General features: G+C 61.9%; 52 protein-coding genes (1 of these 52 running past the window's edge). 22 read left to right on the top strand and 30 right to left on the bottom strand.

Annotation, left to right across the window (positions count from 1 at the left end; genetic code table 11):
* Both LAN64_10795 and LAN64_10800 read left to right on the top strand, forming a co-directional pair.
* Nucleotides 1–249: hypothetical protein (locus tag LAN64_10795; GenBank protein MBZ5568322.1), on the top strand; the 249-nt coding region annotated here is incomplete at its 5' end.
* Nucleotides 250–283: 34 nt separating this feature from the next.
* Nucleotides 284–652, top strand: a complete 369-nt coding sequence (locus LAN64_10800) for a hypothetical protein (GenBank protein MBZ5568323.1) — start codon at nucleotides 284–286, stop codon at nucleotides 650–652.
* 69 nt (nucleotides 653–721) lie between these two features.
* On the opposite strand, the gene LAN64_10805 is transcribed toward LAN64_10800, so the two are convergent.
* The 4 genes from LAN64_10805 to LAN64_10820 all read right to left on the bottom strand — a co-directional run bounded on the left by LAN64_10805 (nucleotide 722) and on the right by LAN64_10820 (nucleotide 5516).
* Nucleotides 722–2440 carry an amidohydrolase gene (locus LAN64_10805; GenBank protein MBZ5568324.1) on the bottom strand — a complete coding sequence of 573 codons (1719 nt, stop codon included), beginning with the start codon at nucleotides 2438–2440 and terminating at the stop codon, nucleotides 722–724.
* Nucleotides 2437–3705: a M20/M25/M40 family metallo-hydrolase gene (locus tag LAN64_10810; protein ID MBZ5568325.1), complete on the bottom strand. Its 1269-nt coding sequence runs from the start codon at nucleotides 3703–3705 to the stop codon at nucleotides 2437–2439. Before LAN64_10810 ends, LAN64_10805 begins: the two co-directional genes overlap by 4 nt.
* A 119-nt stretch (nucleotides 3706–3824) precedes the next feature.
* Nucleotides 3825–5078 carry a LeuA family protein gene (locus tag LAN64_10815; protein MBZ5568326.1) on the bottom strand — a complete coding sequence of 418 codons (1254 nt, stop codon included), beginning with the start codon at nucleotides 5076–5078 and terminating at the stop codon, nucleotides 3825–3827.
* Between the two features lie 87 nt (nucleotides 5079–5165).
* Nucleotides 5166–5516 carry a hypothetical protein gene (locus LAN64_10820; GenBank protein MBZ5568327.1) on the bottom strand — a complete coding sequence of 117 codons (351 nt, stop codon included), beginning with the start codon at nucleotides 5514–5516 and terminating at the stop codon, nucleotides 5166–5168.
* Between the two features lie 183 nt (nucleotides 5517–5699).
* On the opposite strand from LAN64_10820, the gene LAN64_10825 reads away from it, so the two are divergent.
* Nucleotides 5700–7013 carry an APC family permease gene (locus tag LAN64_10825; GenBank protein ID MBZ5568328.1) on the top strand — a complete coding sequence of 438 codons (1314 nt, stop codon included), beginning with the start codon at nucleotides 5700–5702 and terminating at the stop codon, nucleotides 7011–7013.
* Nucleotides 7014–7052: 39 nt separating this feature from the next.
* On the opposite strand, the gene LAN64_10830 is transcribed toward LAN64_10825, so the two are convergent.
* On the bottom strand, nucleotides 7053–8624 hold the full coding sequence (locus LAN64_10830; GenBank protein ID MBZ5568329.1) for an aldehyde dehydrogenase family protein: 1572 nt from the start codon (nucleotides 8622–8624) through the stop codon (nucleotides 7053–7055).
* A gap of 116 nt (nucleotides 8625–8740) precedes the next feature.
* The gene (locus tag LAN64_10835) at nucleotides 8741–9550 is read right to left on the bottom strand and encodes a tRNA pseudouridine(38-40) synthase TruA (GenBank protein ID MBZ5568330.1); all 810 of its coding nucleotides are present in this window, start codon (nucleotides 9548–9550) and stop codon (nucleotides 8741–8743) included.
* A gap of 233 nt (nucleotides 9551–9783) precedes the next feature.
* Here LAN64_10835 and LAN64_10840 point away from each other — a divergent pair, with 233 nt between their 5' ends.
* Both LAN64_10840 and LAN64_10845 read left to right on the top strand, forming a co-directional pair.
* Nucleotides 9784–11847 carry a TolC family protein gene (locus LAN64_10840; GenBank protein MBZ5568331.1) on the top strand — a complete coding sequence of 688 codons (2064 nt, stop codon included), beginning with the start codon at nucleotides 9784–9786 and terminating at the stop codon, nucleotides 11845–11847.
* A gap of 162 nt (nucleotides 11848–12009) precedes the next feature.
* Nucleotides 12010–12810, top strand: coding sequence for a glycosyltransferase family 2 protein (locus LAN64_10845; protein MBZ5568332.1), 801 nt, complete (start codon nucleotides 12010–12012; stop codon nucleotides 12808–12810).
* A gap of 22 nt (nucleotides 12811–12832) precedes the next feature.
* Here LAN64_10845 and LAN64_10850 read toward each other — a convergent pair whose 3' ends face one another.
* Nucleotides 12833–13216: a hypothetical protein gene (locus LAN64_10850; protein ID MBZ5568333.1), complete on the bottom strand. Its 384-nt coding sequence runs from the start codon at nucleotides 13214–13216 to the stop codon at nucleotides 12833–12835.
* Between the two features lie 234 nt (nucleotides 13217–13450).
* Here LAN64_10850 and LAN64_10855 point away from each other — a divergent pair, with 234 nt between their 5' ends.
* Nucleotides 13451–15298 (top strand): methylmalonyl-CoA mutase family protein, encoded by a 1848-nt coding sequence (locus LAN64_10855; protein MBZ5568334.1) that lies wholly within the window; start codon nucleotides 13451–13453, stop codon nucleotides 15296–15298.
* Between the two features lie 199 nt (nucleotides 15299–15497).
* Here LAN64_10855 and LAN64_10860 read toward each other — a convergent pair whose 3' ends face one another.
* Nucleotides 15498–16988 (bottom strand): B12-binding domain-containing radical SAM protein, encoded by a 1491-nt coding sequence (locus LAN64_10860; GenBank protein ID MBZ5568335.1) that lies wholly within the window; start codon nucleotides 16986–16988, stop codon nucleotides 15498–15500.
* Nucleotides 16989–17044: 56 nt separating this feature from the next.
* Nucleotides 17045–17995: an EamA family transporter gene (locus LAN64_10865; GenBank protein ID MBZ5568336.1), complete on the bottom strand. Its 951-nt coding sequence runs from the start codon at nucleotides 17993–17995 to the stop codon at nucleotides 17045–17047.
* A 287-nt stretch (nucleotides 17996–18282) separates the two neighbouring features.
* Here LAN64_10865 and LAN64_10870 point away from each other — a divergent pair, with 287 nt between their 5' ends.
* The 7 genes from LAN64_10870 (at nucleotide 18283) to LAN64_10900 (ending at nucleotide 22622) form a co-directional block, all read left to right on the top strand.
* Nucleotides 18283–18591 (top strand): DUF2089 domain-containing protein, encoded by a 309-nt coding sequence (locus LAN64_10870; GenBank protein MBZ5568337.1) that lies wholly within the window; start codon nucleotides 18283–18285, stop codon nucleotides 18589–18591.
* A 14-nt stretch (nucleotides 18592–18605) separates the two neighbouring features.
* The gene (locus LAN64_10875) at nucleotides 18606–19037 is read left to right on the top strand and encodes a hypothetical protein (GenBank protein ID MBZ5568338.1); all 432 of its coding nucleotides are present in this window, start codon (nucleotides 18606–18608) and stop codon (nucleotides 19035–19037) included.
* Nucleotides 19038–19081: 44 nt separating this feature from the next.
* Nucleotides 19082–19300, top strand: coding sequence for a hypothetical protein (locus LAN64_10880; protein ID MBZ5568339.1), 219 nt, complete (start codon nucleotides 19082–19084; stop codon nucleotides 19298–19300).
* 64 nt (nucleotides 19301–19364) lie between these two features.
* Entirely contained in the window at nucleotides 19365–20066 is a 702-nt protein-coding gene (locus LAN64_10885) for a DNA-3-methyladenine glycosylase (protein ID MBZ5568340.1), read from the top strand.
* Between the two features lie 156 nt (nucleotides 20067–20222).
* Nucleotides 20223–20645, top strand: coding sequence for a cobalamin B12-binding domain-containing protein (locus LAN64_10890; GenBank protein ID MBZ5568341.1), 423 nt, complete (start codon nucleotides 20223–20225; stop codon nucleotides 20643–20645).
* A 98-nt stretch (nucleotides 20646–20743) separates the two neighbouring features.
* The gene (locus LAN64_10895; GenBank protein ID MBZ5568342.1) at nucleotides 20744–21373 is read left to right on the top strand and encodes an enoyl-CoA hydratase/isomerase family protein; all 630 of its coding nucleotides are present in this window, start codon (nucleotides 20744–20746) and stop codon (nucleotides 21371–21373) included.
* A gap of 139 nt (nucleotides 21374–21512) precedes the next feature.
* Nucleotides 21513–22622 (top strand): PAS domain S-box protein, encoded by a 1110-nt coding sequence (locus tag LAN64_10900; GenBank protein MBZ5568343.1) that lies wholly within the window; start codon nucleotides 21513–21515, stop codon nucleotides 22620–22622.
* A gap of 9 nt (nucleotides 22623–22631) precedes the next feature.
* Here LAN64_10900 and LAN64_10905 read toward each other — a convergent pair whose 3' ends face one another.
* Entirely contained in the window at nucleotides 22632–23087 is a 456-nt protein-coding gene (locus tag LAN64_10905; protein ID MBZ5568344.1) for a DUF4870 domain-containing protein, read from the bottom strand.
* A 159-nt stretch (nucleotides 23088–23246) separates the two neighbouring features.
* The gene (locus tag LAN64_10910) at nucleotides 23247–23693 is read right to left on the bottom strand and encodes a transcriptional repressor (GenBank protein MBZ5568345.1); all 447 of its coding nucleotides are present in this window, start codon (nucleotides 23691–23693) and stop codon (nucleotides 23247–23249) included.
* A 182-nt stretch (nucleotides 23694–23875) separates the two neighbouring features.
* Between LAN64_10910 and LAN64_10915 the strand changes: the two genes are divergently transcribed.
* A complete protein-coding gene (locus tag LAN64_10915; GenBank protein ID MBZ5568346.1) occupies nucleotides 23876–26347 on the top strand; it encodes a penicillin acylase family protein in 2472 nt (823 codons plus the stop codon).
* Nucleotides 26348–26440: 93 nt separating this feature from the next.
* On the opposite strand, the gene LAN64_10920 is transcribed toward LAN64_10915, so the two are convergent.
* Entirely contained in the window at nucleotides 26441–27208 is a 768-nt protein-coding gene (locus LAN64_10920) for a hypothetical protein (protein ID MBZ5568347.1), read from the bottom strand.
* Between the two features lie 340 nt (nucleotides 27209–27548).
* Nucleotides 27549–28757 (bottom strand): YncE family protein, encoded by a 1209-nt coding sequence (locus LAN64_10925; GenBank protein MBZ5568348.1) that lies wholly within the window; start codon nucleotides 28755–28757, stop codon nucleotides 27549–27551.
* Between the two features lie 145 nt (nucleotides 28758–28902).
* Here LAN64_10925 and LAN64_10930 point away from each other — a divergent pair, with 145 nt between their 5' ends.
* The 4 genes from LAN64_10930 to LAN64_10945 all read left to right on the top strand — a co-directional run bounded on the left by LAN64_10930 (nucleotide 28903) and on the right by LAN64_10945 (nucleotide 32978).
* A complete protein-coding gene (locus LAN64_10930) occupies nucleotides 28903–30774 on the top strand; it encodes a bifunctional homocysteine S-methyltransferase/methylenetetrahydrofolate reductase (GenBank protein MBZ5568349.1) in 1872 nt (623 codons plus the stop codon).
* A gap of 102 nt (nucleotides 30775–30876) precedes the next feature.
* On the top strand, nucleotides 30877–31116 hold the full coding sequence (locus LAN64_10935) for an exodeoxyribonuclease VII small subunit (GenBank protein MBZ5568350.1): 240 nt from the start codon (nucleotides 30877–30879) through the stop codon (nucleotides 31114–31116).
* A gap of 46 nt (nucleotides 31117–31162) precedes the next feature.
* Nucleotides 31163–31531 (top strand): hypothetical protein, encoded by a 369-nt coding sequence (locus tag LAN64_10940; GenBank protein ID MBZ5568351.1) that lies wholly within the window; start codon nucleotides 31163–31165, stop codon nucleotides 31529–31531.
* Nucleotides 31532–31718: 187 nt separating this feature from the next.
* Entirely contained in the window at nucleotides 31719–32978 is a 1260-nt protein-coding gene (locus LAN64_10945; protein MBZ5568352.1) for an ATP-grasp domain-containing protein, read from the top strand.
* 151 nt (nucleotides 32979–33129) lie between these two features.
* On the opposite strand, the gene LAN64_10950 is transcribed toward LAN64_10945, so the two are convergent.
* The 4 genes from LAN64_10950 to aceA form a co-directional block, all read right to left on the bottom strand.
* Nucleotides 33130–35433 carry a S8 family serine peptidase gene (locus LAN64_10950; protein ID MBZ5568353.1) on the bottom strand — a complete coding sequence of 768 codons (2304 nt, stop codon included), beginning with the start codon at nucleotides 35431–35433 and terminating at the stop codon, nucleotides 33130–33132.
* Between the two features lie 262 nt (nucleotides 35434–35695).
* A complete protein-coding gene (locus LAN64_10955) occupies nucleotides 35696–36289 on the bottom strand; it encodes a hypothetical protein (GenBank protein MBZ5568354.1) in 594 nt (197 codons plus the stop codon).
* A 16-nt stretch (nucleotides 36290–36305) separates the two neighbouring features.
* A complete protein-coding gene (locus LAN64_10960; protein ID MBZ5568355.1) occupies nucleotides 36306–36638 on the bottom strand; it encodes an oxidative damage protection protein in 333 nt (110 codons plus the stop codon).
* Between the two features lie 179 nt (nucleotides 36639–36817).
* Nucleotides 36818–38203 (bottom strand): isocitrate lyase, encoded by a 1386-nt coding sequence (aceA, locus tag LAN64_10965; GenBank protein MBZ5568356.1) that lies wholly within the window; start codon nucleotides 38201–38203, stop codon nucleotides 36818–36820.
* 250 nt (nucleotides 38204–38453) lie between these two features.
* Between aceA and LAN64_10970 the strand changes: the two genes are divergently transcribed.
* Nucleotides 38454–39254, top strand: coding sequence for an IclR family transcriptional regulator (locus LAN64_10970; protein ID MBZ5568357.1), 801 nt, complete (start codon nucleotides 38454–38456; stop codon nucleotides 39252–39254).
* 23 nt (nucleotides 39255–39277) lie between these two features.
* Here LAN64_10970 and LAN64_10975 read toward each other — a convergent pair whose 3' ends face one another.
* The 12 genes from LAN64_10975 to LAN64_11030 all read right to left on the bottom strand — a co-directional run bounded on the left by LAN64_10975 (nucleotide 39278) and on the right by LAN64_11030 (nucleotide 52661).
* Nucleotides 39278–41629, bottom strand: a complete 2352-nt coding sequence (locus LAN64_10975) for a malate synthase (protein ID MBZ5568358.1) — start codon at nucleotides 41627–41629, stop codon at nucleotides 39278–39280.
* A 223-nt stretch (nucleotides 41630–41852) separates the two neighbouring features.
* Entirely contained in the window at nucleotides 41853–43205 is a 1353-nt protein-coding gene (oxlT, locus tag LAN64_10980; GenBank protein MBZ5568359.1) for an oxalate/formate MFS antiporter, read from the bottom strand.
* Nucleotides 43206–43290: 85 nt separating this feature from the next.
* Nucleotides 43291–44307 (bottom strand): pyruvate synthase, encoded by a 1017-nt coding sequence (locus tag LAN64_10985; protein MBZ5568360.1) that lies wholly within the window; start codon nucleotides 44305–44307, stop codon nucleotides 43291–43293.
* Between the two features lie 44 nt (nucleotides 44308–44351).
* Nucleotides 44352–45569: a pyruvate ferredoxin oxidoreductase gene (locus tag LAN64_10990; protein ID MBZ5568361.1), complete on the bottom strand. Its 1218-nt coding sequence runs from the start codon at nucleotides 45567–45569 to the stop codon at nucleotides 44352–44354.
* Between the two features lie 26 nt (nucleotides 45570–45595).
* Complete coding sequence (locus LAN64_10995; GenBank protein ID MBZ5568362.1) at nucleotides 45596–46771, bottom strand: (4Fe-4S)-binding protein; 1176 nt, start codon at nucleotides 46769–46771, stop codon at nucleotides 45596–45598.
* Nucleotides 46772–46785: 14 nt separating this feature from the next.
* Nucleotides 46786–47496: a FadR family transcriptional regulator gene (locus tag LAN64_11000; protein ID MBZ5568363.1), complete on the bottom strand. Its 711-nt coding sequence runs from the start codon at nucleotides 47494–47496 to the stop codon at nucleotides 46786–46788.
* Nucleotides 47497–47625: 129 nt separating this feature from the next.
* Nucleotides 47626–49287, bottom strand: coding sequence for an ATP-binding protein (locus LAN64_11005; protein MBZ5568364.1), 1662 nt, complete (start codon nucleotides 49285–49287; stop codon nucleotides 47626–47628).
* Between the two features lie 88 nt (nucleotides 49288–49375).
* Complete coding sequence (thiD, locus tag LAN64_11010) at nucleotides 49376–50179, bottom strand: bifunctional hydroxymethylpyrimidine kinase/phosphomethylpyrimidine kinase (GenBank protein MBZ5568365.1); 804 nt, start codon at nucleotides 50177–50179, stop codon at nucleotides 49376–49378.
* A 2-nt stretch (nucleotides 50180–50181) separates the two neighbouring features.
* On the bottom strand, nucleotides 50182–50853 hold the full coding sequence (gene tenA, locus LAN64_11015) for a thiaminase II (protein ID MBZ5568366.1): 672 nt from the start codon (nucleotides 50851–50853) through the stop codon (nucleotides 50182–50184).
* Nucleotides 50854–51151: 298 nt separating this feature from the next.
* Nucleotides 51152–51691 (bottom strand): hypothetical protein, encoded by a 540-nt coding sequence (locus LAN64_11020; protein MBZ5568367.1) that lies wholly within the window; start codon nucleotides 51689–51691, stop codon nucleotides 51152–51154.
* Entirely contained in the window at nucleotides 51688–52389 is a 702-nt protein-coding gene (locus LAN64_11025) for a hypothetical protein (protein MBZ5568368.1), read from the bottom strand. The genes LAN64_11020 and LAN64_11025 overlap by 4 nt, the downstream gene beginning before the upstream one ends.
* A 110-nt stretch (nucleotides 52390–52499) precedes the next feature.
* Nucleotides 52500–52661: a hypothetical protein gene (locus LAN64_11030; protein MBZ5568369.1), complete on the bottom strand. Its 162-nt coding sequence runs from the start codon at nucleotides 52659–52661 to the stop codon at nucleotides 52500–52502.
* A gap of 115 nt (nucleotides 52662–52776) precedes the next feature.
* Between LAN64_11030 and LAN64_11035 the strand changes: the two genes are divergently transcribed.
* The gene (locus LAN64_11035; protein ID MBZ5568370.1) at nucleotides 52777–53178 is read left to right on the top strand and encodes a hypothetical protein; all 402 of its coding nucleotides are present in this window, start codon (nucleotides 52777–52779) and stop codon (nucleotides 53176–53178) included.
* Here LAN64_11035 and LAN64_11040 read toward each other — a convergent pair.
* Nucleotides 53108–53932: a helix-turn-helix domain-containing protein gene (locus LAN64_11040; GenBank protein MBZ5568371.1), complete on the bottom strand. Its 825-nt coding sequence runs from the start codon at nucleotides 53930–53932 to the stop codon at nucleotides 53108–53110. The two genes, LAN64_11035 and LAN64_11040, sit on opposite strands and share 71 nt — an antisense overlap.
* A 1090-nt stretch (nucleotides 53933–55022) precedes the next feature.
* On the opposite strand from LAN64_11040, the gene LAN64_11045 reads away from it, so the two are divergent.
* Nucleotides 55023–56966: a hypothetical protein gene (locus tag LAN64_11045; GenBank protein MBZ5568372.1), complete on the top strand. Its 1944-nt coding sequence runs from the start codon at nucleotides 55023–55025 to the stop codon at nucleotides 56964–56966.
* A 337-nt stretch (nucleotides 56967–57303) separates the two neighbouring features.
* A protein-coding gene (locus LAN64_11050; GenBank protein ID MBZ5568373.1) for a hypothetical protein crosses the window boundary here: on the top strand, nucleotides 57304–57671 show its start. Its footprint extends 2623 nt past the window's final position; the window shows 368 of its 2991 coding nt (coding positions 1–368); it begins with the start codon at nucleotides 57304–57306; its stop codon lies off the right edge, out of view.

The raw sequence follows: 57671 nt of genomic DNA on the forward strand, positions 1-57671 counted from the left end.
CCCGCGCCGGGAAGATCGGAATCGGCCGTGCAGAAGTGGAATCTCGATGTCCCGCGCGAAAAACTTGGCGAACTCACGCAACCGAGTACGCCGCTGCCCGTGCCGAAATTCAGCTACTTACACCACGGGCTGCTAGGGATTGAAAAGACTCGTGTTATTACCCAGCCTAACGTTATTAAAGCTTTCGCCGCGATGTTCCTACAGGAGGCGCACAGAACAACGCGAAACTACTCAGCTTTGCAAGGATAAGGTTGGCAAGGAGATCTTTGGCAAGGGTCACCGGATGGAGCCGTACTATACCGCCGCATTTGCTTACTACAAGCTGGAATATCTGTTTCGCAGTGGTAAATTGGAGCGGAAGTGCAAACCTGCTCGATTCCACATCCTTCTCGCGGTGCGCCTTCTCGGGAACCCAGCACAGTTTCCCAAGTTTATGAACTCCCGCGAAATGGAGGACTACTGCAAGCCGCTCCTGACAGCATTATGGGATTCCGCCAAGTGCGATGAACTGATTGGGCGTGCAGCGGGAGTAGTAGAGGCGGCTGCTGGCAGCAATTTCAATCGTGACAATATTCGCACGGAGCCAACCACCAAAAAGGTTATTGCTCAATGCCAGACAGTAATCGCAGCAGAAAAGACGGCAATCGAGTGACAAATCGCTCCGAGAATGAATTTCATGAATTCGAGGCCGAGGGGGCAGTGCCGATTTGTCATTCGAACCCTATTTAGCGCCTTCGTACACCGTCCTTCCGCCCACCACCGTGCGCAGCACTTTTGTCTGCAGAATCTCCGCTGGTGCGACCTTTGTAATGTCGCGGTCCAGCACCACCAAGTCGGCGAGAAATCCTGGTGCAAGCCTTCCCTTCTCTCGCTCGGCGAATTCGGCGTAAGCAGCACCGCTGGTGTAAGCGGCAATAGCCTGATCAATCGAAATCTTCTGTTCCGGCACGTATTCCTGAGTGCCTGCCTCATTCTTGCGCGTGACCGCCGCGTACAGCCCGCGAAACGGCGTAATTGGTTCCACCGGATAATCGGTGCCGAAGGCCAGCACTACGCTATTTCGCAGGAATTCATTCCACGCGTAGGAATGTTTGGCGCGCTCCGCTCCGATGCGCGTGACCGCCCAATTCATGTCCGTCAGCAAATGGTTGGGCTGCATGGAAGCGATGACCTGCAGCTGGCGGAAGCGCGCAAAGTCGTCAGGCGCCACCACCTGCGCGTGCTCAATGCGTAAGCGCAAGCCGCCCAGACGGCGCAGTTGCGGCGCGTTGCGATTCTTTTCTTCGACGTATCGCTCAGCCGTGGCGAAGGCCTGCAGCGCCATGGCGACCCCGCGATCGCCGATGGCGTGGAAGCCCATCTGGAAGCCGGCGGCGGCGCGCTCGGAGGCCATCCGGTCCAGCGCCGCCTGCTCGAACTGCGGCAGGCCGGAGTTTGCGGGCTCATCCGTGTACGGCGCCAGCATGGCCGCCGTATGCGAGCCAATCGAGCCGTCCATGAAGCCCTTCAACATGCCGGTGTGCAGCATGGGGTCCTGCGGCGAGTGGAAGACACGGCGCTGCTCCAGCAGGTCCAGCGGTTGCGGGAACGGCAGCCACTCGGAAATGCGCAGTGTCAGCTTGCCGGCCTTCTCCAGTTCGACGTAGGCGAGGAAGTCTTCCCACTGCGAATTGTCTTGCGCCGAGGTGAGCCCGTAGCGCGCCGCTTCCTGCAGCGCGAGTTCCGCGCCGCGACGCCGTTGCGCCGGCGTCGGCGGCGGCACTTTGCTGCGCACCAGGTTTTGCGCGGTTTCCCGCATGCCTCCCGCAGGTTCGCCGTGAGCGTCGCGATCAATGCGGCCGCCGGGCGGATCCGGCGTGTGCTGGGTGATCCCCGCAATTCTCAGGGCGGCGGAATTGGCGACCAGCATGTGGCCGTCGGTGCGGATGAAGAGTCCAGGATGATCGCCCGTGACCGCATCGAGGTCGTGGCGCGTAGGAATTTTCTGCACCGACCACTTAGTGTCGTCCCAGCCGCGGCCCACGACCCATTCGCCCGGCTCGGCAGTCTTCACGCGTTCCGCGATGCGTGCCTTCATCTCGTCAAGCGACTTGATGCCGGATAACTCGACGTTCAGCTTCTCGAAGCCGCCGTTGGCGAGGTGCAGGTGCGCGTCGTTGAAGCCGGGCATGACGAAACGCCCGCCGAGATCAATCACCTGCGTGTGCGGGCCTTTCAGTTTGCGGATTTCCTCGCTGGCGCCTACGGCCATGATGCGGCCGTTGCGCACCGCAATTGCCTGCGCGCGCGGAAAAACCTTTGCGGGTGCGCCACCGAGGCCTTCCTCCGCGCCGGTGTAGATGTTGCCGTCGAGGAATATCTGGTCGGGGGGGTCGCCCTTGCTGTGTTGTGCGTGCAGGTTCATTGCGGTGAGCAGCAGAATCACGACCACGATTTTCATTCCCCAACTCCGGCCACCGCAAGCGCGATGAGCAGAATGCGCCGCAAGCCGAGATCTCGTCCCGTCGGGTCGTACCACTCGTGCAGCGTGTGCGCGCCGCCGCCCGCGCCGCCGGCGCCGATCGCCACCGCTTCGCGGCCCTGCGAGAGCGGAATATTGGCGTCCGTGGAGGCGCGTTGCAGGCGGGCGTTATTGTCGAGCAGCGCGTCCACCGCCTGCACCACCGCGAGCATCGGGCTGTCGGAGTTAAGGCGCGCCGCAGGACGGCTGCCGATCAGCTTGATGTCGGCGGAAAGTCCGCTCGGCGAGCGCCCGCCGAAGTTGGGGCGCGGCTCCTGCGTGACGGCGCGCTCGATGGAGTCACGCAGCGCGCGCTCCAGGCGTTCCACTTGCTCACCCGCGACGGAGCGAATGTCCACCTTGATGCTGGCCGACTCGGGAATCGAGTTCACCGAGGTCCCGCCGGTGATCACCCCGATGTTAAACGCGGTTTTCGGCGAGGCGGGAACGGGCGTGCGCGAAAACTGGTCAATCGCGCGGGCCAGAACAACGATCGGATTGGGCGTGCCGAAGTCGCTCCAGGAGTGACCGCCGGGACCGAAGACGGTTACCAGGAACCGCTTGCTGCCGAGCGCTTCGGTGACGATGGTGTCGGTGCCGGCGCCGTCGAGCACGAGCGTGGCCGCGATCGCGTCGCGCCAGCGCGGCTCGGCGAATAGGTAGCGCATGCCGCGCACATCGCCTTCTCCCTCCTCGCCGACATTGCCGAGGAACGCCAGCGGCCATTCGGTGCGAATGTCGGCATGGCCCAGCGCGCCCGCCAGCGCCAGCAGAGCGGTGATGCCGGCGCTGTTGTCCGATACGCCGGGGCCGTACAGGCGATTGCCTTCGCGGCGCATATTCAAGCCGGTGCCGGCGGGAAAAACGGTATCAATGTGCGCGGTGATCGCCATGTACTTGGGCTCGTTCTGGGTCGCGAGCCCGGGTCGGATGCCGATCACGTTGCCGATGTCGTCGATGTGCACGTCTTCGAGGCCGAGCTCGCGGAAACGTGCCGCCAGCCACTCGGCGCGCGCGGACTCGCCGAACGGCGGGGCGGGGATGCGCGTCACCTCCATCTGTCGCGCGATGAGCTGCTCTTCGTGGGCGAGAAACCAGGCGGCGGCGGCTTCCACCGGCGCCAGCGCCGCAATCCGCTCCACTTGTTGCGTGGCGGAGATTTGCGCCGAGGTTCGGGACTCCGCGGCAGAAGGGACGTTGGCCATGGCGAAAGCTGGATATTACCCTAAACGCGCGAGCGTGATTTCAGATTTCAGACTGCAGACGGAAGATTGGTCGAGTCCTCTCTCTGCGCGGAGCTGTGCCAATCTTTAGTTCTAACTCTCTAGTGCGTGGTGGACACCGGCGACTGGCAACACTCCAGGATTTCGTTTTCCGTCAACATGCGGTCGGATCGCTTCGCGCGCTGCAAGATGCGCTCCACGATTTCGTCGGTCGCTTGCAGGCCGTGGCGCCCCAGCCAGAAGGTGATGTTGGACTTGCCGCTCATCGGCCCGATCTCGATGATCTGCTCCAGCCCGAAATAATGCGCAGGCACGCCGGAGTACACGTTGTTGGCGAGCTCGACGTCATTCTTCTTGTACGCCTTGATCACCGCGGCCGCGTGCACGCCGGTGCCGGTGCGGTAGGCGTCGTCGCCGACCACGGGATAATTGCGTGGGATGGGCAGGCCGGTGGCGTGCGCGATCGCCTGGCAATACTCCTTCAGCCGGGACAGGTCCTGGCCGTTCCAGGGCGGGATTCCCATCAGCCTCAAATTGACCAGCATCTGGTCCATCTGCGTGTTGCCGACGCGCTCGCCGATGCCCAGCCCGCAGGCGTGCACGCAGTGCACCCCGCCCATCAGCGCCGCCATGGAGTTGGCCAGCGCCATGCCGCGATCGCAATGCCCGTGCCAGTCCACGCGGATCATCATGCCCGACGGGACCACGACCTCCTTGACGATGAAGCGCACCAGGTGAAGCGCGCCCATGGGCGTGGCGTGGCCGCAAGTGTCGCAGATGACAATGGCCCGCGCCCCGCAATCGATGGCCGTCGAGTAAAGGCGCTGGACGGTCTCCGGGTCACAGCGGGTTGTGTCCTCGGTCACGTACATAACGGGCAGGCCGAGCGACACCGCGTACTTCACCGCTCGTTCCGTGGTCTTGAGCAGGAAGTCGTCGCTCCAGCCTTCGGTGTAGCGGCGGATGGGACTGGAGCCGATAAAGGTGGCGGCCTCGATTTCCAAGCCGGTCTTCTGGCTGATCTCGGCGATGGGGCGGATATCGTTCTCGTGCGTGCGCGCCGCGCAGTTCGCCTTGATCCTCATCTTGTGGTTGACGATCTCGCGTGCCAGCGCCGTGGCATGCTCCACCGCGCGCGGGCCGGCGCCGGGCAGGCCGATGTCGACCGAGTTGATGCCCAGCGCCTCCATCAGGTGGAGGATCTCGATTTTTTCCGCGATGGAAGGATCGCGCACCGAGGGCGATTGCAGGCCGTCGCGCAGCGATTCGTCGTTGAGCAGCACCGGCCCGCTGGGCTTGAACTCCGGCCCCGGCACGTTGTTCCAGTCGTAAATCAGGTCAGAACAATTCACGATAGTGTACTTGGATGCATGCTTCTTCCCCGCGAAGCGCGGCCCCGTATGCCGGTTTTATACCTTGAATCCGGCCCTCAACAACAGCGTTTACTTTGAGTCCTTGGGCGGGAGGGTCAGCCCAAATGTCGAAATCATGCCGCGCCCGGCGACGTTGAGGCCGCTGGGGTCCTGCGCATTGGGCAGGTACAGCGTGCGGCAATGCTCGCAGCGGTAGATCTCGGCGTCGGGACCGAACGCCTGCTCCACATCCCCGCAGGCCTTTTCCAGCACGTCGCTCATGTAGAACCAGTGCTTCAGGTGGCCGCCGCAGAGTTTGCCCTTCGCGTCCTTCTCATTGCAGGAGCGCTGCCCGGGCTTTTTCACCTTGATCTTGTGTTTCGCAAGCTGCGGAAAATTGCCGGGTTGTGCCGCGTCCGGGGTCTTTTCGGTGGTCGCCAAGGCCGATACCTCGTGAACTGCCACATTGTGAATGAAAACACGCTATTTTACTGGATAACTCGGATGAGAAGGAAGACTGTTGTAGTCACTGCCGTCACACAAGCGGTTAGTCGTAGTCTGGGGTCGGTTGTTCAGATGGAGTACCGGACTGCGGGCCACCGACTTCGGACCACTAAAACAGGCATGCACGGACCCTCGAAGCACGACAAACTCCTGGTGCGCGCCATCGGGCGCTGGAGCCTGGCGGCGCTGATGTTCAACACCATCATCGGCGCTAGCGTGTTCGGCGTCCCCTCCCTGCTGGCAGCGCGACTGGGAGGGTTGAGCGTGCCGGGCTACCTGATCGCCGCCGCCGGCGTGGGGATTATCGCCGCGTGCCTGGCCGAGGTCGCGTCGCAATTCCGCGAGGCGGGTGGGCCCTACCTTTACGCTCGCACCTCGTTTGGGCCGTTCGTCGCCATCCAGATCGGCTGGATGATGTGGCTGTCGCGCATCTCGGCCACTTCGGCGGTTGCCGACCTGTTCGTCTCCTACCTCACGCAGTTCGTTCCCGCGGTGGAGGCCCCGCTGACGCGCGCGCTGGTGCTGGCGGCGCTGATCTCATTTCTCGCGGTGGTGAACTACCGCGGGGTAAGCGGCGGCACGCAGGTAAGCAACGTCTTCACCGTCGCGAAACTCGGACTGCTGCTTTTCCTGATCGCCGGCGGACTGGCGGCGCTCGCCTTGCACCCGGCAATCCGCGTGACGACGCCGCCGGTTTCGCCCAGAGCCAGCGACTGGTTCGACAGTCTCATCCTGATGGTGTACGCCTACGCCGGATTCGAAGCCGCATTCCTGGTTTCCGGCGAGACGCGAGACCCGCGCAACGACGCACCCTTCGCACTCGCGGTCTCGATCGCAACTGCTACCTTGGTGTTCGTCGCGCTGCAATACGTCGTGATTCACATCGTGCCGGACGTGGCCGCCAGCGCCAAGCCGGCGGCCGACGCGGCGCAGCGCTTTCTCGGGCCGGTGGGAGCATCGCTGGTCGCCGCCGGGGCACTGGTCTCGATTTACGGCTATCTCAGCGCCAACCTGCTGCACGCGCCGCGCCTGACCTTCGCGATGGGCGAGCAGGGAGATTTTCCCGCCTGGTTTGCCGCCGTGCACCCGCGTTTCCGCACGCCTTACGTATCCATCGTGCTGTTCGCGGTGCTGGTGGCGGGTTTTTCCATCGCCGGAAGTTTTCGCTGGAACGCGATCGTCTCGGTGTTGGCGCGGGTTTTCGTTTACGGCGCTGTCGCCGCCGCCCTTCCGGCACTACGGAGAAAGCATCCACACGCCGATGCCTTTCGCCTGCCGGCGGGCAATCTTTTCGCGGCGCTCGCGCTCGCCTTCATGGGCGTGATCGCGACGCGCATCCAGCGCGGCGCGGGCGTGGTGCTCGCAGTTACGCTGCTGGTCGGGTTGGTAACGTGGGTGTGGGCGAGGAAACGAGCGGCGAGATCCGAGTTGTAGGTTGCGAGATCTGAGTTCGATTGCCGCGTTGCTGCCGGTTCACAAACGCCGCCGGAACAGCGATGCCGACGACCGCAGGGCTCCGCGCGCGCGGGCCAGCACGCGGGGCGCAAACAGCCAGTCGGTAAAGGCTTCCATCTGTCGTGCGAAGTCGGGGTTGTAGCCGTACCACCAGGTTTTTTTCATGCGCGGCAGGCGGTCGGAATCGAGGTACTGCACCCAGGTCATTTCTTCCAGGCCGACGCGCCCGTGGGTGCGCCCAATGCCGCTGCACTTGACGCCGCCATGCGGCGCCTCGCTGATCCCGAAGCCGATCACCGCATCGTTCACCAGCACCGTTCCCGCAGCGATGCGGGCCGCCAGCCGTTCGCCGCGGCGGCGATCGCTTGTCCACACGCTGGCGGCAAGACCGAATTCGGAGTCGTTGGCCAGGCGGATGGCTTCGTCATCGGAATCGAAGGCCATGATGGTCAGCACCGGCCCGAAGGTCTCCTCGCGCATGATGCGCATGGAGTGCTCAACCCCCGCGATCACTGTCGGCGCATAGAAATTTGCGCCTATCTCGGTCAGGCGGCGGCCCCCCGCCAGCACGCGCGCGCCGCTGGCGACCGCGTCATCCACCTGCTCTTCGACGATACGCAGTTGCCGCTCGTGGATCATCGGCCCGATGTCGGTGGAGGGATCGGCGCCGTTGCCGACCTTCAGCTTGCCTGTTTTCTCGACGCACAGTTCGAGGAAACGGTCGTGCAGGTTGCGATGCACGTAGCAGCGTTCCACCGACAAGCATGCCTGTCCGGCATTGAAGAACGCGCCCCATACCGCCGCGCTGGAGGCGACGTCCAGGTCGGCGTCATCGAGGACGAGCATCGGGTCCTTGCCGCCGAGTTCGAGCACGACCGGCAGCAGTCGCGCCGCGCAAGCCTGGGCGACGCGGCGTCCGGTGGAAACGCTGCCGGTGAAAATCAGTTTGTCGATGGGCGAGGCGATCAGGGCCGCGCCGGTCGCGCCGTCGCCGATGACGACCTGGAAAACCTCGTCCGGCACGCCCGCTGCCGTCAGCAGCGACTTCAGTTCCAGCGCGCTCAGCGGCGTGAGCTCGGAAGGCTTGAGCACGACCGCATTGCCCATCACGAGCGCGGCCAGCACTTCGCCACCGGGAGTCGAGAAGGGAAAATTCCATGGCGAGATAATACCGACCACGCCGTGCGGACGCCGCAGCAGCCGCCCGGCCTTGGCTTTCATGATCGGATTGCCGTGGGGCACCGGTTCTGCGCGCAGCAATTCCGGCGCCTGCTCGGTGGAAAAGCGCGCCGAGTCGAGCACTAAGACAACTTCGCTCAACATCGATTCCACATACGGCTTACCGGCTTCCGAGGTCACCAGGCGCGCGACGTCTTCCTTCCGCGCGTGCAGAAGCCGTTGGAAGCGGCGGATGACCTCGATGCGATGGTACACGCCGGCGGCGTCCCATGCGGGCTGCGCCGCTCGCGCGCGCTCCACCGCGGCAACAACCGCGGCGTCGGCGGCGCACTCGAACTCGCGCAAAGTCTCGCCGGTGGCCGGATTTACAGCAAGCAAACGGCGGGCGGCGATTTGTGCATCGGTGGCCATTGTTCGCAGACTAGCTTAGATGGACTCAGCAGAAAAAGGAACCACGGATCCCCGCCGATAAGACGGATCGGAAATTAGTTCCGCTTTTATCCGTGTGAATCCGTGTAAGTCCGCGGTCAATATTCGACCGAGATAAGGCAGAGCCCGCTGGCCGGCGCGGTCGCCCCGGGGTTCGCCGACCGGTTGCGCGCCTGCAAAATGCGTGCGATGTCGGTCGCGCGCAAGCTTCCCTTCCCGATCAACAAGAACATGCCCACCAGGTTGCGCACCATGTGGTGCAGGAACCCGCGTCCGCGGATGGTGTAGACAAGCTCATCGCCCGCGCGCAGCCACTGCGAGCAGAAGACAGTGCGCACGTTGGAGGATTCCTGCTCATGTGGCACGGGTCTTTGACCCGTGTAGCCCGGTCGGAGACCGGGCCCACATAGTTCCTCTCGTTTTTCCGGATCAACCGCCGCCAACGATGTGAAATCGTGCTCGCCGACAATCTCGGCCGCCGCCGCAATCATTGCCTGCTGATCCAGGGGGTACGGATGATGGTAAACGTAGCGCGCCAGAAACGGCGGGCAAATGTCGCCACGAAAAATCCGGTATTGGTAACTCTTGGCACGCGCCGACTTGCGGGCATGAAATTCCGCCGGCGCCTCCTCGATGCGCCGCACCCGAATCGCCGCCGGCAGCACATCGTTCAGCGCGACCACCAAATTCGCCGCCGGAATGGAGGAGGCAATCGCGCACGACGCCACCTGCCCGAGCGCGTGCACTCCGGCGTCGGTGCGGCCCGAGCCTTGCGGCATCACGCTCTCGGCGCTGATCCGCCGCAGCGCATCGGCCAGCGTGCCCTGGATGGTCGGGCGATCCGGCTGCACCTGCCAGCCGTAGAAATCGGTGCCGTCGTAGGCGAGGGTGATTTTGAGGTTGCGCATTGTGCGGCCGCACAGCATCTAACATGCCGCGCCGGTGTTTACAAAATCTTACTCAAGCCAACTGCGGTGGGCCGTACCGCGTCGGCTATACTAGTGCGTTTCTGCGAACTGCAGAGGCAGTCGCTGGCAGTTTTTTGAACCCGCCGCGGGGCATTTGCGTATCAACGGTTGACGATTGGGGCCCCCGGCAGTCTATCGCACAGCACTGACTTACGACTTACTGGAGAGAGCGCATGCATTCGAGGTCTTTTTTTGTGTTTCGCGGCAAGCTGTTGATGCTGGCATTCCTGGCCGTCATCACTTGTCCAGGGTGGGCGCAACGGACCGATTATTCCAAGGGCCAACCGCCATTGCCGAACCCCATCGCGCCGTATCAAGGGCGCAGCATCGCTCCCCCGCGTTTCGCCAACAGTCCGCGCATTGACCAGTTGATCAAGGACGGTAAGCTGACGCTGTCGCTGGACGACGCCATCACGCTGGCGCTGGAAAATAACCTCGACCTGGCGATTGCGCGCTACAACCTCGACATCGCCGACACCGACATCCTGCGCACCAAGGCAGGCGCGGCGGCGCGCGGCGTGGCCACCGGCCTGGTACAAGGGACGCCCGGCGGCGGCGGCGGCGGCTTCGGCAGCGGCGCTTCGGGCGCCAGCGCCGGCGGCACTACGAGCGCGGCCGGCGGCGCGGGCACTGGCACCGGCGGTTTGGTCACCTCCACCACCGGCGTTGGACCAACGGTGCCGTCGTTCGACCCGTTCCTTACCGGCACTTTGCAGATCGAGCGCGCGGTGTTCCCACAATCCAACACCGTCGTCGCTGGTGTTCCCGACCTCTCGCAGAACACCGGTACCGCGGACTTCTCCTATAATCAGGGATTCGCCACCGGCACCAACATGAGCGTGGGGTTCAACAATTCCCGCGTTACCACCAACAGCATCCGCACCAGTCTGAACCCGGTGCTCAACAGCAGCTTCCGCCTGACTGTCAGCCAGCACCTGTTGCAAGGCTTCGGCATCGCACCCAACCTACGCTTCATCCGCATGGCCAAGAACAGCCGCGAGATCGCCGACGTTGCCTTCCGCGGCCAGGTGATCTCGACCGTGACCCAGATCCAAAACATCTACTGGGACTTGGTCACGGCCTATGAAGACGTGCGGGTGAAAGAGCGGTCGCTGGGGCTGGCGAACCAGTTGCTGTCCGACACGCAAAAGCAGGTGCAGATCGGCACCCTGGCGCCGATCGAGATCGTGCGCTCGCAGAGCGCGGTCGCCTCCGCCAAGCAGGACCTGATCGTCAGCCAAACGGCGCTGCAGTTGCAGCAGTTGCTGACCAAGAACGCGCTTTCGCGCAACCTGCAGGACCCGGCGCTGGCCGCATCGGAAGTGATCCCAACCGACACAATGGTGATGCCAGCCTCCGAGCCGGTCACCCCCATCCAGGAGCTGGTCAACGACGCCCTGGCGCACCGCTGGGAGTTGGCGCAGTCGCGCATTGACCTCACCAACCGCGACATCAACAAGAAAGCGGCGCGCAGCGCGCTGCTGCCCACGCTCGACCTCTTCGCGTTCTACGGCTCGTCGGCCCTGGGCGGCGTGCAAAATCCGTTCTGTCCCGCCGCCGTCTGTCCCCCAGGTAGCATTCCGACCGTGGGCTACGGTTCAACTTTCGGAAGTCTGTTTGACTCCACCGCGCCCGACAAGGGCATGGGGCTGACGCTGACGATCCCCCTCCGCAACCGCAGCGCGCAGGCCGACCAGGTGCGCTCCGAGTTGGAGTACAGCCAGGCGCAGATGCGGTTGCAGCAGCTCGAGAACCAGATTCGCATCGAGGTGCGAAACGCGCAGTATGCGCTGGAGCAGAACCGGGCGCGCGTCGAGGCCGCCGACGCCGGCGCCAAGCTGGCCGCCGAGAGCCTGGACGCGGAGCAGAAGAAATATCTGCTGGGCGCCTCCACCAATTACGCCGTGCTGCAGTCGCAGCGCGACCTGGCCCAGGCGGATTCGAACCTGCTGGCAGCGCGCGCCGCCTACGAGAAGTCCCGCGTTGAGGTAGACCGCGCCACCGGCCTGACGCTGACGCATCTCGGCATTGATGTCGCTGACGCCGAAACCGCACAGGTCAAGAAAACTCCGAATGTGCCGGGTGTGGTGCCGCGCAGCCAGAATCCGCAGGCGCCGCCGATTACCCCGCAACAGCCCTATACTCAGCCGTTGCCGCCGGGCCAGGCTAGTCCGCTCGGACAGCCCCCGGCGCAACCGCCTCCGCCACACAGTCCGGTCCCTCCGGAACTGAAGTAGGCAGGAGCTAGCAGTTAGGAGTTAGGAGTTAGCGAGGCCGGGTAAGGAGCCCGGCCTTTTTTGTTGCCGGTTTTCCGAAGTGCAGAATTGCCTGGAAGCGAACGAGAACCGGTCGCATCGCGGCTTTTCAATTCGGCAATTTGAAAATTCGGCAATTCGGCAATGGACTGGCCTCTGTGGTTAAATTCCCCCGTGACCCTCTCGGTCGTCATCATCACGCAGAACGAGGAGGAAAACCTTCCGCGCACGCTGCAAAGCGTGGCGGGACTGCTGCGTGACCTCGGGGGCGAGATCATTATCGTGGATTCCGGCTCCACCGACCGCACGCTGGAGATAGCGGCTGCTGCCGGAGCGAGAATTTATCGTGAACCGTGGAAGGGCTTTGCCGGACAGAAGAATTCGGCGCTCGACAAGGCGACCTCCGACTGGGTGCTCTCGCTCGATGCCGACGAGCCTTTGGAAGCAGCGGCGGCGGACGAGATTCGCACATTGCTGGAGCGCGATCCCCAGGTCAACGCCTACTGGATTTCGCGCAAGAATTTCTTTCTCGGTCGGTGGATTCAGCGCGGCGGCTTCTATCCCGACCGCAAGCTGCGCCTGATCCGCCGTGGCGCCGGACAGTGGGTGGAACACGGAGCTCATCCCACGATCCGGGTCACCGGCCCTACCGCCAACCTGCGCCACGCGATGCTGCACTACGCCTATCCCACGTTGCGCGGCTACATCGCGCACATGAACAACTACTCCTCGATGCAGGCCGAGCACATCAACGCGGAGCGCCCGCACGGCTTCGACGTAGTGAACATCATCGTCAATCCGCTGGCCACGTTCGTTTACAACTATGTTGTGCGGTGCGGGTTTCTCGACGGGCGCGAGGGCCTGTTGCTACACCTGTATCATTCAGCCTACGTAAGCTGGAAATACGCCAAGGCCTGGGAACTCTCACGTCGCAAAGGCGTTTAGCGGCATTTTCGGAGCTGGCGATTCAAGTGCGCCAAAGGACTCGCGCGGGCTTCGGCGGTGGCGCCGGCGGCGTCGGATCGGTCTTGGGTGCGGGCGCGGCTTTGCTTTCAGGAGCATTCTTGCTGTCAGGAGCCTTCGGGGTGTCGGCAGGGGCATTAGGGGCCGGTGTGCCGTAGTGCGGATCGGTCGTGTGAATCTTTTCCCGCTTCTTGGCGAGTTCCTGGATCCGGATTCTGGTCAGTTGCTTACTGTCGTCCCACAGCAGTTGAATGAGATTGCGCTGCTTGTCAATGGTGCCGCCTTGCTGTGCCACGACCAGCACCATGACCAGACAGGTCAGGAGCACCATCACACGCGCCCACGGGCTCTTCGCGTCCACCGGTTCACGTTCCAGGAACCCCGCCATTGGCACCTCGCCGTTACCCTAACCCTATGACTTCGCAACCTGAGCGCCATATCACAGCTTCGCAAGTAGTTGAGAACAGGCTGCCTCCGGGCGCGTGCGGACCAGGACTTGCCACCAGCGTGGGCAATCTCTTGCCACCTTTAGGAAAAAGTTTGACCCTCTTTGAAACTCAGGACTGTGTTGCGACCCCGCGACGCATCTCTGTATCATGATTAGTTTGTTTGAATCAAACCTATGGCTGACACCAAGCGCACGGACGAGCAGGTTGCCAAGGCGGGGTCACCAGCACGCGCCGATGCCGCGCATGTTGTGGTGCAAGAGTCTCCTGTAGCCGACGTTTTCACTGACCGGCATCCCTCGCAGTCCGAGAGGAAGTGGGCCGAGACCGCGCTGGCGAAGACTTTCGAGAAAGCACCGGAGAAGCCCATCGGCGCACCCTCGGGCATCAATCTCGACGAGCACGGTCGCGCCCGCTACTCCACCATCTCCGGTTACCCCGTGCGCCGTCTCTACACCCAGGCCGACCTGCCCGAGGACTGGAAATACGACGACTACCTTGGCTACCCCGGCCAGCCGCCCTACACCCGCGGCATTCACGCTTCCGGCTATCGCGGCAAACTTTTCACCATGCGCCAGTTCTCCGGCTTCGCCTCGCCGGAAGAAACCAACGAGCGCTACAAGTACCTGCTCACCCACGGCGGCACCGGCCTGTCGGTTGCCTTCGATCTGCCCACGCTGATGGGCTACGACAGCGACCACCCCTGCAGCGAGGGCGAGGTTGGCAAGTGCGGCGTCGCCATCGATTCGCTCGAGGACATGGAAATCCTCTTCCACGGCATTGACCTGGAGAACGTCACTACCTCCATGACCATTAACTCGCCCGCCTCGGTGCTGTGGGCGATGTACCTGGTCGTCGCCGAGAAGCAGAAAGCCGACTGGAGGAAAATCTCCGGCACCATCCAGAACGACATTCTCAAGGAATACATCGCGCAGAAGGAATACATTTATGCGCCGGCGCCCAGCATGCGCCTGGTGATTGACACCTTCGAGTTCGGCAGCAAGTTCACACCGCGCTTTAACACCATTTCCATCAGCGGTTACCACATCCGCGAGGCCGGCTCCACCGCGCTGCAGGAGTTGGCATTCACCATTTACGACGGCGCTGAGTACGTCGAGTGGGCGCGCCGCCGCGGCCTCGACGTGGACGAGTTCGGGCCGCGCCTCAGCTTCTTCTTCAACGCGCACAGCGATTTTTTCGAAGAGCTTGCCAAGTACCGCGCCGCCCGGAAAATCTGGTACCGGCTGATGAGGGACCGCTTCGGCGCCCAGCACGAGCGCACCCGCCTGCTGCGCTTCCACACCCAGACGGCCGGCGTTTCGCTCACCGCGCAGCAGCCGATGAACAACATCGCGCGCGTCGCTATCCAGGCGCTGGCGGCGGTGCTGGGCGGCACGCAGTCGCTGCACACCGACGCCCACGATGAAGCCCTCGCGCTGCCCACCGCCGACGCCGCCCGCATCGCGCTGCGCACCCAGCAGATCATCGCCTACGAAACCGGCGTCGCGCAAACCATTGACCCGCTGGGCGGCTCGTACTTCCTCGAACGTCTCACCCTCGACATGGAAAAGGGCGCGTTCGACTACTTTGACAAGCTCGACGCGATGGGCGGCATGGTGAAGGCGATCGAGCGCGGCTATCCGCAGAAGGAAATCGCCGAGGCCAGCTACCAGTATCAGCGCGCCGTGGAAAAGCGCGAGAAGGTCATCGTTGGGGTTAACGATTTCACGATTGAGGAAGAATCGCCCTCGATTCTCTACATCGATGACTCGGTGGAGAAGCAGCAAACCGACAAGCTGAAGAAATTGCGCGCACGCCGCAGCAACGACGAAGTCCGCCGCCGCCTCGACGCGCTGAAGAAAGCCGCCGCCGAGGAACCACAAGTTAAGGCCGACGGCGCGATCTCCGATGCCAACACCATGCCCTACATCATCGAAGCCGTTCGCGCCTACGCCACCGTGGGCGAGATCTGCGAAGCGCTGAAACAGGTTTACGGGATCTACGAGGAAGCCAGCATCACGTAGATCGGGTGATCTGGTGATCGGATGATCTGGTGATGAAATGATCTGGTGATGGGATGATCTGGTGATGGGATGATCTGGTGATCGGCTGATTTAGTAATGGGATGATCTGGTGAAGGTCGACATTTCACAATCGTCTCGCCGAAGCCGCGGAGCGGGGGAATTCGTTAGCCCACCGCGGCAGCGGTGGGATGGCTGCGAATCATGACCCACGAGCGCCGGAGGCGCGGCACTCATTCTCAAATCTGAAATTTGCAATCTTCAATTCCTCCACCGCGACAGCCCTCTTCGCTTCATCCGCCTTTTCGGATCGTGAATCGCGCGCAGTCTCCTCTCCCGCGCGCTCGCTGAGGATCGTCTCCAGCAGCGGCAACATTCGGCCGACTTGTCTCGCCCTAATGATGAAATTCCACAACCCCTCAAACTTCTTCCATCCTGCCGAATAGGCGAAATGCCGCAGTCGTCCCTTCCATTCCCGTTTCGACCACGCGCCCCGCAGAATTGACCCCCACCGGTAGAACTGCTCATACGCTCTCCAATACCCGGCCTCCAATTCCTCTGGCGAGAGCTTCGCCGGTTGAAACACGCAATGCCGCGTGTCGTACAGGTCCCAGTTGCTGTGAAGCATTCGTTTTTCTGCCAACATGCGCTGGTGCAGCGCCGTACTGGGATACGGTGTCAGAATATGAAAAGTCGCCGTCTCAATTCCCTGCTCCACCGCCCAGCCAATCGTGCGCTGGAAGACGTCGCCATCGTCCCCGTCCATGCCGAACACGAAGCTGCCGTTAATCATCACGCCATGATCATGCAATCGGCGAATGGTCTTGCCGTAGTCGCGCGCGAAATTCTGCAGTTTGCGCTGCGCGCGCAGGTTGGTCAGATTGGTCGTTTCAAAGCCGATGAACAGGCTGCGCAGCCCGCACGCTACTGCTTTCTCCAGCAAGCCGGGCGTCCATACCGAATTCACGGTCCCCGCCGCCTGCCACAACCTTCCCATGCCGCGCATGCCGTCGAACAGCGCTGACGCGAAGCGCATATTGCCGAACAGGTGATCATCCAGAAAGTAGAGATGACGGCCGGGCAGGCGGCTGATCTCCGCCAGCGCGTCATCCACCGTCTGGGTATAAAACGATCTGCCGCCGCGGAAGAATGCCTCCTTGTAGCAGAAGTCGCACACGTGCGGGCAGCCGCGCGAGACCACGATTGAGTTCGGCACCAGGTACAGGTGACGCTTGATCAACTCACGCCGTATTCGCGGCACGCCGGCCAGCGTGCGCACCCCGGATTCATAGCGCTTGTGGTGATGCCCGCCGGCAAAGTCGCGTAGGAACTGAGGCCACGTATCTTCTCCGGGCCCGAGAAAAATGGCGTCTGCGTGCTCAGCGGCCTCGCCAGGCAGCGAGGTGACGTGCAGGCCGCCCAGGACAACGAACGCGCCCCGCCTGCGGTAGAGGTCGGCCAGCATGTACGAGCGGTATGCCGAGGTGATGTAAGCCTGGATGACGACAAGGTCCGGCGCATCGTCCAGCCGCAACTTCTGAACGTGCTCATCGACAAACTCGACGTCCCAGGAATCGGGGAGATAAGCAGCCAGAGTCGCCAATCCGAGCGGCGGGAACAGCGAGTACTTGATCGGCCGGAACAGGGGGCTGGTCGCCTCCGTCAGGGCGGGCAGGATGAGCTTCACCTTCATGGCCCGCCATATTACGGCAGACTACTTTGTAATGTAAAGTACTTTCTGTCAGAACCTCAGTCCGCCGCCGCTTCCGCTTCCGCCTCTTGCTGCTGTGAACCGAGCGCAACCGCCTTCCCACTCTCTGCCTGATTCACCAACAGCACGCTCGCCAGCACAATGGCCGCTCCAATCAGCATTCGCGCCGTCACCACTTCCCCGCCCAGCGCCCACCCCAACCATACGGCGATGATTGGATTGACATAAGCGTGCGTGCCGACCCGAGCGGCGGTGCTCACCCGCATCAGCCACGTGTACGCGCTGAATGCAATGATGGAACCGAACACGATCAGGTAGCCAAGCGCCAGCACGGATCGCGGCGTGATCCTGCCAAGTTGCACCCGCTCGCCCAAGCCCGTGCCCACGGCGAGCAGCAGTACGCCCCCAGTGAGCATCTGCATCGCTGAGTACATGCCCGAGGAGACGCCTGAAACCGCTCCGCGCGCGTAAATTGCGCCCACCGACCAGAGCACGCCGCCCAGCAGCAGCGCCGCAGTGGCGATCATCTCGCCTTTAGCATCAATGGGCATCAGCACGGCCACGCCGGCGATCCCAAAGGCAAGTCCGGCCAAAGTACCGCCGGAGATCCTGCCTTCCTGCTTCGCCCGGCGCGCCAGCAGCACCATGATCACCGGCTCCAGGGAAACCAGCAGGGCCGCCATCCCCGACGATACCCGCTGCTCCGCCCACGCCAGCAATCCGTGTCCACCCAGAAAGCACAGCGCGCCTGCCAGCACCGCCGGTTTCCACGCAAATCGCGGCGGCGCTGCCTCGCCACGTAACCGCAGATAGGCGAACAGTAGTGTGCCGGCTGCCAGGTGCCGGATTCCCATCATGAGCAGAGGGGGAATGCTCTCGATGGCCACGCGGATGCCCAGGTAGGTGGAGCCCCAGACTACGTAGATGGCGACAAACGCGAGGATCAGCAACGCGGGTTTCGGCCGTCCGTGCATGCCACTCCGGTTCATACCAGCCCTTGATAGCCCCGAAAACGCTCAGGACAGGCAACCGCAAACTGCCAACGTTTCCTGATGTCAGGTGGAGTGAGCCTGATGCAGGCTTTTTCAGCTGGGGGGAGCTGCAGCCATGCCGCTCGAATTGTCTATCCGCCGTTTTGAGGCAAGCCGTGATGACGATATTAGTTTAATCAAGTTTAATATTGACAAACTTAATTAGTATATGTACGTTACTTATGTTTTTAAAATATTAAGTGACGAATATATCTAATGCCACCTGCCCCGAGTGCAAGCAAGCCATGACGGTCAACCGCGTGGCTTGCCCGAACTGCCGGATGTCACTGGAAGGTGAGTTCGAGGTTCCGCCGCTGGGCAGGCTTTCGCCCGACGACCAGGCCTTTGTTATCGCCTTCGTACGCCACCACGGCTCGATCAAGAAGATGGAAGAGTTGTTCGATATCAGCTATCCCACGGTCAAGAACCGTCTTAATGCCATTGGCGCCGCCCTCGACAAGACCTTCGAGGCGCCGTCCCCCAACCTTTACGTCCTGGAGCAACTGGCGCGCGGCGAGATCACCGTCGAGGAAGCCCTGGAACGCATGAATTAAAGAAAGGAATCGCTATGTCGCTGGAAACCCGCAAAGTGCTCGACATGCTCGCTGAAGGCAAGATCACCGCCGCTGATGCGGATAAGCTTCTGGAAAAACTCCGGGCTTCCTCCGCGACTGCCGAAGGAAGCCAGCCCGACGTCTCGGCTGCACAGGACAGAGGACGCTTCGTGCACCGCATGCGTTTCCTGCGCGTCGTGGTGGACGAACCGGGGCGGAAGCAGGTGAACATCCGTTTGCCGCTGGCCTTTGCGCGCGCCGGGATGTCGCTGGCGGGCGTACTTCCCGCCAGCGTGACGGAGAAACTCAAGGAGCGCGGCATTGACCTCGACCGGGTGCGTCTCCACACCGGCAAGTGGGATGACGTGACCGACAAGGTCTTCGAGGAACTCAACCTGGATGTGGACAAGGGCGACGGCAAGAAGGTCAGGATTTTTTGCGAGTAGCGGACAAGCAGCGCGCGTGAGAAGCCGGGCATCTGATGGCTGACATGCGCACTTTGCTCGTGATCGGCATTCTGATGATCGTGCTGGGTGTCGTTTCCCTGCTCGTCGGCGTGCCCCAACGCCAAAGCAGCGGCATAAAGATCGGCGGCGCTCGGATTGGCGTGCAGACCCAAACCTCGGAACGCATTCCCCTTCCTGCCTCGATCGCGCTCATCATGGGCGGCGTGGTGCTGGCGGCGGTCGGCGGACGATCGGCCCGCTAGGTTTTACAAGTTTTTACCACCCCGCCGAATCTGAAGCTCGGATCGGGAAATCTATAATTCCGTCATGCGTCACGCCATCAACCACCTGAAGAAGTCCGACCCCGTCATGGCCTCAATCATCGCCCGGGTTGGCCCCTTCCGCCTTGATCGTCGCCCCGCCACCTTCGAAGCCATGGTCCGCGCCATCGTTTTTCAGCAACTCGCCGGCGCCGCCGCCCGCACCATCTATCAGCGCCTGCAAAATGCTTGCGAGCAGGCCGTCGGCGGCCAGGACACCGAGCGCTCTCTCTACGGCGGCTTCCGAATCACGCCCGAATCGGTGCTCGCGCTCAGCGAAGAACAGATGCGCGCCTGCGGCCTCTCGCGCCAGAAGCTCAGCTACATTCGCGACCTGGCGCAAAAAACCATCGCCCGCGACGTGGACTTCGCCAGCCTCCCCAACATGTCCGACGAGCACGTCATCGAGCACCTGACGCGCGTCAAGGGAGTTGGCGTCTGGTCGGCGCAGATGTTCCTCATCTTCGCCCTGGGCCGCCTCGACGTGATGCCCACCGCCGATCTTGGCATCAACATGGCGATCTGCAAGGCTTACGGCAAGCGCAAAATCCCCAAGCCGAAGCAGATTTTAAAGTTCTCGGAAAAATGGAAGCCCTACCGCTCGCTGGCCTGTTGGTACCTGTGGCGCTCGGTGGACAAGCCTGCGGAAAAAACTCAGCCACAGAGGGCACGGAGGAATGCGAAAGCCAAGAAGGCGAGCGCTTCTTAGTTGCGGTTAGGCCTCGGACCGGCACTGCGGCACATGACGCTGTGCTTCCTAGGCGCGCCCTTGCGGCTTGCGCCCATTCTGGTCCTCGTTGACCGCGTACATCCACCCGTTTAGCTATTGTTCTCCGTGTCCTCTGTGGTTAAATAGTGACCTGCCATGCCCGGCGAACGCAAAATCCGTGTGCTCGTTGCCAAACCCGGCCTGGACGGGCACGATCGCGGCGCCAAGGTCATCGCGCGCGCCCTGCGCGATGCCGGCATGGAGGTCATCTACACCGGCCTGCGCCAGACCCCCGAGATGATCGTCAACGCGTCCCTCCAGGAAGACGTGGACGTGATCGGCCTCTCCATTCTCTCCGGAGCGCACAACGCCATCGTCCCGCGCGTTATGGACTTGCTGAAGCAAAACAATATGGATGACGTGCTGGTGCTGGTCGGCGGCATCATCCCCGATCAGGACGTGCCGCTGCTGAAGGAAAAAGGGGTCGCCGGAATTTTCCAGCCCGGCACCGCTATGGACGAGATCATCCAGTTCATCCGCCAGCACGTGAAGCCGCGCGGCATTCCAGCCGGCACGTAAAGCAAATGCTTAACCACGGATCGCTACAAGATTTGCACGGATCAAACTTTTTTCTTGTCTGATCCGTGTTCATCCGTGTAAATCCGTGGTTCGGTCTTATGCCGGACACTCACTACACGCTTGAGGCGCGCGATGCCGCACTGATTCTTCGCCTCGTCTCGCCCGACGGCACCAATCGCCTAACGCGCGCCTGCGTCCTCACACTAACCGAAAAACTTCGCGAACTCGCCCGCGAGCCGCTCCCGCTCATCATTACCGGCAATCACAAATTCTTTTCTGCGGGTGCGGAGTTGGAGGAAATCGTCGCTCTCACCGGCCCTGCGGCGTACCAGTTCTCCCTCATGGGCCAGGCGCTGATGAACGAGGTGGACCGCTTCCCTGCCCGCGTCATGGCCGCGGTGTCCGGCTACTGCATGGGCGGCGGGTTCGACTTGGCGCTCGCCTGCCATCGCCGCATCGCCTCGCCACACGCCGTCTTTGGACATCGCGGCGCCGCCCTGGGCCTGATAACCGGCTGGGGAGGAACGCAGCGCCTGCCGCGACTGGTCGGCAAGGCCCGCGCCTTGCAGATGATGATCGAAGCGGAAAAAGTCCACGCCCGCGAGGCCCTCCGCATCGGCCTGGTGGACGCCATCGCCGACGACCCGATCAGCGCGGCGATCACGATGCTCACCAAAGTTGGCAGTTGGCAGCCGGTAGTCCGTAGCCCAGCGCGGATCTCGCCCTGAAGCTACACCACTGACGGCTGATGGGAGAGCCCACTAGCTCGCAGATTGAGCCTGAGTCGATTTACTCTACACCTTCTACCGGTCCCCGTTGAGGGCGCGCCGTTTGCCCGCGCCACCTTGCGGGATTTATGCTGTCTCCATGGCACCGCGTTCTCGCGCATCCTGGTCGGACGACGAAGCGCGCGAGTACGCCACCATCCTCGAGCTCGCCAGCGACGCCGTCTTGGTGCTTGATCTGGAAGGCAAGATTCGGTTCTGGAACCGCGGCGCCGAGCGCCTCTATGGCTGGACCAGCGGCGAGGTCCTGGGCAAGTCTGCTCACGAACTGCTGCGCTCCGAACTCCCGGTTCCGCGCGCGGAGATTCTTGCCGCCGTTCGCGTGCAGGGGGAATGGCGCGGCGAGATTATCCACATCAACAAGGAAGGGCTCGGCGTAGTTGTTGCCACCCGCTGGACTCCCCGCGTCGATGCCAACGGTAAGTTGATTGGGACCTTCGAGATCAACCGCGACCTCACCGAAGAGAAGCGACGGCAAGAAAACATCCGCAACGCCGAGCGCCTGGCCACTCTCGGACGCCTGGCCGCCACCGTCGCGCACGAAATCAACAATCCGCTCGATGTCCTCAACAATATTTTCTATCTCTTAAAGCAGCAGCCGCTCTCGGGCGCCGCCAGCGCCCTGGTTCAGCAAGCCGAACTCGAGGTGAAGTGCATTGCCGACATCACCAACGCCACTCTCCGCTACTCGCGATCCAGCGGGCAGCCGGCTCAGACCAGCCTGAGCGATATCCTGGACAACGTGCTGGCGATGCACTCGGGACAAATCCGCACCCGGAATGTCCAGGTTGAAAGGCGCTATCGTACGGAAGGAAATGTGATCGCGCGCGCAGGGGAACTGCGGCAGGTATTCGCCAACCTGGTCGGTAACGCGCTTGACGCCCTTCCTGCCGGCGGCCGCCTTCGAGTGAGCTTGACCGGAGGCGGCTCCAACGGCTTCTTCGTTGCCATCGCCGACCACGGCACCGGCATATCTCCCGCGGTCCGCGAAAAGATCTTCGAACCCTTCTTCACCACCAAGGGCGCCAGCGGTACCGGCCTCGGACTCTGGATCGCGCGCGGCATCGTCCGCAACCACGGCGGAACCATCCGCGTGCGCAGCTACACCCAGCCCGGCCGCTCCGGGACCGTTTTCATGCTCTGGATTCGGAAAAGCCTGCATGGGCAGGAATGCAGCGAGTCTGTCGCCTGACCGCGCCGCCTACATGGCGTTCGCTTGTTTTTCCGCGATGTCGCCGATGACCGGCAGTTTCCACATCTGGCCGTTGTAGGCCTTCATCAGCATCAGCACCCAAAGGATCAGCCCCCCGAGCCCGCACAGCGGCCACACCAGGATCATTGCCCAACCCAGAATCGGCATCGCGCCCACAAACGTAAGCGCCACCCACAGGATTGTCCACGCGACGTAGAAGAAGATGGACTGGAATGCATGGAAACGGATGAAGCGGTTTCGGTTGTACGGCTCGATGACCAGAAAGATGATGGCAGGAACGATCGTCACGTAGGCCAGCAGGCCGGCCACGTTGTCGGTAAGCCCACCGGCTGCCGGCGCCGCCGCCCCTCGCCCGGCCGAGGGCCCCGCCGGCTTGCCGCAACCCGGGCAGTTGTTCGCGTTGTCCGGTAATTGCGCACCACAGTTGGAGCAGAACCGCGCCATATATATCGCCTCCCGATATTGTCCGAGGTTTTTCTTAAGCGCGTGCGTTTGCCGTCCGCGCCCATCCCGGTCGGCGCGCACATTATCAGAACGATGCCCGCAACGCAATGTGAAGGGCAGCTCAAATGCGCGGACCCGCGCCTGCATTGCGGTTTTGGGCTAGACGAAGCGTCCCGACTTTCGCCGGCACGCTTCGCATACGCCGTAGATCTGGAACGTATGCCGCGTCGTCAGGTAGTGGTGTTTCCGCCCAATCTCCTGCTCCAGCCTCCCCACCTCCGGCGAGAAGAACTCCACCGAGCCTCCACATTCCGTGCACACCATGTGGTGGTGATTGCGACGGTTGTACTGGTGCTCATATCGCGTGATGCCGTCGTGAAACGCCACCTCGCTCGCCAATCCGCATTCCGCCAGCAGTTTCAGCGTGCGGTACACGGTCGTGAACCCGATCTTCGGGTCCTTCCTCTTCACCAGCCGGTGCAGCGCGTCGACGGAGAGATGTTCGCGTGTTTCCAGGAAAGTCCGCAGGATGGTATCCCTTTGCTCCGTGTGCTTCAGGCCGACCTTTTTCAGATGATCGTGAAAGATGCCCTCGGCTTCGCGCACGTTCTCCCGCGAAATCGACGGCTGATCGTCCACGCGTTTCTGGAGTGTGGTCACAACGCTCAATTCCCCGCATCAGGATATCACCGCGGTTTCATCGCCTGGTTTCAAAAACGGCGCTTGCGGGGCGTGTCTTCAGCTGCGCCACCTGAAGCCTCCCTCTGCCGCTGCTAGAATCAAACGCCATGGCCACCGCCACCCTTACTGCTCCGCGACGCTCCGCGCGTTTGCTCCTCCATGTCGTTGTGCTTGTTGTCGTCGTGCTCTTGCTCGCGACGGCGGGCGCTTGCTGGTGGTTCTATGCCGCCGCCCGCGCTTCCCTTCCTCAACTTGACGGCGCCCTGCGCCTGCAAGGGCTTTCTGCGCCGGTCGGCGTCATCCGGGACGCCCATGGCGTACCGCACATCAGCGCTGCCAACATGGACGACCTGGTCTTCGCGCAAGCCTATGTCACCGCCCAGGATCGCCTCTGGCAGATGGATATGACCCGGCGCTACATCGCCGGCGAACTCGCCGAAGTCCTCGGCCCCGACTACGTGAAAAACGACCGCCTCCAGCGCACCCTCGGCATGCGTCAGGTGGCGCAGCGCGCGGCCGCATCCATGTCCGATACCGATCGCCGCCTCCTCGACTCCTACGCTCGCGGCGTCAACGCCTACATCGACTCGCATCACTCCTCGCTGCCCATCGAATTCCGCGTGCTCGGCTACGCGCCGCGTCCCTGGTCGCCGGAAGACACCTTCCTCATCGCCTGCATGTTCAACGAAATGCTGAACCTGTATTCCATGGACGACATGCTCGCCCGCGAGCGCGTCCTGGCGCGTCTCCCCGCCGACCTCGGCCCCGACCTGTTCCCCAACACTTCCTGGCGCGATCACCCACCCTCCGCCACCAACGAGCCGAAAGACGGGCGACCCACGCCATCCACTGCCATCACATCTGCGGTATCGCGACGTCGCGATTGGTACTCGGAATCTGGCTCTTGGCCGGGTTTGCCAACTACCAACTCCCAACTACCAGCTACCGAGTTTTTCCCCGGCTCCAACAACTGGGTCGTCTCCGGCGCCCACACCGTCTCCGGCAAGCCGCTGCTCTCCAACGACATGCACCTCCAACACCACATTCCCAACGTCTGGTACGAGGTGCACCTCACCAGTGGTGACTTCGACGCCGCCGGCGTCACCGCCCCCGGCTTGCCACTGGTGCTGGTCGGACATAACCGCCGCATCGCCTGGGGCTTCACCAATCTCGGCCCCGCCGTCACCGATCTCTACATCGAAACCTTTAATAGCAGCGGCCAATACCAGGCGCCTGATGGATGGCGTGCGCCGCAACACCGCCACGAACTCATTCACGTTAAGGGCAAGCCCGACGTCGCCGTGGACGTCACCATCACTCGCCACGGTCCCATCGTCACCGGCATCATTCCCGGCGAGACGCGCCCGCTCGCGCTCCGGTGGACGCTTTGGGACACGCAGTTGTTGACTTCCACTTTTGAAGCCATTCGCCAAGTCGACCAAGCCAGCAACTGGGATGAGTTCCGCCGCGCCGCCGCACGCTTCGGCGGCCCCGGCCAAAACGTTGTTTACGCGGATGTGGACGGACACATCGGCTACCAGGCGACTGGGTGGGTTCCGCTGCGCAAGTCCGGTGACGCCACCAGGCCCGTGCCCGGCAACGTAGACGCTTTCGACTGGAATGGCTATCTGCCGTTCGAGCAGATGCCCGGCGTCTTCGACCCCGAGTCCGGCATCATCGGTACCGCCAACGGCCGCGTCGTTCCGGACGGCTACCCGCATCTGATCAGCGCTGAGTGGATGCCTCCCTACCGCACCGAGCGCATCTACCAATTCCTGCAATCGGGCAAGAAATTTTCCGCCGCCGACATGATCGCGCTTCAGACCGACATCTACTCCGATCTCGACCGCTTCTTCGCCCAGCGCTTCGCCGCCGCCGTAGACCACACGCCCAGCGCGTCTCCGCGCGCGCGCCAGGCTGCCGGCCTGATGCGCAACTGGGACGGTCGCCTCACCATCGATTCCGTCGCGCCCAGCATCGCCGTCGCCGCCCGGCGTCAGTTGCAGCGCTTGCTCCTCGAACCGCTGCTCGGGCCCGCCGATGAGAACAGCAGAGTCGCCACCGGCTGGCGCCAGTACACTCGGCACAACTCGTCTGTCTGGATGGAGAACCTGCTCACCAACCAGCCGCAACGCTGGCTGCCCAAGTCATATAAGTCGTGGGACGATCTTTTGACCGCCGCCGTGGAACAAACCATCAACCAAAAAGACGTCCCGAGCGACCTCTCCTCCTGGCATTGGGGACGGGCTCATCCCGTCTACCTGCAACATCCCATATTCGGCCGCGTGCCCCTGCTCCGCCGCTGGACCGGACCGGACATTCAGCCACAGTCCGGCGATGGCAACACCGTCAAGCAGGTAGGATTGGGCTTCGGTCCCTCGGAACGCCTCACGGTGGATTTCGCTAACCTCGACGCCTCAACCCTGAACATCGTCACCGGCCAGTCCGGCAACTTCCTCAGCCCTTACTACATGGACCAGTGGCAGGCCTGGTACCAGGGCACAACCTTCTCGCTTCCCTTCTCTCCAGGTGCGGTGCAGAAGTCCAGCGCGCACGAATTGAAGTTGGAACCGAAGTAGCTCTTAGCTATTGGCTCTTAGCTTTGAGCTTGAGCTTTCGGCTTTCAGCTCTCCATTTCAACCTCGAGCAGCGGGATTTCGCATCAGTGAAGTTCATAGGAACATACCGGTGCAGAAACAGAACATCATGACTAGGGCCGCAATGATACCCCTGGTCTCGGTTTGCGGTTTCAAGACTTCTGGCTTGAATGCCACGAAAAGCATCATCACAAAGAAGAATACGAGAGCGGGGAGAAGAGTCCGTAACAGCACGAAATCTGTTACCGGTGCACCCGGCGTGACAACCATTCGGTACGGCAGAACGATACACGCAAAGAACACGGCAGCGTAGACTGCTTCCAGCTTCAACGCAATAACGTCTGACTTATACCTTGGCGTCGGCGCATAGCGTTGCCGAAAACCATTGGGCGGAGAGGACCTTGTGCCATACATAAAAACATGAGCGCATGCGCCCAAGACAACGACCAACACCATAGCTCTCCAGTGCATCGGCAGCACGACTTTGATTCCCGAGTAGTTCTGGTAGAGAACCGGAGCAAACGCAAGCGATAGCGTCATGCTCAACGAGAGCACGATCGCTGCCCAACCATGGGGAGTCGTTTTGCCGCTCCCCGCCCCGTATTTCCAGCCGAATAGCCGCTCGGCAGCAGACCACAACAACCCATAGAGAAGAGCCGCGAGCAATGCAACCACGATGATGGTGGTCAGCGCGTCGACTCCCGAGACTGAACGGCCCGGAACAGTTGGACTACGTTCAATCAGAGAAACAACCAGTCCCACGACGCTGGCAAATGTGCCAATGGCGCTACCGCCCTTCCCTCCGAGAACCTGCAATGATCCTGAAGACGCGTGGCCAACCATCTCGCTCCCTAGCTAATGTCTACCCGGGATGCCGAGTTCCCTATCCATGGGAACTTCAGTTAAACCAGTGAGTTGAGATAGGGAAGTATGAGCCCACGCACTGGAAAGTCAACGACGAACATCAGAAAATGAAGCCGTCGCGGCGAGGCGCGAGGGCTGTTGTGTTGATCTTGCCACTTGCGGACGGCGGGCGAAGCTAGTCTGTAACCCACTTTGCACCACCGCTTATGAAATTCCAATGCAGTGTATAGCAGGTCCGCTGGTATGCAACTTGCGAGGAAAAGGATCTCGGCGGGCCAACCCGCGCTCTGGCCAAGAGCTAATGGCTAATAGCCAAAAGCTAGTCCACCAACTTCACATCCACCGCTTTCCCGACAATATCAATCTGCGTTGCCTGCTGCTGGCTGGTGGTGGTGCTGTAGATGCGCAACTCGCCGCCTTCGATCACGTACACGACGCTGCGGCCCGAGATCGGCTCAATTCCGGTCACATCGCCACCGCCCGCTGGCGACAGCACCGCCGTGCCCGCCCCGGTGTCGACGATAGACAGGCAGCCCTGCGCCGAGTTGTTGCACGTCCGCGAGCCGATGAACAGCTTGCCGTTAGAACCCAACGCGATCCGCTGATGGTAGCCGTCGCTGATCGCCACGCCCGACTTAGTTACCGTCAGGCTGCTCGTATTGATCACGTCGAGCTTGCCGCCGCCGGCTCCGGTCCCGGCTACGTACAAGTTGCTGCCGTCCAGTAAACCGATGGTTGCCGCCGACACCGGAATGCTCGCTCCGGTCGTATTCGTCGCCATGTCCAGGACCGTGACCTTGGCCGCTGTTCCGCCGCACTCCGGGCCGCAATTGAGGATGAAGGCCTTGCTGTTGTCGGTGCTGAACACGCCGAATACCGGACGGTCGAACCCGGTCACCGTCGTCGCCGTCTTCGTGCTGGTGTCAATCACCCACATCTGATCAGTACCGTCGGCGAATACGAGCAGCTTTTTGCCGTCCGGGCTCAGCACCACCCGGCGCGCCCGCGGCACTGGAATCGAGTCCGTGAGCGTGCCGTTAACGACGTTCAGCACCTCCACTGCGCCCGAGGTTTGCCCGGTGATCACCGCGTTGGGAACGGCGACATACGCCGTGGTGTTGTCCGGGGCGGCCAGGAAGCTTTCGGTGAAATCAGCCAGCGGAATCTGTCCGCTAAGCGACTCCGTCGCGTTGCTAATCACGCTGATCGTGTTTGCCGACTGCCCGAATACCAGCGTCAGCGTCTTGTCCGGGGTGAGCGCCATCTGCGCCGGCGTTGTCCCCGTGGAGACGGTATTCGCAAGCGTTTGCGTCGATGCGCCGCTCAGGTCCGTTGTCACCGTCGTGTTGACGGTATCGTTCGCCGCATTCACGATGTCAATCTGGCTCTGAAAATTGTTGGTGACGAAGGCCCGCTTCTTGATGCCGCTGGTCGGGGTCGTTGAAGAAGACGGATTATTGTAGTTGCCGCACGAGATCAGCAGCCCCATTGCCGCCGTGCACAGAATCAGGATGATGGCTCGCTTCAAACTTTCGGACTCCCCCTGATTGCGATTTACTAGGAATGCTCGGATTAGTCATTATAACCAAACACCGGTTCCGCTCCGGGGTTGCGGCCTTTCTGCGATGCCCTGTTCGTAGTACATTGCTCACATACCTGGGACCCAACCCGACATGGCTTTCGACCTCATCGCGCGCCTCAAACAACGCCCCATGCTCTGTGACGGAGCCATGGGCACGCTGCTCTATTCCAAGGGCATCTTCATCAACCGCTGTTATGACGAGCTCAACCTCGCCATGCCCGACCTGATCCGCGAGATTCATCACGACTATTTCCAGGCGGGCGCGGAAATCGTCGAGACCAACACCTTCGGCGCCAACTCCTTCCGTCTGGCGCGCCATGGTTGCGCGGAGAAGACCAAGGCCATCAATCTCGCCGGCGTACAGTTGGCACGCGAGGCCGCCAAGGCCTTCAGCGGCCTGGTAGCCGGCTCGGTCGGCCCGCTCGGGGTTCGCATTGAGCCCCTCGGAAAAATTTCACTCGACGAAGCCCACGCCGCATTTCTCGAGCAGATTTCCGCCCTCGTCGAGGGCGGTGTGGACCTGCTCATCCTGGAGACATTCGGCTACCTCGACGAAATCCGTCAGGCCATCCGCGCCGCCCGCGACGTGAATCCCGACGTTCCCGTCATCGCGCAGGTCACCATCGATGAAGACAGCAACTGCCTCGACGGCTCCAGTCCCGAGACCTTCGGCGCCAAGCTCGCCGACTGGGGCGCCGACGTCATCGGCTGCAATTGCAGCGTCGGGCCCGGCGCTATGCTGGCCGCCATCGAGCGTGTGCATCAGGTCACCGACGCCATTCCGCTCTCCGCCCAGCCCAACGCCGGCATGCCGCGCGCCGTCGAAGGACGCAACATCTATCTCTGCTCGCCCGAGTACATGGCGAATTACGTCCCGCAATACGTCGCTGCCGGCGTGCGCCTCATCGGTGGATGCTGCGGCACCACCCCCGAGCACATCAAGTTCATGAAGTCGTTCGTGCGCGCCGACGCCGCCAAGGGCGCCGCTTCGCCCACACTAGTCAAGACAAGGCCCGAGGTGCCTACTGTCCCTACGCTCCCCCTCGAACAGCGCACCAAGCTCGGCGCCAAGATTGCCCGCGGCGAATTCGTCACCTTGATCGAAATCGTCCCTCCGCGCGGCACGCAGCCCGGCAAGGAAATCGACGCGGCGCGCTTTCTGAAGTCCGTCGGCGTCGACGGCATCAACATTCCCGACAGCCCGCGCGCCTCCGCCCGCATGAGCAATCAGGCGCTGGCCACGCTCATGCAGCAGCAGGTCGGCATCGAACCGGTTCTGCACTACACCTGCCGCGACCGCAACGTGCTCGGCATCCAGTCTGACCTGCTCGGCGCCGAGGCGCTCGGCATTCGCAACCTCATTTGCATCACCGGCGATCCGCCGAAGATGGGCAACTACCCCGATGCCACCGCCGTCTTCGACGTGGACGCCATCGGTCTGGTCAACATCGTGGCCAACCTGAACAAAGGCCTCGACCTGGGCGGCAATCCGATCGGCGCCGCCACTGCTTTCGTGATCGGCGTCGGCGCCAATCCCGGCTTGCCCAACATTGACGAGGAGGTCCGCCGCTTCCACTACAAGGTCGAGGCCGGCGGCGAATATGCGGTCACGCAGCCGGTCTTCGATCTCAGCCTGCTAGAGCAGTTCCTGCGCAAGATCGAGGATTGCCGCATTCCGGTGGTCGCCGGCATCTGGCCGCTGGTCAGCGTGCGCAACGCCGAGTTCATGCAGAGCGAACTGGGCGTCGCCGTGCCCGACGACATCATGAAGCGCATGGCCCGCGCCTCCACCGCCGAGGCCGCCCGCGCCGAAGGTGTCGCCATCGCGCGCGAAATGTTGATCGCCGTCCGCTCCATGGTCCAGGGCGCGCAGATCAGCGCTCCCTTGGGCCGCTACGCCGCTGCCGTGGACGTGCTCGAAGCCCTTGGCACTTCCCGATCCAGCGACAGCACCAGCGCGTGATTGCCGACTACCGATCACCGCAAACCCGGCAAGCTTCCCTAGGGCAAAATTTATCCCGCATTCCAGAACCGCAGTGCATTAGAATCTGGCGGAGAGGATACTTTGCCCAAGTTCGAGGAGTGCCTGCAACGGTTGGAGAAAATCGTGGACGAGCTGGAAAAGGGAAACGTTCCCTTGGAACGCGCGATCAAGCTCTTCGAAGAGGGCGTACAACTTTCCAACTCCTGCCGGCAGGAATTGGAAGCGGCCGAGGGCAAGGTGGAGATCCTGCTCAAGCAAAACGGCAAACTTCAAGCTGAACCTTTCGAGCCCGCGACCGAACGGGCCGAGGCCAAACTCTAGTCCAACCTTTCCATAGACCGTACTTTCCAGCGTGAAAGGGGGCCACATGCAGCCGTTAAACGTCGTTGTAGCCAGCCGCGATTCCCAGGCCGCGTCCCAGCTTGCCGCTTCGTTGCACCAGCACTTTCGTTCCATCACCGTGGCGCGCTCTTTGGAGGAAGTCCGTAACGCCATTCCCAAGCACCGTGCCCAGCTTGCCATCGTCGATCTGGATCTGGCCTCCCTCGAAGATGTCGAGCGTCTCACCCATGATTTCGATCGCACCAGTATCGTGTGCACGCACCGCATTCCCGACGAGGAGATGTGGGCCTTGGTGCTGGCGGCCGGCGCCATTGACTGCTGTCAGAACGCCGATGTCAGTGGCATCGTTCAAGCCGCCACCCAAGTCAAGTTGGCGCGCTCCACCGCTGCCTAGCGTCGCCGGACGAGCACGCGCAAATCGAACCCTCTGCCTTCGAACCCGCTCCCCTTGAGCGGGTTTTTCCTTTCCTGCGCCGGAGGCACGAACGCTGGTAGCCCAGCACGCAGTGCTGGGAATAAGCCCTGAAAACTCTCCGCGAATCCCGAAGGGACGGCGCGAACCGATACAATCAACCTGTCGGATGAAACGTCTCCTCCTCCTCTCCACTACGACCGGGTACCAGGCGCAGCAATTCCGCGCCGCCGCCGCGCGGATGGAGATTCCCCTGGTGCTGGCCTCTGATACCTGCCACGCCATGGACGATCCTTGGGGTGACGGTGCGATCTCTGTCCGCTTCCAGAAGCCGCGCGAGTCTGCCGGAAAGATCCGCGAATTCGCCCAGCATCAGCCCATCCACGGCCTGGTGGCCATTGGTGATGCGCCCACCGTCACCGCCGCGCTCCTCGCCCGCGACCTCGCGCTGCGCTTCCATCCGCCTCACGCAGTCGAGCTCTGCCGCAACAAGTTCCTCGCCCGCCAGCGCTACCAGCAGGCCGGCATGCGCGTGCCCTGGTACGCGCGGTTCAAGCTCGCCTCCGATCTGGCGCAAGCCTCGCGCGCTGTACCCTATCCGTGCGTGCTGAAGCCGCTCGGACTCTCCGCCAGCCGCGGCGCCATTCGCGCCAACCACGAGCGGGAATTTGTCGCCGCATTTCGGCGCATCACTGCCCTGCTGCAGCAGAAGGACGTGAAGATCATGCGCGATGAGAGCGCCGCCTGGATCCAGGTGGAGAGCTTCATTCCAGGCCGCGAGTTCGCCGTCGAGGGCCTGGTGACGCGCGGCCGCCTGCGCGTGCTCGCCATCTTCGACAAGCCCGATCCGCTCGACGGCCCCTTCTTCGAAGAGACCATCTACGTCACGCCCTCGCGCCTCAGCGGCTCGGCCCAGCAGGCGATCACCGACTGCAGTCAACAGGCAATCACCGCGCTCGGCCTCACTGACGGTCCCGTCCACGCCGAGCTGCGCCTCCACGATGACGGCCCGTGGATGCTGGAGGTCGCGGCACGGCCCATCGGCGGCCTGTGCGCGGGCGCGTTGCGCTTCGACCGCGACGGCCATCCTCTTTCTTTGGAAGAGCTCATCCTCCGCCACGCGCTCGGCGAACCCGTGGACGGCATCCCGCGCGAGAGCTGCGCCTCAGGCGTGATGATGATCCCCATCCCGCACGAAGGCTTCTACGAGGGCTTGGAGAACCTGGAGGCGGCGCAGCAGGTTCCTGGCATCGAGCGTGTCGAGATCACCGCCAAGTTCCGTCAGAAGCTGGTCCCGCTGCCGGAAGGCGCCAGTTATCTGGGCTTCATCTTCGCGCGCGGACCCAGCCCGCAATCGGTGGAGGATGCGCTGCGGGAATCCCACCGGCAACTTGCATTCCTGATTTCACAGGCAATTCCTGTTATCTAACAGAAGATGCTGCCCACGCGGAACAATCGTGGACGGGCACGATGTGAGCCTTGCGGTGCGGTGAGCGGGAGTGACCGGGGCTGAAAGCGGAATCGACACTGCCAGTTCGAAAGGCCCGGAGGATCGCTCCCCCGGGCCCACAAGCGAATCTCTACTTCAGGAATACATCGACCCTATATTGCTCCGTGTTTTGCTCCTTGTCCTTCTTCCAGCGATCGAAGCCAATCCGGTCGTAAATGGTGTAACCGTTCACCAGAATCTGCCACATGCCTGCTTGGGGATTCTGAATGGCGGCGCGTTCAAGGCCATTGATAGTAGCTCCGTCAAAATTGAAGGTGCCGTCCGGGGCGACCAGGATCATATCGATATCGTTGGTCGGGTAAGAGGCCCAGTCGTGGTTCCAGGTCAATTCGAAGTCCGCCTCGCCGGTTCCGGCGGGCACATTGAATGGAATTGCGACCGTGTCGCCCTCACCGACCTTGCCCTTGGTGTGGAAATTCGGCTTGCCCTTCAACGTGGCCGTGGCGGAATAGTCAGCCGACACCCGTCCGGCATTTGTCCAATCTCCCGTAAACGTCACCCGGAGAATGCCCGCCTCCGGATTTGGGATCGTAAATGTCATCGGCCCGGTAATGAGCCCCGGCCCCACCTTGTAATCGCCCTCGCCGATGGCGGAGGTCTTGGCCGAGTGCACGGCAAAGATTAAGTCGTCACCATATATTTGGTTCTGCTGCGCCGGATCGTTCTCGGGCGTGACGCCGTTTACGCTGATGGTGATGCCTCCAACGTCCTTCCCAACTTCGAGGTAGAACTCGCGGCGCTGCCCCGGCAGCAGCTTGACTGCCTTCCCGGAAACCGTTCTTCCGGGCGCTAAATCGTCAACGCGCAGCCACAAACGTTGCAGATTGTCTTCCACCTCTCCACTGGGCCAGAGGGAGGGAAGGATCCACCCCGGCAGCCACCACCATGTCTGCAGCAACTTGATCGAGTGTGCCACGTCGAGATAGCCGGCGCCCTGATCGAACACGCCGGAGTTGTCGCCCAGCAGATTATGGTTCGTGGCCAGAATGATGGCATTGCGAACCTGCGCCGCTGACGCAGACGGCACGGCCTTGCGGATCAAGGCTGCCGCCCCGGCAACGGTTGGCGCCGCGAACGAGGTCCCACTCACAAAATACAGTCCGCCGCTGGATCCCTGCGCAAAGTTGTAGTCGCCGGCCGTGGTGACATCGACCCCGATGCGGCCGTCGGCGGTCGGTCCACGGGAACTGAAGTAGGCCGTCTGAATCGCATTCGACGGCCGGTAAACTGTGCCGAAGCCCGGGGTACAGGTGGTGTAATCCAAGTAGATCCGTTCGTGAGTCGGGGTGGTCGCTGCCGCCGATGAGATCGAGGCGAAACTGGTGGAAGGCGTACCGGTGGTTAAGCCCGACGGGCCGGCATTTCCCGACGAAACCGCTACCGTCATCCCGACCGACAGCATTTGCTGCACCAGTTGATCCTCCACGTCACGCCCGGCGATCATCGTCGGGCCACCCAGGCTCATATTGAGGACTTTTATGTTGAGCGAGTCATACACAAACGGATCGTCCTCCGTCCCCGATCCCGATACCGGGACCGCGGGATGCCCGGCCAGGTAGTTCTTCTTCATCGTGATGGCACGGTCCATGGCGGCAATAATCCGCGATGAAGGAGTCGAACTCGAAGTGGCTGCAAAAACCTTCATCGCATAGATCTTGGCGCCCGGTGCGACACCGGTTATGGGAAGAACGTAGGAAGTCGGGAAGCCGTACGGAGTTCCGTCCAGCACCGAACTAGGAGCGTTGAAAGCCATCGACTGACCCAGGCAACCCGTTTTCGACACCAGGAAGCCGGCATGGCCGGCGATCATGGAGCCAGTCCAGGTACCGTGGGGGCCATTGTTCCGGCTCGTGGCCGAAACCGTATCGCCACTGAAGTTCTCGCCTCCGATCACGGTTCCCGTCAGGGTAGCGACCCCCGAGTAGTTGGCGGTGCCACTGTCGATGAGTGCCACCACCACATCCTGCCCCAGGTTGCCGCCAGCCTGCACGGTGCTGGCGTTGATTAGATCGTTGTTGAAGGTGTAATCGTTCGGCGAAGATGCCAGCGACTTCAAGGCAGCTTCATCCAGCGCAATTGTGCCGTCGGTATCGACGGGAATCTCGCGCACGCCCGCACCCCGCAGGTCGCGCGTCGGGGTCAGATACATCACCATGTCTTTCGATACCTTAAACTCCGGCACCGAACTCAGGGCGGCCTGGGCACTTGCCGGGACGATGGCCGCCACCGCATTCACATTTGCGTACTCGTCGGTGATGGCGCCGCCGAGCCTTTGGATCGTGTTTCTCAGAACCTCCCTGGGGCCGGTCGAACTAACGATGACACGGGTGTCCTTATCGGCCGCCCAAGCGCCCGCCGCCGACAAGAGCAACATTGCAAGACATAGCCAATGTGACAACTTTCTGCCTCCAAGCATAATGAGCTCCTCCTGGGAGAATCGTCTTTGATTCCTGGGACAATATTTCGTGGGGCCAGTAGCCTAGCCCTCGTGCAGCCTGATGTCTAGAAATGCTTCACTGCATGACCTTCGAATTGCGCGTTTTCTTTTCCCAAGAAGGGAAGCACCGTGGCGGGTACCCACTGCTGGCGGGAGCGGACGAAGCGTTACCGCCTAAACGGAGGCTGCCAACCACGTATCATTTGGGGCGGTTGCTGCTCCCGGGGCTGGTTGCGGATACCTTGTAGTCCTTGCGAATCCTCTTGATTCCCGGCAAATGCCTCAAATCATCGGCGGCTAGGTCGGGAATCGCCACCGTGGCCGCATGGATGTTCTGAAACTTGTTCAATACCACCCCACCGAGCCGTTCGATCGCCGGTTGTGGAAGCACGGCATTGTCCTCTAGCGTGACAATAACCGTGGTTGCCGGGTCAGCAGCCTCTACGCCTCTGATCTGCCGGGCCGACGTGCAGGGGCTTGCACTACTTCGCAAAAACCAGTTCAACCCGGACGAGGAACGGGCTGCAACCTTCCATCCCGCCTGCTCAGCCTTGGCGCCGAAATCCGCGTCCGCCGAGCGAAGCTGCACAAGACATTCCTGCTCCATCGCCACACCGTCGCGGTTCGGCCTGGTCTGCGAATTGACTGCGATGACTCCGGCGATCAGGCAGATCGTCAGCCCGCTTGTACATGCCAAGATCGTCCAAGCATCTGGCCGCATAATCACTCCTAGACGGAGATCCTCCGTCCGAACCAGCAGGATTGGTTTAGAGAGTCCCGTGGAACGGCGCACAATCGCTTCCAGCCAGCTAGCTTTTGCTCCGCGGTGGCACGTAGCCGGGTGGAAACGCCGAGCCCTCGCCGAAGAAATATTCTTCCATGTGTTTGAGGATCAGCTCCTGGTCCTGGCGATTGGCGGGATTCAAGCGGTACTCGTTGAGCACCATCTTGCAATATTCGCCCCAGAGCTTCCAGGCCTCGGCGGAGACCTGCTCGTAAATGCGCTGGCCCAGCGGGCTGTCGAACGGAGGCTCGTCGAGCCCCGGCATCTCTTTCTGAAACTTCACGCAGAACACTTTGCGCGCGTTGGGATCGGCGTGCGGTTGCGGCGGCTCGCCGGCGAAGGGATTACCACAGCTCATGTACGCTCCTCATATCTCGATTACGATTTTAGCGCATCGCAGTGCTGCGGGTCACAAGCCCATTTCGCTGCCCACAAAATGAAAAAGTCAGAACGAAGAATTTGGGCTCTCGCCATTCTCCATTCTGACTGCTTCTGACCTCTGACCTCTTACTTCCTGCTTCTCCCTGGCGAAGCGAGCTAGTCTCCGGCCATGCGTTCGGGCCTGGGTTCGACGGCAGGGCAGTCGCCCAGGATCGGCTGGCAGGCCGGATCGTGGCCGATCTGGATTACCTGCGGTGTGGGCTTCAACTGGAACTGCTCTTCCTCGGTCGAGCCTTCCAGCGCCTTGGTGGAGGTCATGCCTTGAGAGATGACCTCGGTGACGGCGTCGAAGTAGCCGGTGCCGACGAACTTCTGGTGCTTCACCGCCTGGTATCCATACTCGTACTCGCGGCTGAATTCCTTTTCCTGCAGGCGCGCGTAGGCGGTCATGCCCTTGTCGCGATAGCCGCGCGCCAGTTCGAACATGCTCAGGTTGAGCGAGTGGAAACCGGCGAGGGTGACGAACTGGAACTTGTAGCCCATCTCGGCCAACTCCGGCTGGAAGCGCGCGATGTCGGCATCGCTCAGCTTCTTCTTCCAGTTGAACGACGGCGAGCAGTTGTAGGCCAGCATTTTGCCCGGGAACCTGGCGTGCACGCCCTCGGCGAAGCGGCGCGCCTCCTCGATATTGGGCTCGGAGGTCTCGCACCAGATCAGATCCACGTACGGCGCGTAGGCGATGCTGCGCGCGATGGCGTAGTCAAGGCCGCCCTGCACGCGGAAGAAACCTTCGGTGGTGCGCTGGGGTTGGACGAACGCGCGGTCCAGCGGATCAATGTCGCTGGTGAGCAGCTTGGCGGAGTTGGCGTCGGTGCGCGCCATCAGCAGTGTGGGCACGCCCATCACGTCGGCGGCCAGGCGCGCGGCGACCAGCTTCTGGATCGCCTCCTGCGCAGGGACGAGGACTTTGCCCCCGAGGTGGCCGCACTTCTTCGCCGAGGAGAGCTGGTCTTCGAAGTGGACGCAGGCAGCCCCGCCCTCGATCATCGCCTTCATAAGCTCGTAAGCGTTCAGCGGGCCGCCAAAGCCGGCTTCCGCATCGGCCACCAGCGGCGCAAACCAGTAGGTGCCGTTCTTCCCTTCCGCGTGGTCGATCTGGTCGGCACGCAGCAGCGCGTTGTTGATCTTGCGGCAAAGATTGGGAACGCTGTCGGCCGGGTAAAGGCTCTGGTCGGGATAGGTCTGGCCGGCGTCGTTGGCGTCGGCCGCGACCTGCCAGCCGCTGACGTAGATGGCCTGGAGGCCGGCCTTCACCATCTGCACGGCCTGGTTACCGGTGACCGCGCCGAGCGCGGGAACGTACTCGCCGCTGTGCAGGAGCTCCCATAACTTCTCCGCACCTATGCGGGCCAGCGAGTGTTCGAGGCGCACGCTGCCGCGCAGCCGCTCAACGTCAGCCATGGTGTAAGGACGGGAAACGCCCTTCCACCGCGGATTATCATTCCAGATGTTCTTCTCTTTGGATTCTCCATTCGCAGGCATCCGTCAATCTCCTTCGTCTAATGGGTTCGAGGCCGGGGAACCGGTGTTCAGCATTTCGAACACCGTTCAAGGTGGTGTACACAGAGTAGAGGCCGCCACCGCCGCCGGTCAATTTGTATGTTCAACATATTGAACACAAATTCATGATCACGTACACCCAAGTTTTCGATTGGCGTAACCAAGGTACTCGTTCAGCATATTGAACAATAGTTCGACCCGCGGTAGCATAGGGCCGGCGACGCCCAAAACTATGACCCTTGCCGCCGAATCGCCGTCCACCGCGGTTGACCGCACCATCGCCATCCTGGAGGCGGTGGCGGCGCGCGCCTCGGGCATGAGCAACGCCGAGATCAGCCGCAAGCTGGACATCCCCAAAAGTTCGGCGAGCTACATCCTGCGCGCGCTGGAGAGACACGGCTACCTGCGGCGCGACGGCGAAAACGGCAAGTACCGACTCGGCCTGAAGGTGCTCAACCTGGGCCGGGGCGCGCTCAACGGCGTGGACGTGCGCGAGGTCGCGCTGCCCATCATGCGCACGCTGGTGGAGCACGTGCACATCACCTCGCATCTGGCCATCCTCGACGGCACCCAGGCGGTGTACGTCGAGCGGGTGGAATCGCCCGGCTTCGTGAAGATGGACACCTGGGTCGGGCGCCGCATGGAGATTTATTCCACCAGCGTCGGCAAGGCGCTGGTATCGCAGCTTCCCGAAGCCCAGGTCCAGGCCATCCTGCGCGATCGCGGAATGAAAAAGCGGACGCCAACCACAATCACCAACCCGGCGCGCTTCCTGCGCGAGCTGGAACTAGTGCGCGAGCGCGGCCACGCCTTCGACGACGAGGAGAACAGCGCCGGCGTGCGCTGCGTGGCAGCGCCGGTATTCAACGCCGCGGGCGCGGTCGAGGCGGCGCTGAATGTCACCGGCACGACCCAGCAGGTGAACCGGGAAACGCTGCCGCGGATCATCGACGCGGTAAAGGACTCAGCGCGGCGGATTTCCACCCAGTTGGGTTATCGTCCGGCAAGGGTCGGCATAGGCAATCGCAAGTAATTTCAAGCGCCAGCCGGGGCTGCTCAGATCGCTGCCGGCCGCAAGCCCATTTCCTCTGGTGCGTCCGCCGCCTCCGATGCCGGAAAAATGTCAAAAACATAATCGTGGGCGTGGAGGGCGAGTGGGTCCATTTTGCCGGACTGCACGCGTTGGACGATCTCCTCGCGCGAGAGATCAAAGATGGCGTCCAAAATCTGCGCGCACTCCTGCTCCTTGGCCGGCGCGACCACGAACAGCACGCGAGCGCTGTGCTGGATGTAGCGTGACGAGAGCAGTTGCCGCTGCAGCAGGTCCATGATGAGCGGCGCTTTGGCGCGGTCGAAGCGGCCGGGATCGCCGCGGCGGTCCAGTTCCGCGAAAAATTCCGCTGTCCACTCGTTGTGGTAGTTCCAGACCTTGTCGAACATCTCGCGGGTGAAACGAGTGCCCGCCTTGACCGGCTCGGCGTTGGCCGCCAGTTCGACGCCGTCGGCGGTGAGCGCCTGCCGCTTGAAATAACCGTCCTTGGTGATGGTGGCCTGGTGATGCGCCACCGTCCATAGCCAGGAGACGTCAATGCGGTAGGTAGCGAGGTCGTTCATGAAGCGCAGTTTCAGCTCGTAATCGTCAATGGCAGCGGCAAAGTTGCCGTTGAGTATCTGGAAGCCGTAATTGGCCGCCATGTAGAAGGCGTGTTGGATGTGCTCGATGGTGACATCGCCCTTGGGCACGCCATAAATGTCGTCCCAAAGCTTGTGACTGAAAAGATTCTCCGGCGTATCGACCGATTCGCGGGCGATGACCGCAGGCGTGATTTTCCCCTGCGCGTTCAACAGGCCGCGCGATTGCAGCACGGAGCGCTCGGCGTCGCTGAGGCCACTGGGGACGGTAGGAACGGGCTTGCCATTCACCTCGGTTGCTTGCTGCGGCGCGTCGATTCTGGCTTGCAGTTGCGCAACCGGAAGGCGCAGCGGCTCGTTGCCGGCGGCGACATAAGCGGTCTCCGGACTGGCAACCCAGCTTTGGCGATAGGCGTCGTAGAGCTGGCCCTTGACGCGGCCGTCAAGGATATCGTCCAGCGTCGGATTCCCTGCGGCCAGGGGTTGCTCGGGCACAAACATCAGGCCGATCAAGCGCTCGCGCGTCTTGTCAATGACCATGGCACGCAGCGCGAGAGGGTTGTAGCGCGAACGCCCGTAGACATCGCCCTGCTGGTAGATCATCACCGCCGCCATGCCGCCGATGGGGGCGGCCTGGGTGAGTTCGGCGTTTTTCATGCCGGCCATGAGCATCAGCAGCGCGTTGTAACGTTGGTAGGTAATCATGTTGGGCGAAGCCATGCCGACGGTCTGCGGGTCAGGGAAAACTCCCTTGGCATCGTCTTTCCACATTTCGATGATGCTGCCCAGGTAGTCCCAGCGGCCGACGTTGGTGCCGAGCAAGCGGCGGCGCAAGACCCAGGTGATCGCCGGCAGGATGCGGCCAGCATTTCCCTCTTCGTAGAGCACCTTGATTTTGAAGGTGCCGGCGGGAACGCCGATCAGACCTTCAATGCGCGACAGCAGCCTCTCCAGGATGAGCGCTTCCTGCGGCGTCTGAAGCTTGGGAATGTAAAAGTAGACGCCGGTGCCGGCGCGCTTCAGCGAGTCGTAGTTGTTGAACGTCCACAGGACCGTGATGGCGACCAGGCCGGGCGCGGGTTCGCCATCCACGACGATGTGGTCGAACACGACATGGTTCCCCGGCGGGCGGCAAAAGCGCGTCGGCCATCCCGAAGGCGGCTTGTTGATCTTGTACGCGCGCTTTTTCCCTTTCTTCACCACCTCGTACGGGCGATCGCTCCAGCGACCCTCCAGAATTTCCTTGGCGTTGTGCAGGGCCGCGAAAATTCCGATGGGCTGGTCCTTCGAGGCGCCATCGGGCCGGAAGTGCGGCGGGGAGGCGTCTTCCCAATCGGGCATGTTGACCGGCGCTTCACTGTTGAGGGCGTTGAATGCCATGTCGAGCGGAGACCAGGGACCGGTGAGCTCCAGGCCGGGGTTGGTCAGCGGGTGCGCGTCGGCGGGTATGGGCACTTCCTCATTGAGGCGCCAGCGCCACTGGGTTTCACGGCCGAGATAGTTGTCAATCATGCCCTGCACGATGTGGCGATAGGTCCAGGGCTTGCCGGTGACGGGATCGTCAAAGCGGTCGTCCCACACCGGCCAGGCATATTTCTCGCGCACGGGCGTGGGCGACTGCAGCAGCTTGCGGCGCGCGGTCAGGGCGGCGGCAATGGCGGGACGCAGCTCGCGGGTGAGCGTGGCGATGGTGTCTTCGACCTGGAGCTCGCGTCCGTTGACCTTCTTATTGCCGAAGAGGCCGGGAAATGCCTGCAGAATGTCCTCGCGAATCATGGACTGTTTCTCTCCTCAATTTTTATTCAGGGGCGCGCCGGGCACGCAAGGGAAGAAAGATGCAGTAGTAGAGATGCGCGACGGCCGGGCGCCGACGGAAAAAATATCGCAAGGCATCAGAGGAAACCCGTCGTTTCTGGCGCAGCAAAAAGGGGGCCGCCGGCGCGATCGCCAACGAGCCCCTGAGTGCCTATAAGCAGATTGCTGCTCACACCATCGTTACTTACACGAAGGCCTTTTGCGGTTTTCCCGCGAGGCGTGCCGCTTCGGCCTCCTCCTGCTTTTGTAATTCCTGTCCCTTGAGGTAGGTCCGTTTGGCGACCGGTTTCAGCCAGAACAGCGCCAGGAAAGCCGCCAGCAAGTCACAGAAGACCATGGCGTAGAAGACCTGAACCCACGAGCCAGTCTTGACACTGGCCAGCGCGGCCACCGGTCCGGCAAAGATGGAGGCCAGACCCTTGGACGTGTAGACAATGCCATAGTTGGTCGTGGCCCATTTCTTGCCAAACAGGTCACCGGTGATGGAGGGGAAGAGCGAGAAGATCTCGCCCCAGGCGAAGAAGCACAACCCCGACAGCAGGATGAACCAGATCGGGTGGCTGATGGTGTGCAGCAGTGCGAACACTGCCGCAGCTTCGCAGAAGAACGCGATGAACATGGTGTTCTCACGTCCAATGTGGTCCGACACCCAGCCCCAGAACGGCCGGGTTATGCCGTTCAGGATGCGATCCACTTCAATCGCGATCACCAGCGCCGACATGCCCCAGGCAATGATGACCTTATCGACCTGATAGAAGCGGGCAATCGGCGCGATCTGGGCAGTTACTACCAAGCCGCCGAAGGCCACCAGCGTCATCATGAGGTAAATCACGTAGAACGCCGGCGTTTTCAACATCTGCCAGTGGGTCATGTCGTAGGTGGAGGTACGCACCTTCACCTTGGAGAGCGCCTCCGCGGCTGACCAGCCCTTCGGTACCCAGCCCTTGGGCGGGGCAACGATCAGCATGGCAGCGCAGAAGACGACGATGCCCTGGATGATGCCCCAGGTGATGAAGGTATGCTGGTATCCGGAGGCTTTCATCATCTTGGCGATGGGCGCCACGGTGATGGCGGTACCAATGCCGTACGCGCCGGAGGTGAAGCCGGCGGTAAGGCCGCGGTGATCAGGGAACCACTTCAGCGCATTGCCTATGCATCCGCCATACACGGCGCCTGCACCGACACCGCCGAGGGCGTACCAGAAGTAGAGCTGATGCAGACTGGTCGCCATGCCCGAGCCGATCCAGCCAAGTCCGACCAGGATACCGCCGATGCCGATGACCAAACGGGGGCCAAGGCGATCGATGAGGTAGCCCTCGAAAGGCACCAGCCATGTTTCCGCAATAATGAACGCGGCAAATGCCACCTGCACGGCGGCCAAGGTTGCGTGCAGGCTTTGGGTTAGGGGTTTAGTGAACAAGGTCCAAGCGTACTGAAGATTGGCAATCGCCATCATGGCGATCACGCCTGCGATCATTTGAACCCAGCGATTGACGACGCGGGGTTCAGTGGGATTGGTTGCCACTGCAGTGGCCATCCGTACACCTCCGAAGGCGATAAACTCCGGTCCCCGACGGTCCCGTTAAAACGAGGCCACCGCCGAAGCAGGTGGCCCCTACACATTAGACTTCCTTCGCGATCTCGTGCCGGAGGGGAATAATACCGGGTACGAGCCAATTGGTCCACATGTCGTCTATCTTGCTCTGGAAGAACTCCGTGTCCTCGTCGATAAAGTGGTTGAACCTGCCCTGCTTCTCCAGGTAAACCTTGACCGGGAGGCGCTTGAATTTACCGTCGGCAATCTGTTTGGATTTGCCGTACAGCTTCACGACGCCGTTCTCGATCTCGTACAACGGCCAGATGCCGGTGTTGACGGCCAGTTCGCCCAGCTCGTGCGCCTGGACGGGATCGAAATCCCAGCCCTTGGGGCACGGGTTCAGGCAGTGCACAAACGTCGGGCCACCGATGCTGAGGGCGCGGCGGACAACGTTCATGGCCTGCAGCGCGTAGGACGTGGAAATGGTCGCTACGTAGCGGCAGGTGGGATGCCCGATGGCCATCAGGGGAGCGACATTCTTTTTCCAGCGGTTGTTCATAATGCGCCGCTTCTTCCCCGGGAAGCTGAACGAGCTGTTCGCGCCGTAGGGTGAAGTGCCGGAAATCTGAATGTCGGTGTTGGCGTACGACTCGTTGTCGTACATGAGGATGAGGAGGTTGTAATCCGGATGGGTCAGAGTCGCCGAGATGGCGGCCAGGCCCATATCCGCGCCACCGCCGTCGCCGCAGAAGGCGATGACGTTGATGGGCTCATCCTTCATCTTGCCCTTGCGCATCTGCGCCTTGAAGGCAGCAGCGGCGCCCAGCACGGCCGAGCCGGAGCTACCCAGTTGCGTATGCATCCAGGGCACGCCCCAAGGCGTGGTGTAATACGAGGTGTTGGCCACGTACATGCAGCCGGTGCTCCCCAGGACGATGGTCCTGGGGCCGGCGGCCTTGGCCAACAGCCGCATCATCTGGGCCGACTCGCAGCCTTGGCAGGTGCGGTGGCCGGAAGTGTAGTACTCGTTGTGGGGGACTTTCTTGACACCCTTGAAGTCCTCCAGGTTTTGGGTCGGTTTTTCGTCTACAAATATAGGCATGTTGTCGCAATCCTTTCCGGCGCCAGGAGCACGTCAGCGACGTGCTAGTCCCGCAGCCCGATCCATTGTGTTAACGGTACGGACTTGCCTTCCGCCGCCTGGAGGGTCTTGTCGGTCATCGTCTTGACATCGTCCAACGTGACCTCGCGACCACCCAGACCGCAGATAAAGCCCAGCACCGGCGGCTTCGGCCCTTTGCCCGGATACAGCGCGGTCCTGACTTCGGTGGCGACCACGCCGCTGAGGTAGGGCGAACCGAAAGAGAAGTCGCGGTCGACGACTCCGACGGCCTTAAAGCGGCTCAGGCACTTGGCCAGTTCTTCCGCCGGGAACGGCCGGAACCAGCGCAGGCGAACAAAGCCGACCTTGATGCCTTTCTTGCGCAGATCGCGGATCGCGACGTGCATCGGCATGGACATGGTTCCCATGCCCAGCAGAACGACGTCGGCATCCTCGGTCATGAACTCCTCGAAGAACGGGTTGCCGTACTTGCGCCCGAAGATCTTCTCGAAGTCGGCATAGGCTTCGCGAATGACCTGCTCGGCACGCTCGGTTACGGCATAGTTCTGCTTGCGGACTTCCATCACCCAGTCCTCGTTAACCTGGGGAGCGATGGAGATGACATTGTCCGGGTGCATCAGCAGATTGCCGCGGTCGTAGCGGGGCAGGAATTTCTTGACCTGCTCGGCCGAGGGAATCTTGATCAGCGACTGCGAGTGGGTGAGGAAGGCGCCGTCGCAACTGATGGCGCAGGGCACCAACATGCGGGGGTCTTCCGCCACGCGGTAGGCGATGAGGGTGGTGTCCAGGCACTCCTGGCCGCTGTCCACCCAGGTCAAAAGCCAACCCAGGTCGCGGACGGCAAGAGCGTCGTTGTGTTCGGTACCGAAAGCGCCCGGATCGTCCAGCGCCCGGTTGCCCACCATGGCGATCATGGGAACGCGCAGGGCCGGAGTGACGGTGAGCGCTTCCATGGCGTACATCCAGCCCACGCCGCTGGAGCCGCAAAAGACGCGGGCGCCGCAGATGGAGGCATGTTTGACGATTTCGAACTGTGAGTGTTCGCCTTCCGCCACGATGAACTCGCAGTCCATCTCCCCGTCTGCATTCAGTTGGGTGATGAACTGCATGACCGTGTCGTAAGGGCGAATCGGATAAGCCGTGACCACGTCCACGTCAGCCAGCTTGCAGGCGATCGCCATGGCTTCGGAACCCGTAATCAGGGCTTCCTGTTCGACTTGTTTTTGTTCTGCCACTGCCATTGTTGCCATACGAATCTCCTTCTAAGCTAGCCTTTTTGGGCGATTTCCAGGGCTTTAACGGCCTGATCCTTGTACTGTCCCTTGAAGCGGTAGCCGTGCGAGCGCTCGGCTGGAGGCGGAACCACGACCTTGTCCAACATGGCCTTGTAAGCGGCCTTGTCCTTGCGGTACGCCGCGTACTGGCTGGCGCTGTCGGCAAATGCCGTCTCCGGAACCATGCGAATGCAATCGGGCACCGGGCAAACCGCTTCGCAGATGCCGCAACCGCAGCACGCGCCGAGGTTGGCGTCGTACGTGCCCTCGGAGGTGACGTCGAACGACCCATCCGGGCAGTTCAACCAGCACAGCGTGCACTTGGTGCAGGTGGCAAAGTTGACCACCGGACGCATGGTGCGCGTGGTCGCCTTCTTGAGCTGTTCATTGCGCGCCGGGCGGAAGCCACCCAGTTCCTTGGTGACCGGGTCGGGATACGGACCGCCTTGCGGCTGGCCGGGGATGGAAACGCCCAGGCGCATAGCGGAGGAACCGATCAGATCGAAGTGCGCCAGTTTTTCCGCATTGCCGGTTCCCGGCTTGACTTCGATGCTGGAGAACTTGTCGTAGCTGGTGTGGGCCGAGGTGACCTTCAGCGTGTTCTTGAGCTTCTCGCTGATGAACTTCTCCAGCGAGGTCAGCTTCATCAGCTCCGGCAGCGCCTTGGCAATCGCGCCCAGCACCCGGACATCGGTGTGGTCGTCTTTGAAGACCCACATGCCGGAGAAGCTGGTGACGCCGCGGACGACGCCAAGCTTGTACGGTTTATCGTTCGTGTGGAGCGCCTTGAGCAACGTCGTCGGCTGCTCCAGGGAGGCGACGATCAGGGTCGCACCTGGCTTCAGGTGCTCGGTCACGGTCTGCACGCCGTACCAGCCCCAGGACTCGATCCCTTTGCAGAGCGTGTCGTCCAGGACTACGGTGACGTCGGTGTGTTTGGGCTCGTACTGAGCCATTCCTTTTTCCAGGGTCTCATCGTCGGTGGCGACGATGGCAAAGCTCTTGGCGGGAATGCCGTTCCGCTCCGGGCTGTCCCCGTAACGGCCAAAGGAAAGGCCTGGTTTGCCCTCATTGTGGGCGGCCAGGACGATCCCGCGGCATATGTTCTTCGCCAGAGTCTTTTGAAAGACCCCACGGTAGATAATTTCGATGGCAAATAGCTGGCCCATCTGGCGACCTCCATTCATTTATGCTGCTTAAGTACTAGATCCGTAACTTCGTCCAGGTGCTGGCACATGGCGGCTTCCGCCGCTTTTGCGTCACCCTGGCATAACGCGGTAAAAATGCGCTTGTGACCTGCAAAAGACTTCTGCGGCCGTCCCTCCACCTGCATGTTGCGTTCGCGGCTTTCCCGAAGCAGGTCCATCAACACATCGATCACGTGCAACAGCACGGAGTTGTCGGCAGCGGTGGCGATGGCGTAATGGAACTCCGAGTCTTCCTCGATGGCCGGGTCGTCCTGGCTCAGCTTCTGGCTTTGGCGGCGCAGGATCTCCTCCAAATGAGCCAGTTGTTCGGGGGTAATGTGCTGAGCGGCACGGGCCGCGATGGGCGGCTCGATCATTCGGCGGACCTCGAGCAGTTCGGCCAGGTGCTTCCGCTGGCGCAACAGGATGGCGGTGAGTGGGTTGACCAGCGCATCCGGGGAAAGCTGTCGGACAATGGTCCCGGCGCCCTGACGGGGCTCCACCAGCCCCATCAATTCCAGCCTGCGCATGGCATCCCGGATAGAACTGCGGCTGACTTTGCACGACAACGCCAGTTCGCGCTCCGAAGGGAGCTTGTCGCCGGGCTTCAGCTCCTGGAGGATGAACTGCTCGAGCTTGCGCGCGACTTGGTCGTAGACCTTGTCTTTGCGGATAACCTCGAAGGTGGGTTTGGGCGTGCTAGCCAAAGGGCGAATCCAAGTGGTCTGATAACCTGACCACCTCGCCAATTCTAGGCAGGCAGGAAACTTACGCAGTGACCAGCGTCACCATTAGTTGTGACGTGGGCTGGGATGGGAACGGAGTGTGGGGCTGCGTCAGTCGCGCGCCAGCTTCACCCGGCGCTCTCCTTTGCCGGCGTTAATGGTGCGCAGGACAGAAGCGATGTCATTGGCCACCATGTAACGGGAGGTCTTGACGCCGCGCTGGCCGAAGGCGAGGAAGCGCAACTCGTCGCGGGCGGTCACCGAGGGCGGCACCAGTTCGCGGGCGGCGGCGCGCAGGTGCCCTTCCGAAATCGGCTGGCGGGCCTTGCGGGCGCGGCGCGCCGCTTCATCCACCACCATCTTCAGGTCGCTGGCCGAGTAGCCGGGCAATGTATCGGCAAACGATACAATATCAATGCCCGCGCACTGCCGCCGCCCATAAAGATGGAAGCGCAACATGGCGGCGCGGGCGGTGGCGTCGGGCGCGGGGACGTAGATGAGCTTGTCGAGGCGGCCGGTGCGGATCACGGCCGGATCAATCTTCCACGGCTCGTTGGTGGCGGCCATAAGCACGATCCGGCGCGACGCGCACGATTCCAGCTGCTTGAGAAACTCGCTGACCTCTTCCGAGGTGTGGTGCTGATGGGCGCCCAGCGCTCTCCGCGCCGGCACCATGGCTTCGAACTCATCCACAAACAGGAGGGCGGGCGCGTGCTCGGCAGCGGTGTCGAAGGTTTCGCGGATTTTCAGAGTCGTGTCGTGAATGAAGGTGCTGCCGATCTCGGAGGGAAAGACTTCCTTGAAAAAGTAGTTCAGTTCCTCGGCGAGCTGGCGGGCGATGTAAGTTTTGCCGCAACCCGGCGGGCCAAATAACAGAATGCCATTGGGGATGGTGAGACCGTACTCCTTCAGCTCTTCCGGGTCGCGCAGCGCGGAAACCACTTCGTCGTAGAGCAGCGCCTTGAGTTCATCCATGCCCGCCACCTTGGCGAGGCCGCGCTCGGTAGGATTTGGGACAACGTCGGCCTTGGCGGTCGGCTGCGGCGGCGGCTTGGGTCCGGGAGCGGGTGTGGCCGGGGCGCGACTCGCATCTGCCACAGGCAGGCAGATTTGGGGCGCCTCGGCGGCAGCTTCGGTGCGGACCGGCGCGGCGGGAGGGTCGTCTGGAGTTTCGTCGCGCGCCGACGCCCAGCGCTGGACCCAGATGGGCATCGGGCCCATCACCTCTTCGGCGCACAGATTGCAGAACGTATGGTTGGGCGGTTCGCATTCCCACGCCTCATGACGGAACGTCATGCCGCACTTGGAGCAGGTGTGCTCGTGAACGGAGGCGCCGTCATGGGAAAGTTCGCCAGTGCTGCCGCCGGTCATCAAGACGTCGGGATTGACTCTGGCGACGGGAAACTTCAGGCGCGCGTAGGCCTGCTCAATGCGGATGTGATCGCGCTCGGAGAGCATGCCGTTGAGGAGCGCGGCAAATTTCTCCGCCGCCGCCTGCGGAATCAGTCCCCAGGCTTCCTGGAGGAGGGGTCGGATGGCGTCGCCGAGAACGGATTGGAGCGAGGCCGACCACGGCTCGAACAATCGCTCTCCAGATTCATAGTGAAATCCGCCGACCTCGACCAGGTCGGACAGCCAAGCGTAGTCAGCGACGGCGTGGCGGCGTAAGCGTCGCCTGACCGCCTCCAGCGCGCGCTCGTAGCGGTCGCAAGTGAAGAAAATGGTAGCCGAGCCCACCGGCACAGCAGGTCCGGATTGCGTAGTCCGAGCCATAGCCCTCTCTTATGGCATACCGAGGAAATCTTGTCTGTGACGCGTAATCCTCTTCCCTGCGGCATCTCTCGTCGCTGCCCGGGGGCCTTCAGCGCGACGTTGTCGCAGGCTGCAGCAGCGCCGCCATGGGATTGGCCGGTCCACAGCCCTTGCCAATGGCGAGCCCGTTGCGAATCGCGGTAGTAATAAATTCCTTGGCGGCGGCAACGCTCTCCTTCACGCTGCGCCCGTGCGCCAAGTTGGCGGCAATCGCCGAGGCGAAGATGCACCCCGTGCCGTGGGTGTGCTTGCTGTGGAAGCGGTCGGCGCGGAATTCGGTGAATTCGCGCCCGTCATAGAGCAGATCGGCGGCGATGCCCGCGAGATGCCCTCCCTTGATCACCACGTTTTCCGGTCCCAGGTCGCGGAGGGCGCGCGCCGCTTCCTTCATCCCCGCCAAGTCGTGAATCTCGCGACCGACCATCGCGCCGGCCTCATGAAGATTGGGTGTAACGACGGTTGCCAGGGGCAGCATTTTCGATTTCAACTCGGCCACCGCCTCAGCTTTGAGCAAGTGCGCGCCACTTTTGGCGATCATGACCGGGTCCACGACCACGCGCCGCAGTTGGTGGCGCGCAATGGCGGCGGCCACGGCCTGGATGATGGGAACGTCGGCCAGCATGCCGGTCTTGACCGCGTCGCAGCCGACATCGTTGATGCAGGCGTCAATCTGCAGGGTGACGAATTCCGGCGCGACCTCGAGGATCCCGAGTACCTCGCTGGTGTTCTGCGCGGTGAGCGCGGTGATGGCGGTCATGCCGAAGGCGCCCAGCGCGGACACAGTCTTCAAGTCGGCCTGGATTCCCGCGCCGCCGCTGGAATCGGAGCCGGCGACGATCAGGACGCGCGGAATGCTTACACGCGCCATTGCTCTTGTTTCCATGACATCTCCCAAAACTGGAACTCGTAGCGGCTGCTGGTCAGGAACACTGCTTCCAACTTCTCTAACTGGCGCTCGGGCAAGCCGGTCGCCACCTCGTCCATCAGTTCGCGGCACCAGCGCGCCAAGTCGGCAAACTCGGAGGACGAATACATCGCGATCCACTTGCGGTAGCGATGGTCGGCAGGGGCGGACAGCTTGGCAAGCCGCAACCCGATCTCGCTGAAGGCCCACATGCACGGCAGCAGGGCCGCGACCAGTTCGGCGTAATCGCCGGTGGCAGCCACGCGCAGCAGGAAATCGGAGTAGGCGCGCGTGGTGGGCGCAAGGGCCTCGCGCTCCAATTCGGCGGTGCTGATGCCGAACTCGGCGGCGTAGGCGCGGTGCAGGCCCATCTCGGTATTCACCGTTTCGTTGAGCAGGGCGGCGAATTTCGCCATCATGTTCAGGGCGGGAGTGCGCGCCGTGGCCAGCGCCACTACGCGCGCATACTCGATCAGAAAGACGTAATCCTGCCGCACCCAGAACTTGAAGCGCTCCAGGTCGAGAGTGCCGTCGCCGATGCCGCGCACGAACGGGTGCAGGTGCTGCGCCTCCCAGATGGACGCGACTTTTCGTTGCAGGCGCTCTGTGAATCGCTCCGCCATAGCCTGCCAGACTTGTACCACTCCGGCAGTGCGGTCGCAACGGCGGCGCACGATGCAAGCCGCGGCAGTATCAACGCGGGACCACGATGGCCATCCACTATGACAAGCGATCTCATCGGTGCTGACGGGTTGGGACAGGGGCTATAGCCCGGAACGTTTTCAACATGGCTGGAGAGGAGCGCTTTACAGCCGCTGTCCCGAGAACGCAATGTTCTGAATTCGGAACAGCAAGAAGCGAGTGCTGTTTCCTGCGGTCGAAGCACTGCCCTTGGAGCGGTAATGTGCATTAGCGAAGTTCTTAAACTGCTTCACGCAAGCGTCCTGCCAAGTCAGGGCGTTGCCAAATCACGACGGATTCGAGTGCAGCACGCACGCCGGTATAGGCTTCTGTCACCGATCGTACCGAAGGCTGCCAGAACGGCAACAACCACGCGATGTAAAGCTGCACGATCGCGACACCGGCAAGCATCCTGGTTTGAAGCGCCAAGGTCAGCAATTGTCTGCCGGCTTCCCGGATGCGAACTTGGTCGCTGTTCTTTGCGGTCTGCGCGAGCCGGATCAATATGCCGGCGTTGTGAGCGGTCAGTTGCACGTATTCGCAGGCAGCCAAGCACCGCGCCCGCCGAACACGCCACACTGCGGTTCTCGGCAGGTGCGCCGTCAAATAGGCATCCTCGTCGGGATTGATCACGTTCCGGAACGCTGGCAGGTCCACGGGGCAGGTGCGGCCCAACAGTTGTTCCGGGTCCATGACTTGGGCCGCAAACCCGCGTACCACATGACCTAAGCCGATGGTGATGAACAGTGCGACAAAAACCAGGACCAATACGACTATCATTTCGTTAGTAACTCCAACAAGGCTTGGTTCCACGCGGCCAAGCTGTTTTCAGGAACTGATTTCAGTGGAACCGGTTCTTTTTCTTTGCTGAAGAAGTATGCTACCCAGACCAACATCCCACACGAGTACGCCGCGGGACTGATGAGCCGGTACGGTCCGGAAGCGATCATACCTAAATTCACTCGGGCCGCTCCGGCGGCAAGCTCCACGGTATTGTATAAAGCAAATCCAACTAGGGCGCCGAAAGCGTAATGGTTCCAACGCAGCGCCAGTGCTGACGACATGACCATGGCAAAAATGATGAGACCGGCTTTCAGAATGGCCGCGCCGACATGGACGGCCAAAAGGCCTGCCAGGAGACGGCTCGAGTCCGCCCCGGGTACTGACGCCGCGACCGTCACCGCTATGAGAACGCAAACCGCCGTAGCCCACCGGAAGAGAACGTCTTGCAATACACGAAGTCCTTCGTAACCGAGGAAAAGAAGGCTGTACAGTTGATACAAGACAGCAACCACCAGCAAGACATCAATGACCTCGCCCGTCCAATAGGCTACAAAATACAGCTTATACGCCTTGGGGTCACTGACGGTGAAGAGGACTGCGGCTTTAACAATTTGGAATGCCGTATAAACAAAAAACGCGGGGCAAACGTGCCACAGCCTGCGTCTGCGTGCTTGCAGTAGCAAGAGAATTTGCATGACCGGTCCACTGAACCAAAGGGCCAACGCAATGAGACGATCCCAAGTCATGAGCTGCCGAAGAATATTACGATTTTCGGCAGCTCACAATGGGGCATACTACTCGCTTTTCACCGCAACGGCGCGTGCGCCGGTGGCACCGGCGCCGGGCAGTGCGGATTGGAGAACGGGTCACAATCAGCCGGAGGACTTGTCCCGTCGGCCAGTGCGGTGGTTGACAGGCAAGCGGAAAGCAGCATCACGGCAAGCAGAACGCGCAGCAGATTTTTCACGGTCAATCTCCTTCGAAAATTGGCTTGACCGTGCTAATCTGCTCCCCGAGCAGGGAGTTAGACCGACTTGTAGGTAGTTGTTCGAGTTTCGGAAACTAGAACAGATATGGTTTTCTTGTCGGCTTTGCAGGATTTTGTGGTCAGAACTCTCGGAAGTTTTTCCGGGCCGCTATCGAAGCTTGCTTATATCGGCGAGTTGCGCCGTGGTGGCGATTACGAGCACTGGGGATTGTCTCGCGCGCACGGCGCTTCGGCAGCCCAAGCCGCGATCTCCGATGCCCACACACAAATTTGGCTGGAGGTGCTGCGCACGCCTTTGGCCTCGCTGTCGGAAGAGACGCAGTCCCTGCCTAACGGAAATCCTGCCGCCGATGCGGTGGCCGGCTTGCAAGCACAACAGGGGAAGCTCATTCCGCCGGATACCGCGGGCGGCGGCAAACGTCATTTCAATTCAATTCTTTTGGCGCTCTCCCTGCTCTCCCGGACGACGAAGGGATCCAGTCGACGAGCCTCATAGCCACGCCTACAACCTGCCCGATCACCTCCGCTTCCTGCTGGTCCTTCAGCACGCGCGGCTGGACGGGAGAGAGCGGATGAGGCTGTAAGACAAGCTGATTCTGACGCAGGGCGCACCAACAGCAGACGTGTCCTTCTCTCGTCTCCACAAAGTACATGGGGCGCTCGTATTCGGAACGCCACATGCCCTCGCAAACCTTGTTCCTGGCTTCATCGATTTGAACAAAGGAGCCGGGAAGCAGCAGCGGATACATGGTGAAGTCCTCGGCGCCGATGTATCCGTAGGTGTAAGGGCTTTGCGCCAGTTGTTGCAGGAAAATGAGAGGAATACCGCCCCATTTTTCAATCATGCGGCCGAGATTGGAGGTCTTGCGGATATCAAAACCCGGGTCCAAACGGACCGGAACTTGCACTTCACCCGCGCCTACATTGGCGCGGAGGCGATGTGTTTTCGGCGGCTCAACCACGCTCAGGTCCTGGGCTTGCTGCTTAAGATCCACCCCGTACCACGACAACAGCGCCTCCGCACTGATGCGGTAGATGACGGAGAAGGCGTATAGCCTGTAGATGCTGGGAAGAATCCCTTTGGTCTCGATGTCCGACAACCGGCTCAGGGGAATGTTGTATTCGTCGATGCCATACTTCGCCGCCAACCGCGCGCTCGCGGTCTCCACGTCCCGGATCGTGAGTCCGAGCTTTTCCCTGGCCGCTCGCAGCTTCTGTCCCGCATTCATGTCCTCTCCCAAGTGGCGCATATTAGACTCCAGCCGTGCCCCCTTCGACAAGGGAAACTGGAGCCAGTCCCAGGTACTTTTTTCTTTCCAATTCCGGTGAGAAGCAGTAAGTATCCTCCGGCAGAGCCGGAGGCTTTACGGGTCGCGGGCCCCTCAAAGGGGCCTGATCGCGACCCAAAGTCAAAACCGCTCGCTCCAGGCAGTACGGGTGAAAGCTGTGCGCTTGCAAAACCGCCACGCACACCGGCAGAGCCGGGGGAACTCCTAGTTGCATTAGCCTAGCCGGTTTGCGTAGCTCGACGGGAAGGAGAGAACTTGGACATCAGCCAGATCCTAGAAGAACTGCGGCGCGAACGCGACCGCGTCCATGATGCCATCGCTGCATTGGAGAGGATCACGACTGGGGCGGAAGTTGGGGGGCCGCGCCGACAGAACGGAAGACGCCGGCGGAGGAGACTGACGCCGGAAGGACGGAAACGCATTTCCGAGATGATGAAGAAACGGTGGGCAGAGCGGAGGAGACGGGCGAAGGCTGCCTAGCCACGAAACCGGTTTGTTCTAGAATCAGAACATTTTTCGCTTCGGGGCTCAATCCGCTCCGTTCCGGGCATAATCCGCCGCAAATCCAGCAACGGATCATGCTCCTATGAACAACGAGTTAACGCGACTTCGCAAGCGGCGGGCATCCCTGGATCGCGCCATTGAAGCTTTGGAACAACTGGAAAAACTCGTGACCAGCGGCACACCCTCCGAACGCATGGCCGGACGACCGCAGCCAGAAAAGAAGCGCGTCTTGGCGCCCGAACAGGGGAGTTCATCGTCCCCGGCAGGCGCAACCGTCTCTCGGCTCAAGCCACGTCGGCCGGGAACCAGTGGCGAGTCAACTGAAAACCAACCCGCGAAAAGCTGAGCGGAGACTTGTCATCGGCGCCCAGTCGCCTTGATGGGTTTGGGCATCGGCGCCTCACCATGAAATTTGCGAACGAGCGATCTGTTGTAGTAGATTGCGGAAAAGTTTGAACCGACGGAACTCCCCTCGCGAGGCTATCGATTGCCACAGCGGCACGAACCAAGGGGCGCCACTTCCGTCTTGCGTTGGTCCCATCTTGCCATGGCGACTGTGGTGTGCCTTGGTACAGCGGCCAGCCTTGTGCTGTGCGCCGCCCCGGCGCGGGCGCAAATTTCTCCCGGACTGCTCTCCCGACCGCACAGCTTCCTGAACGGCGACACCAATTGCACCAGCTGCCACCGCCTCGGCGGTCAAGCCACGTTCAAATGCCTGGAGTGCCACACCGAAATCGGCAGCCGGATTGCCGCCGGGCGCGGCTTTCACGCGCGCATCGTGGCGAAAGAGGCCGGCAGCCAGAGCTGCGCCGGTTGTCACTCCGAACACAACGGCGAAGAGTTCGCGATCATCAAATGGGCGCCGTCGCAACAGCAGTTCGATCACGGGAAAACCGGTTGGGCGCTGACGGGGAAACATGCTGCGCTGAGCTGCAACCGCTGCCATACGCCAGCCAACATCGTGACCGGCGAGAAGCCGCTGATTAAGGTCAAAGACCTGAGCCGAACCTATCTGGGCTTGTCCTCCGATTGCGCCGGCTGCCATAAAGATCCGCACCTCGGGCAACTGGGCCGCACCTGTGAGCAGTGCCACAGCACCAACGACTGGAAGGCGCTGGCAGGCTTCAATCATGCGCGCACCCGCTTCGCCCTCACCGGCGGCCACGCGCGCGTCGCCTGCCAGAAGTGCCACACGCCGACCGAGCCGGGCGGAGTACCGCGCTGGAAGGGTCTCGCCTTCGATCGCTGCACCGCGTGCCACGCGGACCGGCACCGCGGAACGTTTGTCAATTCCTGCCAATCGTGTCACAGCACCGTCACCTGGAAGTCGGTACCGGCGACGACTCTGGCGGGCAAATTTGACCACGCAACGACGAAGTACCCTCTACGGGGCAAGCACGCACTGTTGGGCTGCGAGCAATGCCACGCGGCGGGAGATTTCAAAAAGCCGATCGCCTTCCAGCAATGCTCCGACTGCCATCGTCCCGATCCGCACAGCGGGCAATTCGCCCAGCGCGCGGACGCCGGCGAGTGCTCATCGTGCCACACCGTGGAGGGCTTTAAGCCGGCTAAATTCGGCCTCGCCGACCACAACAAGACCTACCCGCTGCAGGGCAAGCACGCTTCGGTTGGTTGCGAGAAGTGCCATCTCCCGGCGGGCAAGGCGACGCTGTACCGCCTCAAGTTTGCCCAGTGCACCGACTGTCATCGCGATGTCCACGAACGGCAGTTCGCCACCGCTCCCATCCTGAATCGCTGTGAGTCGTGTCACTCGTTGCAGGAATTCCGGCCGTCAACATTTACTCAGGCGCGCCACCAGAGCTCGCGTTTTCCGCTGAGCGGGGGTCACGTGGCGGTCGCCTGCAGCGACTGTCATCGACCCCTGGGAGGGCCCGGCCTGGAAAGGGTGGCGCGCTATCGTTTTGAGGACCGCTCGTGCACCACATGTCACCGCGATCCGCATCGCGGGCAATTTGCCGAGCGCATGCGGATGGTCGCCGGCAACGGCAAGCCCGCCGGCTGCCAAGCCTGCCACTCCTTGGCCTCCTGGAAAGAATTGGCGGGCTTCGATCACGCCTCGACGGAATTTGCCCTGCTGGGCGCGCATCGCGCCGTCGCCTGCGCCGATTGTCACCGTCCGCCCAACCTGGAGACCACGCTGGCCGACGTTAACTTCGGCGTGGCACCAAGAACATGCGAGGGTTGTCACCGGAGCCCCCACGGCGGGCAGTTCGTGGTGGCCGGGGTGGCGGAGCAATGCGCCTCGTGTCACAACAGCAACAAATGGAAACCCTCGCTATTTGATCACAATACCCGCACTCGCTTCCCGCTGGAAGGGGTACACAAGAACGTGCGCTGTGCGCGGTGCCATAGCAGTACCAGGCTGGTGGATGGCGACGAAGTGTTGTTCTACAAGCCCACGCCAAGGGAATGCGCGGCCTGCCACGGCCCTGCCGTGACGCCAACTTCCGCCACGGCGGCCCGCCGCTAACCCTCAGATTCACAACGGGATTTTGTCCCGGACGGGTTTAAGGAGTTCTTAGTAGTGGAAACTGGCTTGGGTAACTTTTTCTCGATTGATGTGAAATTTTCGCGGCTGGGGCGGAAGCAATCGCGGTGCGCTTACATCACACACCTTTGTGAGGTGGCCACCAATACTGCGTGTTCCGCGATCTTCCACAAGCGCTTCGAATTGTGCCAGTTCGCGGCCCGGGAATTGCAGTGCTGCTCTCCACTAAACCTTCCCTCGGGGTGCACTTAGGGAGCAGCTGCAACGCTGGGCTGAATCTAGAAATTTGATTCCAACTGGAGAGTGGAAGTTGCTTTCGATGCTAGCACTGCAACTAGTGCTGCTGGTGGCGCCGGCGATAGGCAGCCCGGCACCGCCACCGCAAACCGCTCCAAACACACGCAGTCCCCACGGCGCGCTGAATATTCCCTGCCAGAATTGCCACACGTTCTCAGGCTGGAAGCCCATTCGCAGCATGCCCGAGTTCGATCACAGCAAAACCCGCTATCCACTGCGCGGCATGCACAAGAACGTGGCCTGCGTGGAATGCCACAGCAATGCCGTGTTCACCAACGTCGGGAACAAGTGTGCCGACTGCCACGCCGACATCCATCGCCGCCAGATGGGGGCGCAGTGCGAGCAGTGCCACAGCGTGAACGGTTGGACGGTATCGCTCAAGTCCATCAG

It is taken from the genome of Terriglobia bacterium (genome assembly GCA_020073185.1).
GTDB lineage: Bacteria > Acidobacteriota > Terriglobia > Terriglobales > Acidobacteriaceae > JAIQGF01.

Bases quoted from the DNA above. Each gene is read 5' to 3' on its own strand.
- LAN64_10800 (MBZ5568323.1), top strand. From the start codon at position 284: ATGGAGCCGTACTATACCGCCGCATTTGCTTACTACAAGCTGGAATAT.
- LAN64_10805 (MBZ5568324.1), bottom strand. From the start codon at position 2,440: ATGAAAATCGTGGTCGTGATTCTGCTGCTCACCGCAATGAACCTGCAC.
- LAN64_10810 (MBZ5568325.1), bottom strand. From the start codon at position 3,705: ATGGCCAACGTCCCTTCTGCCGCGGAGTCCCGAACCTCGGCGCAAATC.
- LAN64_10825 (MBZ5568328.1), top strand. From the start codon at position 5,700: ATGCACGGACCCTCGAAGCACGACAAACTCCTGGTGCGCGCCATCGGG.
- LAN64_10830 (MBZ5568329.1), bottom strand. From the start codon at position 8,624: ATGGCCACCGATGCACAAATCGCCGCCCGCCGTTTGCTTGCTGTAAAT.
- LAN64_10835 (MBZ5568330.1), bottom strand. From the start codon at position 9,550: ATGCGCAACCTCAAAATCACCCTCGCCTACGACGGCACCGATTTCTAC.
- LAN64_10840 (MBZ5568331.1), top strand. From the start codon at position 9,784: ATGCATTCGAGGTCTTTTTTTGTGTTTCGCGGCAAGCTGTTGATGCTG.
- LAN64_10845 (MBZ5568332.1), top strand. From the start codon at position 12,010: ATGGACTGGCCTCTGTGGTTAAATTCCCCCGTGACCCTCTCGGTCGTC.
- LAN64_10850 (MBZ5568333.1), bottom strand. From the start codon at position 13,216: ATGGCGGGGTTCCTGGAACGTGAACCGGTGGACGCGAAGAGCCCGTGG.
- LAN64_10855 (MBZ5568334.1), top strand. From the start codon at position 13,451: ATGGCTGACACCAAGCGCACGGACGAGCAGGTTGCCAAGGCGGGGTCA.
- LAN64_10860 (MBZ5568335.1), bottom strand. From the start codon at position 16,988: ATGAAGGTGAAGCTCATCCTGCCCGCCCTGACGGAGGCGACCAGCCCC.
- LAN64_10865 (MBZ5568336.1), bottom strand. From the start codon at position 17,995: ATGAACCGGAGTGGCATGCACGGACGGCCGAAACCCGCGTTGCTGATC.
- LAN64_10870 (MBZ5568337.1), top strand. From the start codon at position 18,283: ATGACGGTCAACCGCGTGGCTTGCCCGAACTGCCGGATGTCACTGGAA.
- LAN64_10875 (MBZ5568338.1), top strand. From the start codon at position 18,606: ATGTCGCTGGAAACCCGCAAAGTGCTCGACATGCTCGCTGAAGGCAAG.
- LAN64_10880 (MBZ5568339.1), top strand. From the start codon at position 19,082: ATGCGCACTTTGCTCGTGATCGGCATTCTGATGATCGTGCTGGGTGTC.
- LAN64_10885 (MBZ5568340.1), top strand. From the start codon at position 19,365: ATGCGTCACGCCATCAACCACCTGAAGAAGTCCGACCCCGTCATGGCC.
- LAN64_10890 (MBZ5568341.1), top strand. From the start codon at position 20,223: ATGCCCGGCGAACGCAAAATCCGTGTGCTCGTTGCCAAACCCGGCCTG.
- LAN64_10895 (MBZ5568342.1), top strand. From the start codon at position 20,744: ATGCCGGACACTCACTACACGCTTGAGGCGCGCGATGCCGCACTGATT.
- LAN64_10900 (MBZ5568343.1), top strand. From the start codon at position 21,513: ATGGCACCGCGTTCTCGCGCATCCTGGTCGGACGACGAAGCGCGCGAG.
- LAN64_10905 (MBZ5568344.1), bottom strand. From the start codon at position 23,087: ATGGCGCGGTTCTGCTCCAACTGTGGTGCGCAATTACCGGACAACGCG.
- LAN64_10915 (MBZ5568346.1), top strand. From the start codon at position 23,876: ATGGCCACCGCCACCCTTACTGCTCCGCGACGCTCCGCGCGTTTGCTC.
- LAN64_10920 (MBZ5568347.1), bottom strand. From the start codon at position 27,208: ATGGTTGGCCACGCGTCTTCAGGATCATTGCAGGTTCTCGGAGGGAAG.
- LAN64_10930 (MBZ5568349.1), top strand. From the start codon at position 28,903: ATGGCTTTCGACCTCATCGCGCGCCTCAAACAACGCCCCATGCTCTGT.
- LAN64_10940 (MBZ5568351.1), top strand. From the start codon at position 31,163: ATGCAGCCGTTAAACGTCGTTGTAGCCAGCCGCGATTCCCAGGCCGCG.
- LAN64_10945 (MBZ5568352.1), top strand. From the start codon at position 31,719: ATGAAACGTCTCCTCCTCCTCTCCACTACGACCGGGTACCAGGCGCAG.
- LAN64_10950 (MBZ5568353.1), bottom strand. From the start codon at position 35,433: ATGTTGCTCTTGTCGGCGGCGGGCGCTTGGGCGGCCGATAAGGACACC.
- LAN64_10960 (MBZ5568355.1), bottom strand. From the start codon at position 36,638: ATGAGCTGTGGTAATCCCTTCGCCGGCGAGCCGCCGCAACCGCACGCC.
- aceA (MBZ5568356.1), bottom strand. From the start codon at position 38,203: ATGCCTGCGAATGGAGAATCCAAAGAGAAGAACATCTGGAATGATAAT.
- LAN64_10970 (MBZ5568357.1), top strand. From the start codon at position 38,454: ATGACCCTTGCCGCCGAATCGCCGTCCACCGCGGTTGACCGCACCATC.
- LAN64_10975 (MBZ5568358.1), bottom strand. From the start codon at position 41,629: ATGATTCGCGAGGACATTCTGCAGGCATTTCCCGGCCTCTTCGGCAAT.
- oxlT (MBZ5568359.1), bottom strand. From the start codon at position 43,205: ATGGCCACTGCAGTGGCAACCAATCCCACTGAACCCCGCGTCGTCAAT.
- LAN64_10985 (MBZ5568360.1), bottom strand. From the start codon at position 44,307: ATGCCTATATTTGTAGACGAAAAACCGACCCAAAACCTGGAGGACTTC.
- LAN64_10990 (MBZ5568361.1), bottom strand. From the start codon at position 45,569: ATGGCAGTGGCAGAACAAAAACAAGTCGAACAGGAAGCCCTGATTACG.
- LAN64_10995 (MBZ5568362.1), bottom strand. From the start codon at position 46,771: ATGGGCCAGCTATTTGCCATCGAAATTATCTACCGTGGGGTCTTTCAA.
- LAN64_11005 (MBZ5568364.1), bottom strand. From the start codon at position 49,287: ATGGCTCGGACTACGCAATCCGGACCTGCTGTGCCGGTGGGCTCGGCT.
- tenA (MBZ5568366.1), bottom strand. From the start codon at position 50,853: ATGGCGGAGCGATTCACAGAGCGCCTGCAACGAAAAGTCGCGTCCATC.
- LAN64_11020 (MBZ5568367.1), bottom strand. From the start codon at position 51,691: ATGATAGTCGTATTGGTCCTGGTTTTTGTCGCACTGTTCATCACCATC.
- LAN64_11025 (MBZ5568368.1), bottom strand. From the start codon at position 52,389: ATGCAAATTCTCTTGCTACTGCAAGCACGCAGACGCAGGCTGTGGCAC.
- LAN64_11040 (MBZ5568371.1), bottom strand. From the start codon at position 53,932: ATGCGCCACTTGGGAGAGGACATGAATGCGGGACAGAAGCTGCGAGCG.
- LAN64_11045 (MBZ5568372.1), top strand. From the start codon at position 55,023: ATGGCGACTGTGGTGTGCCTTGGTACAGCGGCCAGCCTTGTGCTGTGC.